This window comes from Qipengyuania citrea, assembly GCF_024171405.1.
Taxonomy (GTDB): domain Bacteria; phylum Pseudomonadota; class Alphaproteobacteria; order Sphingomonadales; family Sphingomonadaceae; genus Qipengyuania; species Qipengyuania profunda.
In genome coordinates, this window is the sequence record NZ_JALJZT010000002.1 from 2,735,001 (window position 1) to 2,792,671 (window position 57,671).

The window sequence follows — 57,671 nt, forward strand, 5'->3', positions numbered from 1 at the left end:
AGAAGCAGCCATCCTTTAAAGAAAGCGTAACAGCTCACTGGTCTAAATAAGGGTTCCTGCGGCGAAGATGTAACGGGGCTAAAGATATGCACCGAAGCTTAGGGTTCAGAATTTATTCTGAGCGGTAGCGGAGCGTTCCGTAAGTGGTTGAAGCCGAAGGGTAACCGACGGTGGACATATCGGAAGTGCGAATGCTGACATGAGTAGCGACAAACAGGGTGAGATGCCCTGTCGCCGAAAGACCAAGGGTTCCTGCTCAACGCTAATCGGAGCAGGGTTAGCCGGCCCCTAAGACGAGCCCGAAGGGGGTAGTCGATGGGAACCACGTAAATATTCGTGGGCCTGAAGATGTGTGACGGATCGTGGAAGTTGTTCGACCTTATTGGATTGGTCGGGCAGCCAAGCGGTTCCAGGAAATAGCCTCTTCAATATAGACCGTACCCGAAACCGACACAGGTGGTCAGGTAGAGTATACCAAGGCGCTTGAGAGAAGTATCCTGAAGGAACTCGGCAAATTGCCTCCGTACCTTCGGAAGAAGGAGGCCCTCTCATTACGCAAGTAGTGTGGAGGGGGCACAGGCCAGGGGGTAGCGACTGTTTAGCAAAAACACAGCACTCTGCTAAGTCGGCTTCAAGACGACGTATAGGGTGTGACGCCTGCCCGGTGCTCGAAGGTTAAGAGGAGGAGTGCAAGCTCCGAATTGAAGCCCGAGTAAACGGCGGCCGTAACTATAACGGTCCTAAGGTAGCGAAATTCCTTGTCGGGTAAGTTCCGACCTGCACGAATGGCGTAACGACTTCCCCACTGTCTCCAGGATATGCTCAGCGAAATTGAATTCTCCGTGAAGATGCGGAGTACCCGCGGTTAGACGGAAAGACCCCGTGCACCTTTACTGCAGCTTCAGAGTGGCATTAGGAAATTACTGTGTAGAATAGGTGGGAGGCTTTGAAACATCGGCGCCAGCTGGTGTGGAGCCAACCTGTGAAATACCACCCTGTGATTTTCTGATGTCTAACCACGCACCGTTATCCGGTGTTGGGACCCTCTGTGGCGGGTAGTTTGACTGGGGCGGTCGCCTCCTAAAGAGTAACGGAGGCGCGCGATGGTATGCTCAGGACGGTTGGAAACCGTCTGCAAGAGTGCAATGGCATAAGCATGCCTGACTGCGAGACCGACAGGTCGAGCAGAGACGAAAGTCGGTCATAGTGATCCGGTGGTCCCTCGTGGAAGGGCCATCGCTCAACGGATAAAAGGTACGCCGGGGATAACAGGCTGATGATTCCCAAGAGCTCATATCGACGGAATCGTTTGGCACCTCGATGTCGGCTCATCACATCCTGGGGCTGGAGCAGGTCCCAAGGGTTTGGCTGTTCGCCAATTAAAGTGGTACGTGAGCTGGGTTCAGAACGTCGCGAGACAGTTTGGTCCCTATCTGCCGTGGGCGTCGATTGTTGAAAGGAGTTGCCCCTAGTACGAGAGGACCGGGGTGAACATACCTCTGGTGTACCTGTCATCCTGCCAAGGGTGCCGCAGGGTAGCTATGTATGGACGGGATAACCGCTGAAAGCATCTAAGCGGGAAGCCTCCCTTGAGATAAGCAATCTTCGAACCGTCGTAGACCACGACGTTGATAGGCCGGGTGTGGAAGCGCAGTAATGCGTGTAGCTAACCGGTCCTAATAGTTCTTTTCGCGCTTGTAGGATCCATACCATCAACGACAGCCCTGTGCTGTCCGCGAGGGTGGAGGAAACTTCAGCCGGATAAGCCCAGAATGCTCAACAGCATCGATTTAAACCCGTCCGCCTGCTTTATTGCTTGGTGGCTATAGCGTCTGTGACCCACCCGATCCCATCTCGAACTCGGCCGTGAAACCGGACTGCGCCGATGGTACTAGTGCTCAAGCACTGGAAGAGTAGGTCGTCGCCAGGCATTATAGCAGACGGACGCGGTATAAACCCATTCACGATTTCAAAAAGCCGCTGCCGGGTCTCCCGCGCGGCGGCTTTTTCGTCTCTGGCGCATGCCGGCGGACGTACACACGGTGCCGCGGGGTGGAGCAGTCCGGTAGCTCGTCAGGCTCATAACCTGAAGGTCGTTGGTTCAAATCCAACCCCCGCAACCACCGAACCCATGAGATCATAACAACAAATTGCCTCGCTGCTTCCAGCGGGGCTTTTTGTGTGTGGCTATGTAAGCATATAGGAAGCAGGCTCTTAAGCCTTCCGGCGTAGCATAGCGTGATGGGCTGCCTCACGCGGGCCGAGTGGGAGCAAGGTATCGACTTTTCGGTGGTTTGAGGAAAAGCTTCCTGCGGGTTGCAAGATACACTTCATAATTTCAGCCATGGCAGATTCGTGCCGATTAATCCGATAGGACTCGTTGAAAGACGGGGGCCTACTTTTCTTTTCGGATCTGGTTCACTGTCTTCCTGGTCCACCGCTTCACCGCCCGCCGCAAGTTCGCTGCGTCGCTGAAGCCAACCTTCCATGCAACATCGTCAACGCTCATCCGAGTGGTTTGCAGATATTCTATTGCGAGCTTGCGCCTCACGTCATCGACGATTGCACCGTAGGTCGCGTCCTCCGCTGCCAACCTGCGGCGGAGAGTGCGCTCCTGTAGGCCAAGCTGTGCCGCAATCGCCGCCATCGAGGGAAACCGTCCGGGTGTGCTCAGCAAAATCTGATAGACCTCGCCCGAAAGACCTGAAGAAATGCGCGATTGCCCGATCAGGCGTTCGCAGGTTTCCTCGAGCATCATCCGGGTCAGCCGGTTGCCCAACTCGGGCGTCGATCCGAGTATGCCGAGCGGATAGTGCAGCTCGTTTGCAGCCTGGCCGTAAAGGCACTCGCATGAAAGCTCGCGCGCGTCCGGGCCAGTATGGTCGTCCTCCGGTAGCGCGAAGAGAGCGCGCACCGGCAGGTTGTCGTTACCCGCCGCGTCGCGGATATGGGTGAAGGTCATCTTCATCTGCTGCCGGACGAGGAAGGTGCGCACCTGGTCGCTCATCATGTCGCGGTAGATCTCGCGAAACTGCCAAATTGCAGCCTTGCCTTCGACGCGCCAGTGGAGCCGCACCGTCGGCGTGGCGAGCGGCTGATAACGGACTGCGAAATCGAAAAAATCGCGCATGGTTGGCGAACACATCAGGGCATATCCGTACATTCCGTAGGCCGACAGGTGCAGCCGCGCTCCGATCGCGAAGGCGTCGGCGTACCCGGCCCCCGCCGCCACAATGTTCTCGCACGCGGTCAGGTACTGGCCGATCGAGGTTAGCGTGCGCGGATCGCGCACCTCGGCCGGCGTCAGGCCAGTCCTGTCGAGTACAATTTCAGCCGACATTCCGCGATCCGTCACCGTATCGATGACCGTGGCGATCTTGAAGGGCGCGAAAATGCGCTGGTTGAGTGTCGGGAATCCCTCTCGGTCGTTGCGCATCGCCGCCTCGGCGGTGGCCTCGTTTACCACGGTCATCCTGTCCGCTCCTCCCCTCACGATGTCCGCAAATGACACAGAGTTGTCCGCTCGTGCGCTTACGCAGGCGTCTGCCAGACCATAAGCATGCCATCAAGCCGGCAAAGTCCGGCCGCGGCGATGTCCGCGACCACGATGGGAGAGAAAATATGTCGATGAGGTCGATTTCTACGCGGCGCCGTGCGCGTCTGCTTCGCCATTCTGCGCTGGCTGCAACGATGTTGATCCTGCCCGTTACGGCCCATGCGCAGACGGACCCAGGCGAAGACCAGCCCGAAAGCACCGAGATCGAGGCCCCGGCCGCCGGTTCTGAAGACGTGATCGTCGTCACCGGAACGAGCATCCGCGGCGTGCCGCCGACCGGGTCGGACCTGATCACCGTCACGCGCGAAGATGTGAAGCAGATCGGCGCGGCGAGCACGCCCGAACTGCTGGCGACCGTGCCGCAGCTCAACAGCTTCAATACCGCGCCGCGCGTCAGCAATGGCGGAGTCGGTTCCTTCGCGCCTGGTCTGCGGGGCCTGCCCACAGCCGCTACCTTGCCACTGATGAACGGGCACCGCCTTATTTCCGGCAGCGTGCAGCAGACCAACCCCGATTATCCGCTGATCCCCGAACTGGCGGTCGAGCGGGTCGAAATCGTCGCCGACGGTGCCTCTGCCATCTACGGGTCCGAAGCGGTCGCGGGCGTGATCAACTTCATCACCCGCAAGCGCGTATCGGGGCTCGAGACCAATTTCCGTTACGGTTTCGCGGATGACTACGATGCCTTGAACGCAGGCGCGATCTTCGGTCAGGACTGGGGAACGGGCTCGGTCGTGCTCGCCTATCAGTACCAGCAGAACAGCAACATTACCGGCGCGGATCGCGACTATCGCTCGCTCGATTTCCGCAGTGAGGGTGGCATCGATACACGCTCGGCGGTGTGTCCCGATGCCAACGTCAACCTGTTCGCAGGCACGATCTACGCTGCGCCGAGCCTCGAGCCGGGTGTCAACACCTGCGATGCGCGCGGCCCCGTCGACCTTCTGCCAGAGAGCCGAGCGCATAGCGGCCTGATCTCGGTGCGGCAGGACCTGTCGGATCGCATCACGGTATGGGGGGATGTGCTCTACTCGGACCGCAAGGATACGGTCCAGGCGGCGCTGCCCGGGCAGACCTTCGTCCTCATCACCGCCGCCAACCCTTACTTCCGCGCGCCTCCGGGCACGGGTTCGGTGTTCGGCTACTTCGATTTCCGGCCCGACAGGCTGGTCGGCGACGATCACTTCGACCAGACCTATCGGGTGCGAACGGGCAATGCCACGGCGGGCATCGACATCGACCTGCCGGGCGACTTCCAGGCGAGTGTGTACGGGAGCTACAACTGGTCGCGGAACGATACGCTTCAGCCTGGCATCGATACGACTGCACTGACCACTGCCGCTGCAGGAACGACGCCGTCGACCGCGCTCGACCCGTTCGGCTACGAGACCGATCCGGCGGTGGTCGCCGCAATCCTCGACAACCCGACAACCTTCACCAATCGCCAGCGCACACGGATCGGCGCGGTGAAGGTGGATGGTCCGCTCGCGCAGCTTCCTGGTGGCGACCTCAAGATCGCGGTAGGTGCCGAATATCGGCGTGAAACCTATATGCAACGCGGTCAGAGCGGCGGCGTCGGCTTCCCGGAAGATCTCGCCCGCAATGTCCAGTCGGTTTACGGCGAGCTTTTCATTCCGATCATCGGGTACGGCAACGCGGGAGCGTTCGGGCAGAGCCTCACGCTCTCGCTGTCGGGCCGATATGATCATTACAGTGATTTCGGGTCGACCACCAATCCGAAGATAGGCCTCACCTGGGAGCCGCTCGACGGGGTGGCCTTCCGCGGCAGTTACGGTCATTCGTTCCGCGCGCCAGGGCTGCGCGATCTGGGGTCGACCGTTGGCTCCTATTATTCGGCAGCCGCGCTGGTCGATGCCTTTGGCGCCCGCGATCCGGCGCGCGGGGCTGCGCAGGTGAACACGATCCTGCTTTATGGCGGCAATGCGGATCTTGAGCCGGAAACCGCGCGTACCTGGTCCGCCGGCGTCGATCTGCGTCCGCTGTTCGCCCCGGGCCTCACCGCGAGCGTGACCTATTACGACATCAAGTACGACGACGTGATCGGCGCGCCTTCCGGCCTTGGATCGCTGCTGTTCAGCGATCCCACTTTCGCCACGCGGGTCATACGCGATCCCGGTGCCGCGCAGGTCAGCGACGCGATCACAAACACCGTGCCGTTCTACTTCACTTTCGACGCCGTCCCTCAGATCGGCAATATCCTCGACCTGCGGCAGGGCAATTTCGGGGTCCGCAAGACCAGCGGCATCGACTTCGATCTGCGCTACCGGCGCGAGGTCGGTTTCGGCACGCTGTTCGGCGGGGTCGCGGGCAATTACATCCTCGACTATTCGAACCGCCTGTCGCCTACTTCGCCGGAGAGTAATTCGCTCGAGGCCGGGATCCCGCGCGCGACCCTGCGTACTACGCTGGGCATCACCGCCGGCCCGGTGACCTTCGTCAACTTCGTCAATCATCGTTCGGGCGTCACGGCATCCTACGCTACGCCGACCGGCTCGGCGCTTTACGAAGCGAAGGGATACACGACGGTCGATTTGCGCCTCTCTCTGACGCTGCCGCAAGAAAGTTGCCTCGAAGGCACCGAGCTCGGCTTGCAGATCAACGATCTGTTCGATGTGACACCGCCCTATTTCCCCGGCACCGACGGGATCGGGGGCGCATACAACCCCATCGGTCGCTACGCGGCAGTCAGCCTGCGCACGGCATTCTAGGCTCAAGCGGGCGGCGACCCAACCGGGTGCCGCCCATACTTCCGCCCCTACCGTTTCCGCTCCCGATGCAAGGCCTCTCTCGATGAATTCTGTCTCGACCAGCCTCGACCTGGCGACGCCCGTTCCGCAAATCCGCTTGTTTTGCGACTGGCTGCAAGAGACGCGGGGGATCGATTTCGCGACCTATGACGAACTGTACCGTTGGTCGGTCGAGGACCTCGAAGGATTTTGGCGCAGCATTTGGGAGTGGGACCGCATCCAGTCGCCGACAGCGGTGAGTGCGGCGCTGAGCGGCGAAGCCATGCCCGACATGCGGTGGTTCGATGGCGCCACGCTCAATTATGCGCAGCATGTCTTCAGCCATGTCGATGCTGCGGAGGCGGCCGGCCAACCTGCAATCGTCGCATTGGACGAGCGCGGCGCGAGCGAGACGATCGAGTGGGCCGAATTACGTCGCCGGGCTGCCTCGCTTGCCCTCGATCTGCGCGCACGCGGGATTGCGCCAGGCGATCGGGTGGCGGCCTATCTGCCCAATATTCCAGCCGCGGTCGTCGGTCTGCTGGCCTGCGCCAGCTTGGGTGCGGTGTGGACGCTGTGTTCGCCCGACATGGGGACGAATGCGGTGCTCGATCGCTGGCGGCAGACGCAGCCCAAGGCCCTGATCGCGGTCGACGGGGTGTTCTACGCGGGCAAGGCCCTGGACCGCAGTGCCGCGCTGGCGGAGATCCTCGCACAGCTCCCGTGCATCGAAACCGTGTACCTGGTTCCGAGCGACTGTGCAGTGCGTACCATGCCCGACGCGGTCGACTTCGCCGCCGCCACCGCGCGCGACGACGCGGCCGTGGCCGGTTTCGAGCCCGCCATGCTGCCCTTCGACCATCCCTTGTGGATCCTCTATTCGAGCGGGACCACCGGTCTGCCCAAGGCGATCGTTCACGGCCATGGCGGTGTGATTCTGGCGACGGCTGCCGGGCGGCTCCATTTCGATCTCGGGCCAAGCTATGCTCCGAATACAATTGGCGAGCGATTCCACTGGTACAGCGCCAGTGGCTGGGTCATGTGGAACATCCAGATCGGCGGGCTGCTGAGCGGCACAACCATTTGCCTGTTCGACGGATCGCCCAGCGGGACGAAGACCGATCCCGACTGGACCCGACTGTGGGATTTCGCGAGCCGGACGGGCGTCACCTGGTTCGGCGCGGGCGCGGCCTTCTTCGCCAATTGCCGCAAGGCTGGGGTCGAGATCGCGGGGACCGCCGGGGTCGAACGCATCCGCGCTCTCGGCAGCACCGGATCGCCCTTGCCTCCGGACGTACAACGCTGGGGCACCGCGCAGTTCGCCGCACTCGGGCGTCCGGACATCTGGTGGTGCAATGTCAGCGGGGGAACCGAGATCGCCGCCGCTTTCATGGCTGGCAATCCCCAACTGTCCGACACGCCGGGCCGGTTGCAATGCCGCCACCTCGGCGCCGCTGTCGAGGCGTGGGACGAACATGGCAATCCAGTGATCGAGGAAGTCGGCGAACTGGTCTGCACGAAGCCCTTCCCGAGCATGCCGCTGTATTTCTGGGGTGATAACGACGGGAGCCGGTATCGCGATTCCTACTTCGGCGAATGGCCCGGCATTTGGCGTCACGGCGACTGGCTGACGGTTCACGAGGATGGCAGTTGCACCATCTCGGGGCGCAGCGATGCCACCATCAACCGCCATGGCGTGCGGATGGGGACCGCGGAAGTATACGCTGCAGTCGAGCAGCTGCCGGCCGTTGCAGATTCCATGATTATCGATCTTGAAGACACGCAGGGGGGTAGCAAACTGGTCATGTTCGTCGTCCCGAGCGAAGGCAAGGTAGTCGATGGAGACACGCGAGGCGCGATCGCAGCTGCAATCCGGACGAGTCTCTCGCCGCGCTTCGTGCCCGACCAGCTGATCGCCGCACCAGGCATCCCGCGCACACTTTCGGGCAAGAAGCAGGAACTGCCGATCAAGCGGCTGTTCGCCGGGTGGCCAGCAGCCAGGGTGATCAATGCCGATGCCAGCGCCACGCCTGATGTGCTGCCATGGTACATCGATCAGGCGCAGGCATGGCAGCGCGATGCGCGCTCCGAGGCCGATGTTCGTGCGGAGCATACTTCGTGAAGTTGGGCGTCGTCGGCGCGGGCCTGATGGGGGCCGAGATAGCGTTGGTTTTCGCGCTGGCCGGCCACGGTGTGCTGCTGCAAGATCTCAGCGAAGAGGCGCTTTCGCGAGCCGTCGAACGGCTTCGCACGCTCCTCGACAAGGGCGTCGTGCGGGAGTTCTATGAAAGCGATGCGGCCAAGGCGGCGCTCGGTCGGATCGCACCGGTCGCCTCGATAAGCGCGATGGCCGATTGCGCGATGGTGACCGAAGCCGTCCGCGAATCGCTCGAGATCAAGGAAGAGGTGCTGCGCGTGCTGGACGAGGCATGCCGGCCCGATTGCATTATCGCGTCGAATACCTCGACACTGCCGATCTCCACGCTTGCGGCCTTCTTGCGGCCCGAGCGGCGTGCGCGCTTTCTCGGCATGCATTACTTCTCACCCGTCTCGCGGATGAAGCTGGTTGAGATTATTCCGGCTTTCGCGACCGAACCGGCAGTTGCCGATGAAGTGATCACGATCCTCCAAGGCATCGGCAAACAGCCAGTGCGGATCAAGGATGTCGCGGGCTTTGCGGTCAACCGCATGCTCCACGCGATGTTGATCGAGGCGGTAAAACTGGTCAAAGAGGGCGTCGCCAGCCCTGCCGATTTAGACACCGCATGTCGCCTCGGCCTCGGCCATCCGATCGGTCCATTCGCGATGATGGACGTCGTGACGTCCGATCTGTGTTTGGAGGTGCAGGACATACTGCACGATGCCTATGGCGAAAGATTCCGCCCGCCTGCTCTGCTCAGGCAGCGGGTCGCTGCGGGGTATGGTGGCGGTCGGGGCAATCCCGGCTGGCTGGAAAAGACCCAATAATACCGAGCTGGAGAGGACGAGACGATGACCCAAGCCAACACGCCCTGCGAGTGCCTTGCATGAGCGCCGCATCCGCCCCGGACACAGCATCCAGGTCGTCTGCGAGCGCGCGGATCACGCTGGGCATGCTGGCCTTCGTCTATGTGCTCAACTTCCTTGATCGACAGCTGATCTCGATCCTCGCCAAGCCGATCCAGGACGGGCTCGGCATTACCGATGGGCAGCTCGGCCTGCTTACGGGCTTCTACTTCGCGCTGTTCTACTGCTTTATCGCGATCCCGATCGGCTGGCTTGCGGATCGTACCAGCCGGGTGAAGGTCCTTTCTGCTGCATGCGCGATCTGGAGCGCGGCGACTGCCGCATGCGGTATGGCGGGCACTTACGGCCAGCTGGTCGTCGCCCGTATGATGGTCGGCGTGGGCGAGGCGGGCGGGGTTCCACCCTCCTATGCGATCATTTCCGACACTTTTCCGCGTGAACGCCGGACCACGGCGATGGCGATTTTCAACCTCGGTCCGCCGATCGGCTCCGCGCTTGGCGTCGCCTTTGGCGCATCGCTCGCCGCTGCGTTCGACTGGCGCATGCCTTTCTACGTGATTGGCGGGATCGGGGTAGTTACGGCTGTCGTGGTCTACTGGGTCGTGCGCGAGCCTAAGCGCGGTGAGACGGATGGCCTGCCGGTGACGACCGCGCCCGAGGTCGGCCCCGAAGGTTTTGTCGCGACCATACTCCGCTTCTTCCGAAACCCGTTGCTGCTGATGGCTTCGCTGGCGAGTGGAGCCGGCAATTTCATCACCTATGGCCTGCTCAACTTCACCGTGCTGTTCCTGATGCGCGAGAAGGGCATGACTCTGGAAGATGTCGCGGTGTGGTACGCGCTGGTGGTGGGTATCGGGATGAGCACAGGCATTTATGCCTCGGGCCGGATCGTCGATCGCTTCGCGCGGCGCAGCAAGGCGGCCTATGCCACCGTGCCCGCTGCCTCGCTGGTGCTGGCCTTGCCGTTCTTCATCGGCTTCGCCTGGGCGCCGAGCTGGAAAATCGCGCTCGCCTTCCTCCTAGTGCCGATGTTCCTCAATTCCTTCTTCCTTTCGGCGACGGTCACCTTCGTTCAGAACGAAGTCGCGCCCGAACGGCGCGTCATTTCGGGCGCATTGCTACTATTGGTCATGAACTTCATCGGGCTCGGGCTGGGACCGACCTATGTCGGAATGATGAGCGATTTCTTCCGCCCAGCCTATGGCGAACATGCGCTGCAGACAGCCTATTACGCGCTTGCTCCGATGTATCTCATCGGGGCACTCCTGTTCCTCTGCCTCGCCCGACTGATCAAGCGTGCGGAAGCGACAAACCCAGCATGAGCACCGCAAGAGGATATCGGAGAGAACCATGAAACGCACCCACCGCATCGCCATTCTTGCAGCGTCCGCACTGGGCTGGTCGCTCCCCGGAGCCGCGCTGGCGAAGCCGGTGGAAGATGATGTTGCCGCGCGATGTGCCGCGCTCTCCAACGTCAGACTGGCGGATACCACCATCGAGAGCGCGATGCTGGTCCCCGCCAAGGCGGACGAAACGAGCATTGCGGGTGACGTGCCCGGCTCCCCCGGGTTCTGCCGCGTTGTCGCGCGGGTGCGATCCGAACCCGGGTCCGATATCGGGGTCGAGCTGTGGTTGCCAGCGCAAGGCTGGGCCGGGGTTTTCCACGGCAACGGCAGCGGCGGCTTCGCGGGCAACTTCACGCTGGGCTATTCGGGCATGGCCGAAGGGCTGCGGCGCGGCTTCGCGACCGCGACGACCGACGCGGGCACGGCGCCCGCCACCCCGCTGGAAGGCGATGCGCTGATCGGCCATCCGCGCAAGTGGCGCGACTGGGGCCGGCGTTCCACCCACGTCATGACGACCACCGGCAAGGCGCTGACCAAGGCGTTTTACGGCAGGGAAGCGCGCAAGTCCTACTACACAGGCTGTTCGACCGGCGGGCAGATGGGGCTGATCGAAGCGCTATACTATCCGCAGGACTATGACGGCATCCTCGTCGGTGCACCGGTCATGAACCGCACCTGGGGGCACGCGTCGGTGCTGTGGAACTATGCTGCCGCGAACCGAGAACCCGGCCGGGTTCTATCGGACGCCAAGCTGACACTACTCGACGACGCTGCCATCGCCGCCTGCTGGAAGCAGGGCCATGGCCTGGCGGGCGACCGCTTCATCATGGACCCGATGAGCTGCTCATTCGATCCGCAGGTCCTCCAATGCAAGGCCGCGGTGTCCGATACATGCCTGACAGCGGGCGAGGTGGAAACGGCGCGGGCGTTCTATTCCGGGCCGACAACGCGCGACGGCGAGCCGAGCTTCTACGGCTGGCTACCGGGCAGCGAAATGCCCGATGCATTCGGCTGGTCCTTCCTGCAGAAGCCGGTCAACGATCAGCCGGCCTTCGGCAGCCTGTTTAAATGGGTGTTCGGCGCGGAGTGGAACTGGAGAGGCTTCGATTTCGACCGCGACATGCCCTTGGTGGATCAAGGCCTCGACGCGATCGTCAATGATGCGACACGCGGAAGCCTGGCGGACTATGCCGCGCGCGGCGGCAAGCTGATCGTCTTTCACGGCCTTGCCGACACGCTGGTACCGCCCGGCCAGTCGGTCGATTTTTTCGAACGGCATGCCGCGGAGATGGGTGGCGCGAGTGCCCTGGCCGAGAACGCGCGGCTATTCATGGCCCCAGGCATGATGCACTGCGGAGGTGGTACCGGACCCGATGCCTTCAACTCCACGCTGGGCATCCCGCCGCGTCCGCCATCCGACGATCCACAGAACGATCTTTTTTCTGCACTGATCGCTTGGGCGGAGGATGACGAGGCGCCCGACCGAATCACTGCGACGCGGTTTGCGGACGAGCGTTCGGGAAAAATCACCATGCAGCGACCCCTATGCCCGTGGCCGCAGAGGGCAGTGTATCGCGGGGTCGGGTCGACCGATGCAGCGAGCAGTTTTCGCTGCGAGGCACCTGCGAAACCCTAGATCTGCCGGATCACCGGCAGAGGAGATGCCATTTTCAGTCGCCGGGATATCCCCGACTTCGCGTAGCCGGTGCGGCGGCCTCGTTTAACGTTCCCGCTTCGGGCGAAGCGAAAGGGGCGGTCGCTATTCATGCGCTCCACTCGCAGAACATGCTGAGAGAGCTCGGCATCGCGGTATTCCATCAATGAGGATGACTATTCGCCGCGAGCGATCGGAAGAGCCCAGTGCGGTTTTCCAAGCTCCTCAAGAGTGTTGCCGATGCCGTGAAGGCGAACGGCCTTCTCGCTCGGTGTGGCGCCCAGTTTCCATTGAAACACCACACCCATTGGAGACGCGCTGGCCTGATGAGTTCGGTCATGTGGCCGCCTCACGATTCGGCGAGGATCTCGTCTCAGCGCAAGCGCGATGGATCAGACATGCAGCACACCGCGAAAGACATTCACACGGAAGTGAGTGAATGTTGACATGAGCGCGTCATTATTGAATGAAGCGCGGACTGCGGCGGACGAACCGCCGGGAACACGGAGAGGTATTATGAGGGGAACGTTGCTTGTTTCCGCGTCAGCGGTTGCACTTGCGCTTGTGCCAGCCACTATCAGCGCACAGACCACGAGCAGGACTGGTGCCGAGGTCGATGGCGAAACGGACGCTGTCGAAGAAATTTCGCCCACCGCCGAGACTGGCGAGGGCAACACCATCATTGTCACTGCAACGCGGCGCGAGGCCCGGCTGCAGGACGTTCCATTGGGCATCACGGCTTTCAGCCAGGAAGAGCTGACCGAAAAGGGCATCGTAGGTTACGAACGTTTGGCTCTTGAAACCCCGGGTGTTGTGCTCAACCGGCCGACCCAGAACTTCAACAATTTCACGGCCCGCGGGATTTCCACCAACGGCTACAGCGCGGGTTTGCAGGCCCCGGTCGCGATCTATGTCGACGAACTCCCGATCTCTGCGAACGGGAACTCGACGATCCTCGATCCTAACCTTTACGATGTCGAACGCGTCGAATTTCTGCGCGGTCCGCAAGGTACCCTGTTCGGTTCGGGCTCGCTTGCCGGCGCGATGCGGATCATCACCAAGTCTCCGAACCCCAACCGGTGGGAGGCGTCCGCTCTGGTCGATCTTGGATACACCGAGGGTGGCGGGCTTCGCCAGCGCTACAACGGGATGGTCAATGTGCCGATCGCCGAGGACGTCTTCGCCTTCCGCGCGGTCGGCTATTATCGCAATGAGGATGGCTGGGTCGACAATATCGGCACGGGCATCGAGGACGCCAATTCGCTAGAAGCCTACGGTATTCGCGCTGCGTTCCTGATCGAGCCATCGAGCGACTTTTCGGTTAAGCTGTCGGTCAACAAGGAGGTCAGCAATCCTGCCGATTCCGCGCTGACGAACCCGGATCTCGGCACCTATGTCCGCAGGACCGCACAGCCCGATCTCTTCCAGAGCGACTTGTTGGCGCTTAACGCCACGGTGAACGTGAATCTCGGCTTCGCCGACCTGGTCAGTTCCACGACCTATTCGGACCTGACCGGCGACTTCATCGTCGATCTTGCGGGCACCTATAACCAATTGGTGCCCTTTTCGCTCGACGCCGTCGGATATGACGACATCTTCGTGCAGGAAGTGCGCTTGGCATCTTCGCATGGCGGGCCGTTCGAATGGATACTTGGCGGGTTCTATTTCGACAAGCGGCGAGATGTCGACTTCGACTATCGCACGACGCAGCAGTTTCTGGATCAGACAGGCGTCACGGCATTTTCCGACCTCTATTACCAGCGCTTCAAGAACTACACCGACATCAGCGAGAAGGCGGTGTTCGGCGAGCTGACCTATCGCTTTAGCGACAGTTTCTGGGCGACCGGCGGCTTGCGCTATGGACAGGTCGATGTGCAGACGACCACCCGCGGCGGCGGCTATAACAGCAACTTCCTGACGGTCGGCTACTGCACCGTGTTCACGCCACAGTGCGGTGGCTTCATCCCGCCCCTGACCCTCGCGCCAATCCAGCCCGCGGTCGGTCTGTTGGCGTCCGATGACAAGCTCTCGTGGAAAGGGAGTATCTCCTTCAAGCCGACGCCGAACCTGACCACCTATGCGACGGTATCGACCGGATTTCGTCCGCCGGTGGTCAATGCGCGGGCCGGGCTCGCGCCTCCCGCCAGCGCACCTGATGACATCGTCATTCCCGACGGCGCGAGTTCGGACAAGTTGACCAATTACGAAATTGGTTTGAAAGGCAGTTTCTTCGATAACCGCCTTACTGCCAATCTGGCTGCCTTCTATATCGACTGGAACAATATCCAGGTTCAGGCCAACCGAGTATCCGACACCATCCAGTTCGCCACCAATATTGGCGGCGCTGTCAGCAAGGGCATCGAATTCGAACTGGTCGCGAGGCCGGTCGACGGCGTCCGGCTACAGGCGAGCGGCGCCTACATTGATGCGCGGATCGATGATCTGTCACCCGGCGAAGCGGCGATTTCGGGTGCCGAAGACGGCATTCGGCTGGCGACGCCCAAATTCTCGGGTTCGGCCACGGCGGCATATACGTTTGCTGTCGGCGACACCGAGACCGCGTTCGTTAGCGGCAACGTCGCCTATGTCGGTTCATACCCCGGCCTGTTCCCGAATGTACCGGGCCAGCCGGGCGTACCGTCCCCGCAATACGGCGTGACCGACGAGTATGTGTTCGCCAATGCCTATGCCGGGCTGAACATCACACCGGACTTCGTGATTACGGCCTATGTCGAAAACGTCTTCGACAATGATGCGATCACCTACGTACATCCCGAAGCCTTCCTCGACGGGCGCCATGGGCGACTGCGGCCGAGAACATTCGGCGTGCGGTCCAGCTACATCTTCTGATGCAGCAATGGCTTCGCGGTCCGTCCGTGGACCGCGAAGCCAACTTCCAGTCCCCTTGTCCGCTCGGCAGATTGCCCGATGCGCGCCCGCCCAGTCCAGAAGGTGATTTCGTGCCCTACTCCAAGTCTTCTTGCAGTTTCATCGCCGCGCTTTCGCTGACGGTCGCCGGCCTACTTCTGCCTTCTACGCCCGCCCTGGCGCGCAGCGAGCAAGGTCCGGTAGTTGATGCTCCTGCCGGAACAGTAGCGGGCCGCAGCGAAGGCGGCGTGACGAGCTTCAAAGGCATTCCCTATGCTGCTCCGCCCATTGGCGATCTTCGTTGGAAGCCGCCGCAGGAGGTCGCCCGTTGGGACGGCGTGCGCCATGCTTCCGATTTCGGTCCTCCCTGCTACCAACCGACGGTGCCCGGCGCTGCAAATTCGATCTACTTCGAAGAAATAGGTCGGATGAGCGAGGACTGCCTCTCTCTCAACGTCTGGGTTCCCGAGAACGCTTTGGGCGCGCCGGTCCTGGTCTGGATACACGGAGGCGCCCTGGTTTCGGGCGCTAGCAGTTTCGACATGTATGATGGCACGCGTTTGGCCCAACAGGGCGCTGTCGTTGTATCCATCAATTATCGCCTCGGGGCGCTTGGTTTCCTTGCGCATCCCGAACTCAGTGAAGAGTCGTCTGACAGTATTTCCGGCAATTACGGATTGATGGATCAGATCGCGGCGCTGCGCTGGATCGAGGAAAACATCACGGCCTTCGGCGGCGATCCGGACAATGTCACCATCGCGGGCGAATCCGCCGGGGCGCTCAGCGTCATGTGGCTGATGACCGCGCCGCGCGCGCAGGGTCTGTTCGACAAGGCGATCATGCAAAGCGCCTATATGATTTCGTCTCCCGCGCTGAATGAGTCGCGGAACGGCCACCCGGCGGCGGAAGAAATCGGCACCTGGCTACAAGGTGAGCTCGGCGCACCCGATCTCGCGGCCATGCGCGACATGGAGCCGGGCGAACTCGTCAATCGCGCGACCCGGGCCGGGTTTCTGACCTGGAGCACCGTAGATGGCGTATTGATCCCGCATCAGATCGCCGAGACTTTTGATCGCGGCGAGCAGGCCAAGGTGCCGTTGATTGCCGGCTTCAACAGCGGCGAGATACGGTCGCTGCGCCGCTTGCTGCCTCCGCGGCCGTCTGGAGCGAAGGCCTATGAGGCCAAAATTCGCGAGCTGTATGGTGATCTCGCGGACGTCTTCCTCGCTCTCTACCCGGCAGACAATATTGACGAAAGCATGCTCGCAGCGACCCGCGACGCGCTCTATGGATGGACTGCCGAACGACTGGCGATAAAGCAGACCGAACTGGGCCAGGCTGCATATCTTTACCTGTTCGATCATGGCTATCCCGAAGCGGACGAAGCCGGTCTCCACGCCTTTCATGCTTCCGAAATCCCCTATGTTTTCGGCACGATCCACGACACACCGCGGAACTGGCCGCGAATCCCGCGCGCGACCGCGGAGCGCACGCTTTCGGATGCAATGGTGCAATACTGGGTGACTTTCGCCCGAGACGGAACACCCGTGGCAAGCGGACAGGTGGGCTGGCCAGCATATGGAGACAACTCCGCCTTCCTCGTGTTCGACGAGACCCCGCGTGAAGGTGCCGAGCTTCTTGGAACACGGTATGATCTGAACGAGGCCGTGGTGTGCCGCAGAAGGGCCGCAGGTGACCAGCCGTGGCACTGGAACATCGGGGTCGCGAGCCCCCCCTTGCCGCCGCGCGTGGAGGGGTGCCAGTGATACCGGGTTCGATGCAGCCTTATGCGCTAACCCTCGACAAGTTTCTCGACCACGCCGCGAAATGGCACCCCAGATCGGAGGTTGTCACTGCAGGCGAGGACGGAAAGTCCGCGCGGGTCGACTATGCCGAACTGAAGGTGCGGGCAAAGCGCGTGTCTGCGGCGCTGGCCGGGCGCGGTGTCGGACAGGGCACCTGTGTGGCGACGATGGCATGGAATACGCAGGCCCATCTCGAGAGCTGGTATGGGATCATCGGCATGGGCGCGATCTGCCATACGCTCAATCCACGCCTCCTGCCCTTGCAACTTTCCGCGATGCTTACCCAAAGCGGCGCGCGGATCCTGATCCTGAGTGCCGATCTGCACGAACTGGCGCATGAGGTCCTTGCCCAAACATCCACCATTGAGGAAATCTTGGTCATCGACGGTAATATCGAGCCGGGGACGGTCACAAATGGCGCGTGCAAGGTCGGTACTCTGAACAACGCTGCTGCGGCGGTGAAAGGGGGCGGATCGGTAGCGTGGGGCAGGTTCGATGAAAACACCCCCTGCGGCTTGTGCTTCACTTCGGGGACTACCGGGCCTCCCAAGGGTGTAACCTACACCCACCGGGGCAACTATCTGCATACCATGCGTCAGCTACAGGCCGATGTCGCCGGACTGACCAGCCAAGACTCGGTACTGACCGTGGTGCCGATGTTCCATGCCAACGCCTGGGGGCTCCCGTTCTCGGTTCCTGCGGTAGGCGGCAAACTGGTCTTGCCGGGGAGGCAGTCCGACGGTCCGGCGTTGGCTCGCCTGATCGTTGATGAGCAGGTTACTATCGGCGTAGGGGTTCCCACCGTCTGGTTGGGCCTGATGGATTATCTCGACCAAGCAGAGACGGACGTGCCTACGCTCAAGCGTATCATGGTCGGCGGCGCGCCCATGCCGCCGGCGTTGATGGAGCGGATCGAACGCCGCGGAATCGGCGTCCAGACGACCTGGGGGATGACCGAGATTTCGCCGCTGGGCACGGCGACCCCGCTCGCCGAGGCGAATGCGGCCTCCACTTCAGGCCGGCCTGCGATCGGTATCGACCTCATGCTGACCGACGCGGCAGGGGAGCCATTGGCGCAACAACGCGACGCCAAGGGCCACTTGTGGGTGCGTGGCCCAAGCGTGGTGGAGCGCTATCTCGACCAAACTGAACCGGCGACCCGTGATGGTTGGTTCGATACCGGCGACCTGGCAAGGATCGACGCATCCGGTACCCTATCGATCGTGGGGCGGTCGAAGGATTTGATCAAGTCAGGTGGCGAATGGATCAATCCGGCCGAGATCGAGGCGATCGTGAGCGCGCATCCCGATGTCAGCATGGCCGCGGTGATCGGCCGCGAACATCCCAAGTGGGGAGAGCGTCCCGTGCTCGTCGTGGAAATCCGTCAAGGGGTCGAGCTTTCAGACGAGGCGCTGCTGGATAGGCTCAACGGCCTGGTTGCGAACTGGTGGCTCCCGGACTCTGTTTTGCGCGTGCCGACAATGCCATTGGCAGCGACGGGAAAAATCGACAAACTGCTCCTCAGATCGGAGTATGGCCGATTATGACCGTACTGGAACAGCAAGCGGCGCGCCCTGCGCACGCTGCGCAAAGGGAAATCGATTTGTCGACAGTCAAGGCGCGTAAGAAGAATCCCACCAAGGCGGAACAACGCGCTGAAACCACCGAAAAGATTCTCGACGAAGCGGAATATCTTTTCTCTTGCCACGGGTTGCATGGGGTAACGCTTAAAGACGTAGCCAAGCGTGTCGGCGTCCATCACACGCTTCTCAACTATTATTTCGAGGACAAGCAGAAGCTCTTCGAGGCGGTGTTTGGCCGGCGAGCGGTCGTCGCGAATGAAGTGCGCATGAAAGCGCTGAACGAATATGATCGCAAGTCCCAGGGCAACCCGACCGTCGAAGGGGCGCTGCATGCCTTCCTCGATACCAATCTCGACCTTTACGGCGAGGGGGGAGACCAGTGGCGCCATTCAGGCCGGCTTGCTGCGCTGGTTTCCAATACACCCGAATGGGGGGCGGAGATGTTCGACGAGTGGTTCGATCCGCTTGTTTTGCGCTTGATCGAACTGCTCAAGAAGGCGCTTCCTCATGCAGCGGATGAGGACCTCTTTTGGGGTTACCATTTCACCACCGGGGCGCTGATGCTGACCTTGGCTCGCACCGGACGTATAGACAAGCTGTCCGGCGGGCTGGCTCAGTCGGAGGACTTCGCAGCCGTCAAGCAGCGCATGGCCCGATTCATGGCGGCGGGCATCCGGGAGATCTGTGGTGCCGGGGACGACCCGATGCTGGAGGCTTAACTGCCTCTAGCCGGCAACCCTTAGCAACCAGTTGCGAGGACATCTGGACACGGTTCTCATCATGATATTAACTCGCTAGAGAGTGAACAACTTGAACGGGATGGTAAGAAGTGACGAACAGCAGATCGCTTGAAGGAAAAATCGCAATCGTAACCGGTGCGGGCGGAGGTCTCGGTCAGTGCCACGCGCTCGAACTCGCGCGGCAGGGCGCCAAGGTCGTGGTCAATGATCTCGGCCACGAAGCTGCGGGTGCTGTCGCGAAGGAAATCCGCGATGCGGGCGGCGAAGCGATCGTAGCCGAAGGGTCAGTAACCGATGAGCAGGCGGTCGACGCGATGGTTGCCAACACGATCGAAACCTGGGGCCGGATCGATATCCTGATCAACAACGCCGGCATCCTGCGCGACAAGAGCTTTGCCAAGATGGAGATCGCTGATTTCCGTGAAGTTGTCGATGTGCACCTGATGGGCGCGGCGATCTGCACCAAGGCGGTTTGGGGCCTGATGCGCGAACAGAATTACGGCCGGGTCGTCATGACGACCTCCTCATCCGGCCTCTATGGCAATTTCGGACAGGCCAATTATGGCGCAGCGAAGATGGCATTGGTCGGCCTGATGCAGACTCTCGCCATCGAAGGTGCGAAATACGATATTCGCGTGAATGCGTTGGCACCGACAGCGGCCACTCAGATGACCAATGGCGTCCTTTCCGAAGAGGCGCTGGCCCAGCTTGACCCCGCATTCGTTAGCCCGGGTATCGTCCATCTCGTGAGCGCCGACGCACCAACGCGGGCGATCCTGTGCGCAGGCGGGGGCCACTTCGCCTGTGCGAACGTCACCCTGACCGAGGGCGCGCAGATCGGTAGCGGTGAGAATGCTGCCGCGGAGGTCGCACACAATTGGCATTCGATTGCGGAGCGCACGGGCGAGATCGTTCCCGAATACGGGTTCACCCAAGCCGAGCGCGAGGTCGCTGCGGCCGTGGGTGAACCGAAGCAGGCGCTCACCAAGGCGGATTGATCGAAGCGCGGGGAGGAGCGAGCGGGCAAACCCGCCGCCGCGCATGGAGAGGAGTGTTGAGGATATGAACCGTTTCAGGTTGATTGTCGGGGTCGTGTGTGCAGCCTTATCAATGGGTTGCACCACCACCACGAGCAAATTCCCCAACGTACAGGCGGCTCCGCTCGTCTCGACGACGGGCGGCATGCTTCGCGGAGTAACCCAGGCACAGCTTGGCGTCTTCCGCGGCATACCCTATGCCGCGCCGCCGGTCGGCGAGCTTCGCTGGGCCGCCCCACAACCTCTGCCCGGATGGGAAGGCGTGCGCGATGCGAGTGCCTTCGGTGCGGCCTGTATCCAGCCGCCCGTGCCGGCCAGCAGTATCTACAACGATCCGCCGCCAAGCTCATCCGAAGACTGCCTGAACCTCAATGTCTGGGCACCCGACGACGCTGAGGGTGCGCCAGTCATCGTGTGGATTCACGGAGGGTCGCTCAGGATCGGGGGGAACAGCCTGCCGATGTACGACGGGACGAATTACGCGCAGCGCGGCGTGGTATTCGTTTCACTCAATTACCGCCTCGGACTGCTTGGCTGGTTGGCCCACGAGGGGTTGAGCGCAGAGTCCGACGACGGAACTTCGGGTAACTATGGCCTGCTCGACCAGATCGCAGCGCTGCAATGGGTGCGCGATAACATCGCCGCTTTTGGCGGGGATGCCAACAACGTCACCATCATGGGCGAATCCGCCGGCGCGCTTAGCGTGACCTATCTGATGGCTTCGCCCAAAGCGCGGGGCCTGTTCGACAAGGCCATAATCCAAAGCACCAACCTTCGCAGCTTCCCGGAGCTTGCAGAAGCAGCAAACGCCATGCCCTCGGCGGAGCAGATCGGAGCAGATCTTTTCTCGAAGCTCGGTGTCGCGGATATCGATGCGGCACGCAGCATGGCTCCCCAGGAGCTGACGAATCTCGCAACGCTTGCCGGTTTCGCGCCGCAGGGAACGATCGATGGGGCGCTACTTCCTGATCAGTTACTCGATATTTTCGACCGGGGCGAACAGGCACGCGTACCCGTAATGGTCGGCTACAACGCTCACGAATATCGCCCTGAAGGCGGGCTCGTCCTGCGCATGCCCGAGACGCCCGCGCAATACGAAGCGCTGGTCGCCTCCGTCTACGGCGATCTCGCGTCTGAATTCTTGCGGATTTATCCGCACGCCCAAGGAGCCGATGCTCTGCTCGACGCGACCGGCGATATCATCTTCGGCTGGTCGGGGGAACGCATTGCGCAAAGCCAGAGGGAGCTTGACGTCCCTTCCTATTTCTACGTCTTCGACCACTGCTACCCTTCGGCTCGCGCACGGGACCTGTGCGCCTTCCATGCCAGCGAACTGCCCTTCAGCTTCGGCAATCTCGCCGCCCAAGCGATGCCTGCGCGCTGGCCGGTGCCGGACGGCGAGCACGACCGCGCAATCTCGGATGCGATGTTGGACTATTGGATTAGCTTTGCGGCGAGCGGTCGACCGACCGCGCAAGGGCATCCGCCATGGAAGCCCTACGGGCCAGCCGAGCATTACGTCCGCTTCGCCGATAGGCCCATTGCTGGGCGTGATTTCAAGCCGGGGATGTTCGAACTGTTCGAAACCTTCGCCCAGCGAGAGCGTGCAGCAGGGCGTTCATGGGGCATGCCCGTCGCCTTGAGCGTACCGGCCGAAATCCAAGACAAGCAAAAGCGTTGAAACACCAGGGGGAGAGCCCGATCATGAGCACTACGGAGACCAACGACCACGCGGCCCCACCTGTGGAGACACCGTATTCGAAGGCGTCCTACCGCTATTTCGTGCTCGGCGTGCTGACGCTCGTCTACGCCCTCAACTTCGTCGACAGGCAATTGCTCGTGATCCTGCAGGAGCAGATCAAGGAAGAGCTTCTCCTGTCCGACACGCAGCTCGGATTGCTGTCAGGCTTCGCCTTCGCGCTGTTTTACGTGTCGTGCGGAATTCCTATCGCGCGCTGGGCCGACCGCGGTGTCCGCCGCAACATCATCGCGTTGGCGCTGACCGTATGGAGTGGGATGACCGCCGTAAGCGGGCTCGCGCAGAACTATCTCCACCTGCTGCTGGCGCGGGTCGGCGTGGGTGTGGGCGAGGCAGGTGGCAGCCCCCCGGCGCATTCGATGATTTCCGACATCTTTCCCGAGAAAGAGCGCGCGACGGCACTCTCGATCTACTCGATCGGGATTTACATCGGTATCCTCACCGGCTTCGCGCTGGGCGGTTTCATAGCGGAAACCTTCGGTTGGCGGATGGCGTTTTTGGTGGTCGGCTTGCCCGGCATCCTCGTCGCTCTGCTCCTCCGCCTCACCGTGGCTGAGCCTATCCGGGGCTGGTCCGAGAAACGAGAGAACGAAGTTGGACAAAGCCCCAGCATTTTCGACGTCCTGCGGTTCCTCTGGTCGCGCAAGACCTTCCGCAACCTCGCACTCGCGGGAAGTCTGCAGGCAACGGTGATCTATGCGGTCGGTAACTGGCTGCCCTCGTTCTTTTTGCGCAACCACGAAATCGGACTGGCGCAACTAGGTGTCTGGATGGCGCTGACATCGGGCTTCGGCGGCGGGGCGGGCTCGTTCTTTGGTGGTTGGTTCGCCGACAAGATGGGGCAGCGCGACCGTCGCTGGTACGTGTGGGGGTCTGCGATCATGATCCTTGCGATCACGCCAGTGCTGCTGATCATGCTCAACACCGGCAATCTCCTGCTGGCATTGTTGCTGACCGGCGTGTTTCATTTCCTTTCCGCCTCCTATCTCGGGCCTGCGCTTGCGGTATCGCATGGGTTGGTTGGCCTGAGGATGCGGGCGCTGACCTCGGCGGTCTTCTTCTTCTTTATCAATTTGATCGGCCTGGGCCTTGGCCCGCTCATCGTCGGCTACCTGAGCGATACGTTCGCCGCTGGCGGTGACGAAAACCCGCTGTCTGCAGCGATGCTCATCGTCGGCTGCATCGCTTCTGTCTGGGGTTGCGTGCATTATGTACTTGCTTCGCGGCATATCCGAGAAGACATCGCCAACAGCCCGGCGAGCGCGCCAAAGATCGAGGCTCTTTGATGCCGGGGGGTGCCGGGCGTATTTCGAGTGCGGTCTTGCTTGCCTTGTCGGCGGCAGGGTGTGTGCCGGTAGCTGGCAAGCAGACCCCGCAACTGACGGTGGCGGACACCCCAAGCAGTGCCCGCACGCGCTCGGGCGACTATATCTCTTGGCGGGAGCACCGGATCGACGACGAGGATCTGGCCGGGGTTCCGCTTCGCGGCGGCGACGGTCTCCAGATCGCCGATATCGACCGCGACGGATTCCTGGATATCGCTTCGGTGCACGAGGATTCGAACCACCTCCGCATTGCCTTCGGCACCGCCGATCCGGACCGCTGGACGCTGGCGACCATTGCTTCGGGACAGATAGTCGGCGCGATAGAGGATGTCGCAATTGGCGACGTCGATGGGGATGGGTGGCCCGATCTCGTTACTGCAAACGAAGAAGCGCATCTGACGTTCTTCAGCAATCCCGGAAGTAGCTCATCGGCGCGAGCAGGCGCTTGGCCGAGCCTCGTTCCGCCGATGACGCAAGGGCGCGGGTCATGGCTGCGTGTCTTCATCGCGGACATCGACGGCGACGGGCGCAATGATGTCATCGCAGCGAACAAGGGCGCAAGCGACATCGTAGATCCTGCAGCGCCCCGGGAAGACCGTACCACGTCGCTCTTTACCTTCGATGGCAATCCGCTCGATCCTGATGCCTGGCACGAGCAGGTGGTATTCGCGAGAGACGTGCCAAACACGGCGATGCCGGTCGATCTCGATGGTGACGGCGACCTCGATGTGCTGGCGGCCGCCCGGCTCGAGCAGGTCGCCTACGTCCTGGAAAGCCGGGGCACAGATGCCCGCGGTAAGGTCCAGATCGAAGCTCATGCGATTACTATCGACGACAGTACGCTGCCAGGTTGTACGGTCGCGACTTCCGCCTTCCAATCGGCATTTCGGGACCTGAACGGCGATGAGCGGCTCGATCTGATTACCAGCGTATTCGAGAATTGCGGCGACCCGCACGCGCCGGGCGGCCTGCCCGCTCTCGGCTGGCTCGAACAGCCCGAGGCGCTCGACATGCCATGGCGCTACCACCGTATCGGCGACATTCTGCCCGATATGGTGATCGCGGTCGAACTGGCCGATATCGACGGCGACGGCCACCTCGACGCCGTGACCGGCGGCTATTCGGGGCTCAACATTCTTAGAGGGGGCTATACCGGCGCGACGCGCGAGGGGGATCACCCATCTGTGACCCCCTCTTCCACCGTCGGGCGGATCGCCTGGTTCAAGAATCCGGGCACGGTGGGCGGCACCTGGAAGCGGCACGATATCTCGCGCCGGGTGCGCGGTATGTACGACCAGTTCATCGCGCGCGACATGGACGGTGACGGGGATGCCGATCTGGTTGGCACGCGCGGAAATAGCGGGCGGTTCGATGGATTGTTCTGGTTAGAGCAGGTCCGCAGCGACGGTCCGCGCGCAGCCTTCATTCCGGCTCGCAGCGAGGATAGCCGCGCGCTGCCGCTACCGCCCGAAGACTGGATCGACCGCTACGAGGAGGCCAATACGTTGGTCGCCCCGAACAAGCGTCAGGAGGCCGAATGACCGCCACTCATAGCCTTGCAGGGCGGACCTGCCTCGTCACCGGAGCTTCCTCCGGGATCGGGGCGCATCTGGCGCGAGCGATAGCCGCAGCAGACGCGCGAGTGGTGCTCGGCGCGCGCCGCACCGCGCTGACCGAGAAAATCGCGAGCGAAATCCGCAGAGATGGCGGCGAGGCGCTGGCTGTGCCGATGGATGTGACGAGTGAGAAATCGGTGGCCCAGGCATTTTCCAGCGCAGAGGGCGCTTTCGGGCCGGTCGATACAGTCATAGCCAACGCGGGGGTCTCTCGCCACCTGACGCTCGACAGAACTGGCCGAAGCGGAGCTGCGGCAGGTGTTCGATACCAATTTGCTTGGCGTCCACTTGACCGCGAACGCCGCGGCGCGTGCGATGACGGCGGGTAGCCGGGGGAGCGGCGCAGGACGCATCGTCATTATCGGGTCGATCACCGCACAGGTGACGGGGCAGGGTGACGCGGCTTACGCGGCGAGCAAGGCCGGTGTCGCGCATCTCGGCCGCCAACTCGCACGCGAATGGGTGCGACAAGGGATCAATCTCAACGTAGTCCAGCCCGGCTACATCCGGACAGAGCTGGTTGGCAATTGGTTCGACAGCGAGGGTGGTAAGGCGCAGATCGCAAGCTGGCACCGGCGGCGGATCATGGACATAGACGCACTCGACGATCTTGTCCTCTATCTCGCCTCAGATGCATCTGCTCAAATTACTGGATCCGTATTTACTGTTGACGACGGACAGTCGCTGTAGCTTGGGCTAAGCAATTCGACGGTCTAATTCGTCCAGCGTCGAACTGCGCATCGGAGGTACGCGGCATCGCTGAGGCCGACCTTCCATGCCACGTCGTCCACACCCATTCGCGTCGCCTGAAGATACTTGATTGGCAAGCTTTCGACGTACATCGTTGATTGCTGAATGGCATCTTTTCGGTTTCGGGCGCCCCATAACGGATGGTCCGGTATCGGCCCCAGAGTCGCCCTTCAGCCTGAGACAAAGCGGCCAGCCTATCTCGCGCGCCAATTCGGATCACCAGCTACTTTAGCTGCAATGCTCTCTCGGCGCGTAGTGCACCGCGAGGCTCGCGGAGGTTTGGCCGCAGAGTCTAGGAAAGCGGGCGTAGAGTGGCTCGCCTTGGAGAAGGGGGCAAAGCCTCGCCCCATTCGATATCTCCTTTGATCTGCTGGGCCACAGGCAGGCCGCGACCCGAACCTGCTGGGGCGATCCTACCTGGTAAACCAGCCGCGCAGCTCGTCCAGCCCGCGCTGGACGGTGGCCTCGTTGGCCTTACCCTTCAGATCGCGTTCGACCCGGCGGGCGAGATTGCCAAGATCCTCGTCGCCGAAATAGGCGGCGATGCCGGCCATCACATGCAGCTGCTCGCGCAGCTTCTCGCGCTGCTCGGCAGTGGGGGGCGTGGGGCCGCTCAGTTCGGCCAGCTGGGTGCGCAGCGCGCTGCGGCGCTGTTCGTACATCTGCCGCGCTTCGGCGTCTTCGTCGCTGGCGGGGGCTTCCTCCACTGCTGCAGCCGGGTTGGTCACCAGCCACTTTTCGAGGCAGGGGCCAAGCCGTTCGATCGAGATCGGTTTCGCAACATGGTCCTGCATGCCCGCCGCCAGGCACAATTCGATATCGTCGGGATAGGCATTGGCAGTAATCGCCAGGATTGGCAGGTCGCGCTCCGAAATCCCTTCGGCGCGCAATGTGCGCGTGGCTTCGAGCCCGTCCATGACCGGCATCTGCATGTCCATCAGCACGGCATCGAACGGCCGGCCCTGTTCGCGCGCAGCGCGCACCTTTTCGACCGCCTGCTTGCCGTCCTCGGCAATCTCCACCGCTACGCCGAGACGGCCGAGCATCGCCACCGCCAGTTTGCGATTGATGTCGACGTCTTCCGCCAGCAGGACCCGGCGCCCCGTCAGCGTCTTGCGGAACGAAGCGGCGTCCTGCTTTTGCGCGGGCGCGTCGGGTGCATTGCCTTCGCATTCGACCAGCGGGAGCGAGAGCACGAAGGTCGAGCCTTGCCCCAATTCGCTCGTCGCGGTCAGGCTGCCGCCCATCAGCTCGGTCAGCTGGCGGGCGATGGCAAGACCGAGGCCGGTACCCGCCACATTCGACGCCGAAGCGCCTTCGATCTGGGCGAATTCGTCGAAGACGTGCGACAGCTTGTCCGCCGGAATGCCGACCCCGGTATCGATCACGCGGATGACGATCGAGCGGTCCTCCTCCTGCGCCACGATCCGCACCGATCCCTCATCGGTGAATTTGATGGCATTGCCGATCAGGTTGAGGATGATCTGGCGCACGCGCAGCTTGTCGCCGGTGCCGGTGGGCATGCCGGAAGCGATGTCGGCCTCCAGCACGATGCCCTTGGCCTTGGCGTTGGGTTCGAACAACCGCACGCTGCTGCGCACGAGATGCCCGAAATCGACCGGTTCGCGCGACAGCTGCATCCGGCCCGCCTCGATCTTCGACAGGTCGAGCAATTCGTTGAGCAGGCGCAGCATGGCCTTGCCCGAATCCGAGATCATCCGCGCATATTCGAGATGCTCTTCGGACAGATCGCTTTCCAGCAGCAGGTCGGCAAACCCGATAACCCCGTTCATCGGGGTGCGGATTTCGTGGCTCATATTGGCAAGGAAATGGGTCTTCGCCTTCGCCGCGTCTTCTGCCGCGTCGCGCGATTGCCGCAGGCGCTCTTCGATCAGGACGGTTTCGGTGATGTCTTTGAAAACGCCGAATACCGTAACCACTTCGCCGGTCGGCGAGCTTTCGGCATGGCCGATGGTCGCCACATGGCGCAGTTCCCCATTGGGGCGCACGATACGTGCGGTGAACTCGAAATCCTCCCCCTCGTTGAGAGCTTTCTCGACCGCTTCGGTGACCATGGGTCGGTCTTCTTCGTAATAGAAATCGATGCCCTTCTCGAGATCGGGGACGAAGTCATCGGAGACGCCATGGATCCGGAACAGCTGTTCCGACCAGAACAGCGAATCCTCCTGCACATCGATCCGCCAGTGACCGATATTGGCGATCCCTTCCGCCATCTGCAGCAGGCGATTGTTCTCGCGCATGCGTGCATTGCGTTCGCTGTCGAGCAGCTTTTCGCGCCGCCGGGCGCCGATGTCGCGGACGATCCCGACGAAATCCTGCAGCTCGTCGGTTTCGGGAACCCGGCGAGACGCAAAATGGGCCTCGAGCCAGACGTAATGACCGTCGCGATGCTTGTGGCGATAGGTCGTCAGCGTGCGGGGAACCGCGCCCTGGAACAGTTTCTCGCTCGCCACCATGGTCGCGGCGCGGTCATCGGGATGGATGCCGTTGATCGGCGACTGGCCGATCATCTCTTCGGGCGGATAGCCGAGCAGTTTTTCGCAGGCAGCGCTGATGTAGCGGCGGACCCGGTCGGGCCCGATCACGACCACCATGTCGGGAAGGTCGGCCGCGATCGATTCAAGGTCGGGATGTTCGACCAGGTCGCGCAGGTCCGCGTCTTCGGTAGCGGTCGGCGCGGCGGAGGCGCGGGCATCGCGAATGGCGCTGCGGAACCAGATTGCCAGGGGCACGGCGGCCACGATGGTTCCCAGCACGAAACCCAGCAGAACCATCTCGATGTCCAAATTCATACCTACTCTGTTAACTCTATTTTACCCGAATTACCCGGCGGTTATGCAAGCTTGTTTCCCATGGCACAATCCCGTCAAAAATTGGGTCTATCGGGGATTAAGGGAAAGAACGTATAATATCCCCTCCCAAAATATTTGAGAACTTCTTCTGGTAAGGTCTTCTAAACCATCTGGGTGAAGTGGTAGGGCCAGCACATGCAATGGCTGAAGGTACCCCCAGGACTGTCATGGTGAATCGAAAACCCCTTTGTATTGCCGCGGCGGTGGCGTTGGTAACTACGGCAGCGGCGGGGCAAGTCCCCGCCATTTCCGAAAGTGCTGTAGTCGGCCCGTCGACGGAGGCGGTCACAAGGGTGATCACGCTGAAGGAGCGCGGGTTTCCCGATGGCTTCGAGATCGCCGGCCTGTCGGGTTCGCGCGAGATTTATTTCCCCATTCCCGCGGATGCCGGTGCGCAGAACCTGCGTCTCGTGCTGCCCTACCGGACGGATTCCTCCTTCAACAGTCGCCGCGCGCTATCGATCGAAGTGGGCGGGAAGACACTTTACACGACTGCGCTGCCGGACGGGTTTTCCGAAGGGGTGATCGATGTCCCCATCAACGCCTCGCTGATCGAGCAGGGCTTCCTGGCCGCGCGCATCGTCTATTCGGGCGCAATTACCGAAGACCGCTGTGTCGATCAGCGATTGTCGGCTGCCTATCTGTCTTTCGCAGGCAGTGGCGGTTTGCGGGCGCAGCTCGACGGCGCCAGCCTGACGCGGGTGGCCTCCCTCGCAGCGGCGATGCCAACGGCGATCGACGTCGATCTGCCTGCGGGCGCGAGTGCCGCGCAAACCGCGGCCGCGCTAACACTGATGCTGGGCGGGGTGGATGCCCGGCTTGCCGGCAACCGCAGAACCAATCCCGCCTTTGGCGAGGGGTGGCAGGTTTCGCGGGTCATTTTCGCCGATCCCGCCTCACCCGCACTCTCGGTGCAGCGTGAGGCCGGGGAGCCGGTGTTGCAGATCGGCGGTGAGGATCCCGTCGCCAGCGCGCGGCTGTTGCGCAGCCGGTGGAATGCGCTCGTCGCTTCGCCTGCTGCTGGGTCGGCACAGCGCAATGCGGGCGCTGCGGCAACCACGCTCACGGTAGGCGATCTGGGCGGCGACACGTCGATCCAGAACGTCGTCGACCGCGGGCAGTGGAACGTGGCGATCCCCACCGCCGCGGTGCCCGCCGGGCAGCGCATGACGGGCATGGTGGTCGACGTCGCGGCGGCGGAAGATGGCGGGACCACGCGCCCGGTCATCGCCGTGCTGCTCAACGGCGTGCTGCTGGCAAGCGCCGAGGCCGAAGACGATGGCCGTACACGGCTCGATGTGGATTTCCCGCAAGGGCTTACCACGTCGCGCAACAATCTCGAGGTCAGCGTCGCGCGGCAGCCCGCCGGCGGCGACTGCAAGTTTGCGCCGCAAGGCTATCCGGCGCAGCTGCTTCCTTCCAGCCACGTCAAGCTCGATCCCGTAGGGACGGTGGCCGATTTTTCCGATCTTCCCGCGGTCCTCAACGGCGGTTTCACGCTGGTGATGCCGGGCGCGGACGCGCTCGGTCCGGTGGCGTCGCTGCTGGGCGCGCTTGCAAACGGCGAGGGGGCGGTCACCGTCTCCTATTCGGACATGCCCGAGGCGGGCGCCGTGGTGTATGTCGGCGACCAGGCCCCGGCCGGGACCGATCCGATCGTGCGCTTCGACCAGGGTGCGGTCACGATCGACGGAGAGAACGGGCAGACGCTCCTCGATGCCGAAGCCATTGGCGAACTGACCACGGTCCAGCTGCTCGAGCAGGGCGGCCGCACCGTGGTCTGGATCAAGCCGGGCGCGGATTTTGCCGCGCTGGCGACCAGCGCTTCGCCGCCGGTACTCAGCTATGGCAATGTCGCTTTCCTTGCCGGGGACCAGCTCGACTTCGCATTCCATAATGCGCGCGAGCGGCTGATCGATATCCGCTATCCGGAAGAAAACACCTTCAGCCAGTTCCTGAGCCGTTACCGCCTGTGGCTGATCGGTCTTGGCTGGCTGCTGGTGACACTGGGCTTCGTCTATCTCCTCCGCCGCGTGATCGTCGCCAACAAAACCAAAGACTGATCGTGGGCAACCTCCTCTCGATCGACAGTTGGACCGGTGATTTCCTCGCCGAACGCAATCTCGTCTCGGCGCGGCAGCTGAACGAGGCGAGCGAGCTGGCTGCGCGGTGGGGGTCCAACCTCGCCGATGTCATGCTGACCAAGAACTGGATCGAGCCGGAGGACTATTACCGCGCCCTCGCCGACCGGTTCAGCGTTGAACAGGTCGATCTGGAGAAGGACCCGCTCGATCCGGACCTGCTCGAGGTTGCGGAAGTCGCCAATTACATGCGCGAACTGGCAGTGCCCTGGCGGTGTGAGGACGGGGTGACGACGATCGTCACGTCGCGTCCGGGGCCCGAGCTGATCCTCTATGCCCGCCGCAAATGGGGCGCGAGCGTCAAGATCGGCATCGCCTCGAAGAAGCAGATCCAGCAGGCGGTGCAGAGCGTGTTTTCCGAACGTTTCCTGCATGCCGCGGTATTCGATTTGGCCGAACACGATCCGGTGATGTCGGCGCAGACCGTGTTCACACCGGTCCAGCTGGTTGTCGGCTGGGCAATGCTGAGCGCGTTTGCATTGGGGTTGGCGCTGGCCCCGATCCCGACGCTGATCGCGCTCAACCTCGTGATGACGCTGTTCTACCTCGGCAATTTCCTGTTCAAGGCGGTGCTGATCTGGGCGGGCGGCAAGCACCAGCACGCCAGCGAGCGGCAGATGGACGCGGCGGTCGGCCTGCTGCGCGACGAGGACCTGCCCGTCTACACCGTGCTGGTGCCGATGTTTCGCGAGCCCGACGTGCTGCCGATCCTCGCCAATGCCTTGCGCGAACTCGACTATCCGACCAGCCGGCTCGATATCAAGATCGTCCTCGAGGAGGGCGATCAGCTGACCATCGATGCCGCAACCGCGCTGGGGCTGGAGGATATTTTCGAGATCATCCTGGTCCCGCCCGCGCAGCCGCAGACCAAGCCCAAGGCGTGCAATTACGCGCTGCAATTCGCGCGCGGCGATTTCCTCGTGATCTACGATGCCGAGGACAAGCCCGAACCCGACCAGCTCAAGAAGGTGGTGGTGACCTTCGACCGCTCGCCCGCGAATGTCGCCTGCGTCCAGTGCCGGTTGAATTACTTCAACCGCGAGGAGAACTGGCTGACGCGCCTGTTCACGCTCGACTATTCGCTATGGTTCGACCTGATGCTTCCCGGGCTGGAGAAGCTCAAGGTGCCGATCCCGCTGGGGGGCACGTCGAACCATTTTCGCATGGATGTGCTGCGCGAACTGCGCGCATGGGACCCGTTCAACGTTACCGAGGATGCCGATCTGGGCATTCGCCTGACGCAGAAGGGCTATGAAGTCCGGCTGGTTGCCTCGACGACCTTCGAGGAAGCCAATGTCTCGCAGTTGAACTGGATCCGGCAGCGGTCGCGCTGGATCAAGGGCTATATGCAGACGATGCTGGTCCATACCCGGCGGCCGATCCATCTGGTGAGAAGCATCGGCGTTCTCGGACTGCTCGGCTTCATTTTCTTTATCGGCGGGACCATGCTTTCGGGTCTGCTGAACCCGGTGTTCTGGGCGATTTTCGTGCTCTGGCTGCTGACCGAGACCGGCATCTTCGATCCGCTGTTCCCGCCCGTCCTGCTGTATCTCTCGGTGTTCAACCTGCTCGCGGGGAACGGCTTGTTCATCTTCGTGATGATGCTGGCGCCTTTCCGGCGCAACTGGCTGTCGCTGGTACCCTACAGCGTGACCGTGTTCTGGTATTGGGTGCTGATGTCGATCGCCGCGTGGAAAGGCGCGTGGCAGCTGATCACCAAGCCGTTCTACTGGGAAAAGACCGAACACGGGCTATCGAAACACACCGCCGCCGAAGTCAGCAAGGCGCAGGCGAGCCAGACCACGGGATGACGGCGCGCAAGATCACCAACTATGCCATGCCGATCGCACTGGGCATCGCGTTGGTCGCGCTGGCCTTCATCCTGCATACGCGCGGCTATGTGTCGGCCAGCAATCTCGACCTGCACGGACGGACACTGCTGAGCCTCGAGGGGCTGATCCGGTTCGAGGATATCGTCACTGCCTTTCCGCCGCTGCCCTATATCACCGGGATCGGGCTCAACCACTTCGTACCCGTCGCCGGAACGACCGGGCTGGCGGTGTTGAGCGCGGTGCTGGCCGCGGCGCTCGTCCTGGCATGGTTCTGGGCATTCCGGGCCAACGGATTGTCGCTGTGGGAAGCCTCCGCCGCCAGTGCGGTGCTGGCGCTCAATCCGGTGTTCCTGCGCGGCGCGACCGAAGGGATCGGGTTTATCCTCGTCCACTGGGGGCTGTGGCTGACCGCCCTGGGGATGTTTAGCCTGCGCCGGGGCGAACGCGTCAACGATCTGATGCTGGTCTCGCTCGGCCTGTGCCTGATGGCTTTCGCGCATCCGTTCGGGATGGTGCTGGTGTTCGCCAGCCTGCCGTTCCTTGCGCTGGTCATCCCGATCGACCGGCTGCGCATTGCGCCGGTAGCGATGTATCTGACGCTGCTGTTTCCCGTGCTCTTCTCGATCGCTTCGTTCATCTATGTGAACTGGGTTTTCGCCGACCAGACATTCGACTTCATCGGTGCGGTCAGCCGGGAATCTGCCGGGCTGGGCGCCGACCCCACCGGGCGCGTGCCGGTGGCCGACTGGCGCAATATCAGCCTCGCGTTGGTTAGCCTGTTCGCCGTATGCCCGATCGCGATCGGCTTTTTCTTCGCCGCGCGCGGGATGGCGCCGCTGCGCTATGCAGTGCTGGCGCTGTTCCTGACCGTGCTGGCGGCGATGCTGCTGGCGCTGTCCTTCGGTCTGTTCCCTTCGGCCGCGCTGGCAGCCAGTTTCGGCGTCACCGCAGCCGCCGCCTGTGTCGCGCGCTGGCCCATCGCTCGGCTCAAGCGGGTGGAGCTGCTGCTTCTCGCCGCCGGAGCAATTGGCGGGGCCTTGCTCGTCAGCGTCGACACCGCGCCCGAGACCCAGCGCTGGAAAGCGGCGCTGGCCAACCGCCTGGTGGCAGTCAGCGATCCCGAACTTGCAGGTGTTGCACGTGCGCTGTCGGGCCGCGAGGACGTGCTGTTCGATGCCGAGGCGGCACCTGCGGTGATCGCGCTGCGCGAGGATGCCGCCGGGGTCTGGTCCAGCGGGACGCAACAGTTCCGCACCGCCTCGATCCGGGGGCGAACCGATGCCAGCACGCTGGTCGTCCGCAATCGCGAATCCGACTATGGGAGTGACCGGGTTGGTCGCATCTTCCCGACCCTGTACGAGAAAGGCCTGCCCGGTTACCGGTTGCACTATGACGGGGCGCGTTGGCGGGTGTATGAATTGAGCAGCGAGGCCCCACGATGACCGAAGGCAGCCAATCCCGCATCCTCGTGGTCGACGATGTCCGCGAAAGCGCGCTGATCACCCGCGCGCTGCTGGCGCGCGGCAATTTCGACCGGATCGATATTGCCAGCGGGGGTCTCGAAGCGCTCAGGATGTGCGGGATTACCCCCGATGGCGAGGCCGATAGCACCGCCGAACACCCGTACCAGCTCGTTGTCCTCGACATCATGATGCCCGATATCGACGGGCTGGAAGTCTGCGCGCGGATGCGGTTGGCCAAGGGCACGCGCGATCTGCCGATCCTGATGCTCACTGCGACCAACGACACCGAAACGCTCAACCAGGCGTTCATGGCGGGCGCGGACGACTTCCTCACCAAGCCAATCGACGAGATGCGGCTGCTCGCGCGTATCCGGAACCTGTTGCGGATGCGCCGCGAACAGGAACGGCGTGCGCTGCGCGAGGAAGATCTGCGGGTCCAGAACGCCGCGCTGCGGCAGGGCCAGCTGACGCTCAGCCTGATCGATCCGACCACCAATCTGCTCAAGGACCGGGTGCTGGAACTGGTCATTTCGGATTGCCGCGCGCGCGGCCGGCCCGCTGCGCTGAGCCTGGTCCGGATTATCGACTATGGAGCCTATGTCGCGGCGCATGGTCAGGACAAGGGCGAGGCATTGCTGGCGCAGGTGGCCGACATGTTGCAGGCGATCCCCGCGCCGCTGGCGGTCTATCTGACAGCCTATGGGCCGGGCTCGTTCATGCTGATCCATCCCGGCGCACCCTCGGCAAGCGAGCTCGAAGCCTGGAACGCGCGGGCTGCCGAAGCGGTCGAGCTGGCTGCGATCAACCACGGGAATTCGATCCAGGCCGAGCATGTAACGCTCTGGACCCGGACCGTATGGGCCGAACCTTCCGGTCTGGCGGCGGCTGCGGATACGATCATCGACCGGACCAAACAGGAATTGCTGGAGCGACAATGATGGGTAGACTGTACGCCACGGGAATAGCCCTCGCCGGTCTGCTGGCCGCCCCCCAGGCACATGCGCAGACGCTGACCGCAACCGAGGCGGGTGACGGGTCGAACAAGGGCCAGGCCATTGCGACGTTCTATTATTCCAAAAGCACGCGCGGCTTCGACGCCGATGGCGACAGCATCGACATTGCCGATTACGAGAAGGTCGAGCTGTACCTGCTGGCCGAATATGAGGTCGCTCCCGATCTCACGCTGATCTTCAAGCCAAGCTTCCGCAATGTCTCGGTCGAAGGCGGCGATGACGACAGCGGGCTGGGCTATACCGATATCGGCGGCCGCTATCGTTTTGCCGAGAATTCCGACGGCTGGCTGGCTGTCGAAGCGACCGCGCGGATCCCCGGCGTATCGCGCGACGACAATCTGGCGCAGGTCGGCAGCACCGATGCCGAATACGATTTCCGCCTGCGCGGCTTTCACAATCTGTCCTTTGGCGAGGACAGCGGCTTTATCGACGGCCAGGCGAGCTATCGCCTGCGCGATGGCGATCCGCCCAATGAGTTCCATGCCGATGTGACGCTGGGTTATCGCCCCGATCCCGATTTTCTGCTGATGGTGCAATCTCTCAATACGATCAGCGATGGTGCGGGGCAGGGGATCTTCGACGAATACCGCTATCACAACATGCAGGTCAGCGGGGTGCTCACCGTCTCGCAGTCGGTCTCGCTGCAGGCTGGTCTCGTCGGCACGATCGCGGGCGAGAACGCCTTGCGCGAGCGCGGCTTTTTCGGGGGCGTCTGGGTCTCGTTCTGAGGTTAGCGCAGGCCGAGCAGGCTTTGCGCGGGTTTGTTCTGGATTGTGAAATCGGTGTCCTTGGGCCCGCCGCCCTGCGGGTCGCTGAGCCATCGCCACACGAGCGCGGTATCGATCCCGCCCTGCCGCGCCGCATCGAGCCAGAGGCGGAGGACCTGCTCCTGCAGCGCCGGATCGGGCGGCGCATCGCGCTCCTCGGCGCTTTCCCACGGCTTGTAGGTCGCATCGGCGGCGGAGCGGATACCGATCTCGCCCAGCCAGGCGGGCTTTGCATGACGATCCGCCAGAGTCCTCAATGCGCGGACCTCATCGCCGATCGCGCGGCGCCATGACGCCCTGTCGGTCGGCGCGCCCAGCGGCGGGTAGGAGGACATGGTCACGATATCGAGCAGGTTCCAGAAACCCACCTGCTGCGCCTCGGCGGAATTGTGCGCGACATAGGTCAGCCGGCCCGGGAACACCTCGCGCGCCCGCGCGATCAGCCGCGCCCATTCGGGCCGCGCGCTCGTCTGCAGCAATTCGGTCCCGACGCTCAGTACATCGGCCCCCGCTTCGGCGGCGGTTTCCGCGCAATCGACCAGTGCGGTTTCATAGGCATCGAACCAGCTTTGCCAGTCGCTCTCGCTGGAGAACACCACGCTGCCCGCCCAGCGTTCGGGCACCCAGACATGCGGTTTGACCAGCACAGTGAGCCCGACCCGCGCGGCCTCCTCGATGCCGCGGAACAGCCGCTCGCGCGGGAGCGCGCTGCCCCGGACCAGCGCTGGGTCGGTCGCGCCCGGTTGCCAGAAGAACGGCACCAGCGCGACCGTGGTGGCGCCCGCCGCAACCAGATTGGCAAAGCTTTCGCGGGCCTGCGCGCTGCCGAACGGCGCGGCTGGGTCCTCGATCAGGTTTACGCCGATCTGCATGACCCGCGCATTCGCGGCGAGCGGCGTCGCAAGCAAGCCCGGTAGTGCGGCCGCCATGGCCAGCACCTGTCTTCGATCCGGTCGCATACCTCGCATGGCGGCACCCTGTAGCCCCTCGCCTGAACCCAGCCCATACGCGCCGGGCCCGGCGAGCGAAACCGCCTCGCTGCCGCCGCACCTTCAGCCGCGCGCGAGGCCTGCCTTCTCGACATGCGTCGCCACCGGCTGGTCCTGGTCCTTCCGTTCGGAATAGCGGTCGACCAATTGTTCGGCATGGGGCCGCAGCAGTACGGTGAAGCGGACCAGTTCCTCCATCACGTCGACGATACGGTCGTAATAGCTCGAAGGCTTCATCCGCCCGTTCTGGTCGAATTCCATATAGGCCTTGGCGATCGACGACTGGTTGGGGATCGTCACCATCCGCATCCACCGGCCCAGCACGCGCAAGGTGTTGATCGTGTTGAAGCTCTGCGATCCGGCGGAGACCTGCATCACCGCCAGCGTGCGTCCCTGGGTCGGGCGGCGGCCCCCGATGGCCAGCGGTAAATGGTCGATCTGCGCTTTCAGGATACCGGTGACCTGCCCGTGGCGTTCGGGGCTGCACCACACCTGACCTTCGGACCACAGCGACAGTTCGCGCAGTTCATGCACCGCCGGGTGATCGTCGCCTTCGACCTGGTCGGGCAGCGGCAGGTCGGACGGGTCGAAAATCCGCGTTTCGCAGCCGAACCATTGGAGCAGCCGTGCCGCCTCCTCCACCGCGAGCCGCGAAAAGGAGCGTTCGCGCAGCGATCCGTAAAGCAGCAGGATCCGCGGCGGGGGCTCCATCGCGCCCAGTCCCAGTGCGGGATTGCGATGCGCGAATTCGGTACGCAGCGCAGGCAGGTGATCGGGATCGGGGAGGGTGCGGATGCGGGACATGCAGGCTCGCTCGGGGTTCAGGCTGAAGGGAAGCGGCCGCGCGTACGGTTGGCGAAGGCCACCAGCGACAGCATGACGGGGACCTCGACCAGCACGCCGACCACGGTGGCCAGCGCGGCTCCGCTGGTCAGGCCGAACAGGCCGATCGCGACCGCCACGGCCAGCTCGAAGAAATTGGATGTGCCGATCAGCGCGCAGGGCGCGGCGATGTCATGCGGGACCTTCCATGCCTTGGCTGCCGCATAGGCAAGCGCGAAGATGCCATAGGACTGGATGATGATCGGAATGGCGATCAGCGCGATCAGCAGCGGGTTGGAGACGATGGTTTCGGCCTGGAAGGCGAACAGCAGCACCACCGTCGCCAGCAGGCCCACGATCGACCATGGCTTGAGCCGCGCGGTGAAGGCATCGACCGAGGCGGTGTCGCCGCCGTGGCCGGCCATCACCCGCCGCCGGGTCAGCGCGCCCGCGGCGAGCGGGATCACGACATAGAGCCCGACCGAGAGCAGCAGCGTTTCCCACGGCACGACGATGTCGGTCACACCCAGCAACAGCGCCACAATGGGTGCGAAGGCGACGATCATCACCAGGTCGTTCACCGATACCTGCACCAGCGTATAGGCGGGATCGCCCTTGGTCAGCTGCGACCACACGAACACCATCGCCGTGCAGGGCGCGGCACCGAGGATGATCAGCCCGGCGATATACTGGTCGGCATCGCCTTCGCTCATCAGCCCGGCATAGAGATAATCGAAAAACAATAGCGCCAGCGCGGCCATGGTGAAGGGTTTGACCAGCCAGTTCACCACCAGCGTGATCACCAGCCCCTTGGGCTTGCGCCCGATATCCTTCACGCTGGCGAAATCGACGCCGACCATCATCGGATAGATCATCGCCCAGATCAGCACTGCGACGACCAGATTGACCGAGGCATATTCGAAGCCGGCAAGCGCGCCGACCACGCCAGGTGCGAACAGCCCGAGCGCAAGGCCCGCAAGGATGGCAAGCGCCACCCAGAGCGACAGATACCGCTCGAACGGGCCGAGCGGCGAGGCCCCCGGGGCGGGCGTGGCGATGGTTTGGGTCATTCGGCGGCACGCGCCTTGGCGCTGGCGCCTGCTTCGCGGCCGATGGTGGCGAGCTTGCCCTTCATCGCCAGCTCGTCGAGCCCGGCATGGGGCAGCATCAGGAACAGTTCGATCCGCCGCTTGAGATAGCTCAGCGCCTCGACGAAGGCCGCGCGCTGGCCGTCGCCCTCGACCGCCGCGGGGTCTTCGACACCCCAATGCGCGGTGAGCGGCTTGCCCGGCCAGACCGGGCAGCTTTCGCCCGCGGCGTTGTCACACACGGTGAAGATGAAATCGAACTCGGGCGCATCGGACCCGGTAAAGACGTCCCAGTTCTTCGAATGCAGGTCCGCGGTCGGATAGCCGAAGCTGTCCAGCACCTCGATCGTCATCGGATGCACCGCGCCCTTGGGATCGCTCCCGGCGCTGAAGGCGCGAAAGCGTCCTTCGCCAAGCTTGTTCAGCAGTGCTTCGCCAAGCACCGAGCGGGCCGAATTGCCGGTGCAGAGAAACAGCACATTGTAGGGATCGCGCATGGGGATGCCTTCTTTGGGGGCGGGGCTGGTGCAATCTTCTCCGCCGCAGCAATTCTCCAGGAGAAAGCCGACGAGCGCGTTCATGGCCGAATAGTCGGCGCTGTAGATAAGCGAGCGCCCCTCGCGGCGCTGCCCGATCAATCCGGCGCGCGACAGATGCGCGAGGTGAAACGACAGCGATGAATTGGGAATCTCGAGCGCTTCGGCGATCGCGCCAGCGGGCATGCCATCCTCGCCGGCCTGCACGAGCAGGCGGAACAGCGCGAGGCGGTGTTCCTGCGCCAGCGCCCCAAGCGCCTCGACCGCTGCCGGAGAACTCATTTCCATGAGTGTCGAAATATAAGCCGCCCATGCGCGACGTCAAGGCATGTTTCGATTACTCTCGAAATAACCGCCGGGAGCGGCCGGGTTCACGGAAGCTGTTCGGCTAGCTTTCGGAGAGTCTGTGCGGCTATGTCCAGCGTCTGCAGCTTGGTCATGAACCGCGCCACAACTGCCGGGTCCTCGGCGAGGTCGTCGGCGAGCGCTTCCATGGCGGCGGCCGTATGCGCCACATCCTCGCGGCTGAGCTCGGCAGAGAACAGCGGGGCGGCGACCTTGGCCACCGGCGCGGCGACCAGTTCGGCCTTGGCAGTCTGCACCGCTACGTCGACTTCTGATTGCGTCCGGCGCCCCGAGGGGAGCCACAGCCCGACATCGGCACGGTGGCGGAACTTGATCCCCGCCTTCCCGGGCTTGATCCACACCACCACGGCCTCGAGCGAGATATCGCCGCGGTGCAACAGGCATTGCGTATCGGGCTGGGGTAGGATCTGGCCCTCGACCAGCGCGCCCCCGGGTGACATGTTGCGGACCTTCACAGTCTCGCGCGAATTGCCGGTAACCAGCGCCGCCATGACGAACATATTGGTCCGCGGCTCCGTACGCGCACAGCCGATGAAGTCTTTTTGGGGTTCGTATGCTGCTGATAACATGTCGATTTCCTGCGGGAACCTTGGCTGATTCCCCCGCAAGATTGCCTGTCGAGCGCTATACGTAAAAATACTAGGTTCGCTCGCTTTGACGCGGCGCCTGCGCCCGTGTGCGAACGCAAAACGAGAAAGGCCCGCCGCTCTTGCGAGCGACGGGCCCTCTTCCCGTTAAGTGGGTTCGGGAAGATTAACGGAGCAGCGAAAGCACGTTCTGCTGGCTCTGGTTGGCCTGTGCGAGCATGGCGCTCGAAGCCTGGCTCAGGATCTGCGACTTGGCGAGCGCGGTTGTTTCAGCCGAATAGTCGGTGTCTTCGATCCGCGAACGTGCGTCGGACAGGTTCGTGATGTTGTTGTTGAGGTTGGTGACAGCCGATTCCAGCTGGTTCTGCGAAGCACCAAGGCCGGCGCGAACGGTCGAGACCGTCTTGATGGCGGTGTCGAACAGGGCGATATCGCCAGCCGCGAGGGCTTCGACGTCGACGGCTGCAGCAGCGGCCAGATCGGTGTCGGTGGTGAGGTTGGCCGAAAGATCGATGTCGATCGCATCGGCTTCGTTCGCACCGGCCTGGACCGTCACGACACCGGCAGTACCTGCCGAAGCGTCGAACAGCTTCTGGCCGTTGAACTCGGAGTTCGTCAGAACGCTCGTGATCTGCGTGTTCAGCGCGGTCATTTCCGATGCGAGGTTGGCGAGGTCGTCGGCCGAATAGGTGTTGTTCGACGCCTGAACCGTCAGTTCGCGCTGGCGCTGCAGCATGTTGGTGACTTCGCTCAGCGCGCCTTCTGCGGTCTGCGCCATCGAGATGCCGTCATTGGCGTTGCGGATGCCCTGGTTCATGCCGCGCACCTGCGAGGTCATGCTGGTGGTGATGGCGAGGCCGGCCGCGTCGTCCTTGGCGGAGTTGATGCGCTTGCCGGTCGACAGGCGTTCCATGGCGGTTCCGAGGGCCTTGCCCGCGGCATTCGAAGCATTGGCGGCCTTGAGTGCGCCGATATTGGTGTTGATGACGTTCATGACAATGTTCCCTTTGGTCTACGGTCACTGCCCCCGGTCAGGATATGGCAGTCGCAAACCAGACCGGCAGGAACTTTCCGGAATTAAGGGTGTTGTCCAAATTACCGGGGTTTCGAGTTAACTATCCTCGTAAATCTACCAGCCCTAAAATTAGCCAATCTTTTGACGTCCGTGCCGCATTTCGGGGTCTGTCGCTAAGACATGCCAAGTGGGGGCACAAATGGACGGGATTACGAAAACCACGGGCTTTATGCGCGTGCATGGGACGATCGAGGCACGGATGGCGGGCATTGCGTCCTCGCTATTCATGGACCGACCGGTCACGCTGGCGGATGCGAGCGATCTCGCGGCCAGCCGCGATGCCCGCACGATCACCGTGGCGCGCGGCGAAACGCCCGCGATCGAACTGGCCGGTACCGGCGGCTCGCTCACCTATACCGACCCGATTGCCGAAAGCAGCATCGCTGCGCTGGTCGCGATGACCTATGCCGGGCAGGGGCCGGTTGCGGCCGATCCGGCGTCGCTGTCGATCATCGCGCTGGCCGACCGGCTCGCGCGGACCGACATTCCGGTGCTGATCAACGGACCCACGGGTACGGGCAAGGAAGTGCTCTCCACTTTTATTCACCGGCGCAGCACACGCGCCGACCAGCCGTTTATCGCGGTCAATTGCGCGGCGATCCCGGAAACCATGCTCGAGGCCATGCTGTTCGGGCATGAGAAGGGCTCGTTCACCGGCGCCAATGCGGCGGGCGAAGGCTTCTTCCGCGCGGCCGATGGCGGCACGTTGCTGCTCGACGAAATCGCCGAAATGCCGCTTTCGCTCCAGGCGAAGCTGCTGCGGGCGTTGCAGGAAGGCGAAGTGGTGCCGATCGGCGCGACCCGCCCGATCAAGGTCGATGTGCGCATCATCGCCTGTGCCAACCGCGATCTTCCGCATGAAGTGGCCGAGGGCCGCTTCCGCGCCGACCTTTACTACCGCCTCAACGTCTTCCCCATCGAGATGCCGCCGCTGCGCGAACGCCGCGCCGATATTGCACCGCTGGCTTTCGCCATGCTGCTACGCCACGTCGCCAAGGGTGACCGCGTGCCGTGGATCGGCGATGCCGCGATTGCCACGCTGGCCGAGTATCCGTGGCCGGGCAATGTGCGCGAACTCGAAAACGTCATGCGCCGGGCCTTGCTGCTCTCGCAGGGCGAAAGCGAGATCGGCCCCGAACATATCGTCTTCGACATGACCGCCCGCGCGGTCGACAAACCGGCCGACGCGCAGCCCGTGGCCGCAGCCGAGGGTCCGGCGAAGCTGTCGAAGATCGTCCAGATCTCCGAAGCCCGCGCGATCATGGAAGCGCTCGATTCGGTCGGCGGCCACCGCGCCAACGCCGCGCGTGCGCTGGGCATCAGCGAACGCACGCTGCGCTATCGTCTGGCCTCGTTCCGTGAAGCCGGTATCGCCGTGGGAGCAGGCCGATGAACCCCGTAGGCGGTGTAGGCGGCGGCGGATCGATCGAACAGATCATCGCGCTGCGCCAGCAGATCATCGACCGGTCCAAGGTCCTCCAGGACCTGCACCAGCCGCAACCCGCGGCCCCGACCGAGGGGCCGACCTCGGCGCCCAGCTTCGGCGATACGCTTCGCACCGCGCTCGACAATGTGAACGCGGTCCAGAGCGAATCCGGCCGCGTGACCGCGGCCTACGAACGCGGCGAGGAAACCGATATCGCTAAGGTGATGCTCGCCCGGCAGGAAGCCGGGGTCGCCTTCGAAGCCACGCTCCAGGTCCGCAACAAGCTGCTTGCTGCGTATCAGGAAACCATGCGGATGGGGGTCTAACCGATGACCGGACTGGTTCCTGCCGACAACCCCGGCGCGGGCATGCTGACGCCGCTGACGGGCGGTTCGGGCTCGTTCGGCGAACGCCTGCGCGCCTTTACCGCGCAACCCTCCGTCAGGAAGGTGCTGCCCTGGTTCGCCGGGACCGCCGGCCTTGGCCTGCTTGCACTGACCTGGGCGACGCTGTCGCCCGCGCCGCAGCGGGTTCTCTATTCCTCGCTCGGCGATGCCGAACGCGCCGGGGTGGTCGCCTCGCTCGACCAGGCCGGGATCGACTATACGATCGACAATGGCACGGGCGCGCTGACCGTGGGCGAAGACGATGTCTATCGCGCGCGGATGATGGTTGCCTCCGACGGCTCGCTCGCCTCGCCGGAAAGCGGGACCGATCTGATCGAAAGCCTCCCGATGGGGGCCAGCCGGACGCTCGAGGGCGACCGGTTGCGCGCCGCACAGGAGCGCGAACTCACGCTGACGATCATGGAAATCAACGGGGTCGAGGCGGTCCGCGTGCATATTGCGAAGGCCGAACGCTCGGTCTTCGTGCGCGAGGATGTCGCCCCTTCCGCATCGATCATGGTGCGCATGGCGCGTGGGCGCCAGCTGACCGATGGCCAGGTGATGGCGGTTACCAATCTGGTCGCGGGTTCGGTCCCGGGGCTGAACATCGATGCGGTGAAGGTCGTCGACCAGCACGGCAAGCTGCTGACGCAGGCACGCGATCCCAATAGCGGTCGGCTCGATTTGCAGGCGCAGATGGAAGCCAAGCTCAATGCGCAGGTCGACCAGCTCCTCTCGCCGATGTTCGGCAGCGGCGCGTTTACCTCGCAGGTCCAGGTCGATCTCGACATGAACGAGGTCACTTCGGCGCGCGAAAGCTATGACAAGGACGGCACCGTCCGCCGCGAGACGACGCAATTGTCGCAGAGCGGCGGCGTCCAGGCGGGCGGAATTCCCGGCGTGCTGGCGAATACGCCGCCCGCCGATGCCGAAGCCCGGCAGGGGGCGCCCGAGGATACTGCCGAAGCCGCCCCGGGCGGCGGTGTGGGCGAAAGCAGCGCTACCCGCGTCTATGAACTGGGCCGCGAAGTGTCGGTTTCCAACCTGACCCCGGGGTCGATCAAATATCTCTCGGTCGCCGTGGCGATCGACCAGGCGGCGTTGGCCAAGGCGAGCGCGGCGGATATCAACAAGGTCAAGGAACTCGTTTCGGCTGCGGTCGGCGCGCGGGCTGATCGCGGCGACCAGGTCACCGTGGTGATGCGCGCCTTCGAAAAGGTCGAGACCGAAGCGGTGCCGTTCTACGAAACCAGCTGGTTCGGGATGGCGGTACGCAATGGCGTGGCGATCCTCGCCGTGCTGCTGGTGCTGCTCCTCGCAGTGCGGCCGGCGATCAATGCCCTGCGTAGCGGAGCAAAGAACGGCGGCGTACTCGATCCGCAGGCGGGAGGCACTCCCGCGCTTGGCGGACCGACAATGGGCGCTGCAACGCCTTACGATCGCCAGGCGCTCGACGGGCAGATCGAACTGGCTCAGCGGATCGCGCGCGAGAACCCTGACGATGCCGTGCTCGCACTGCGCCGCCTGCTCGCGGAAGATGCGCGGCAAGGAGCATCCACATGACCGCGCCCACACCCCAGCTGCTCGGCGGCACCGACAAGGCGGCCATCATGGTCATGCTGCTCGCCGAAGAGGATGCCTCGAAGATCCTCGGCCAGCTTACGCCCGACGAATTGCGCCAGCTGGCGGGCACGATGTGCGGGATCGGCGAAGTCGAACCGCAGTCCATCGTCGATGCCATCGCCGGTTTCTCGCGTTCGACCGAGAACAGCGGCATTTCCGGTCACGGCCGGGTCGACAGCGTCCGCAAGCTCCTCAACGGGGCGGTGGGCGAGGTGAAGACCGACAACCTCATGCGCCAGGTCGCGCCCGAAGCCGAGGAAGCGAGCCTTCCCGCGCTGGGCCTGCTGCGCTGGCTCGATCCCAAGATCATCGGCGAAATCCTCGCCGACGAACATCCGCAGGCAATCGCCGTGCTGCTGTTGCAGCTCGATGCCGATGTCGCCGCGGCGGCGCTGTCCGCCTTGCCCGAGGACCTGCATACGCCGGTGCTCCACCGCGTGGCCAAGCTCGGCCCCGTGTCACGGCAGGCGATCGATATCCTCGAAGGCACGCTCAACGCCAAGATCGAGAAGCTGCACGGGACGATCCCGCTGACGATGGGCGGGATCAAGCATGCGGCGGAGATCATCAACCAGTCGCATCGCAGCGTCGAGAAACGCGTGCTCCCGACTATCGGCAAGATCGACAAGAAGCTTGCCAAGGAACTCGAGAACGAGATGTTCAAGTTCGAGCATCTGTTCGCGCTCGATATAAAGATGACCGGCGTGCTGCTGCGCGAGGTCGAAAGCGATACGCTGATCATGTCGCTCAAGGGGCTCGAAGAAGACCGCCGCGAGCAGTTCTATGGGGCGATGTCGTCGCGCGCGGCCGATGGCCTGCGCGACGAGATCGAGATGCGTGGACGGGTCAAGAAGAGCGATGTCGAAGCGGCGCAGAAGGAAGTCGTCGCGATTGCCAAGCGCCTGATCGCGCAGGGCGATATCGTCATGGGCGAAGGGGACGAGGACTATGTCTAGGGTCGCCTATGCCGCGCTCGGCAAGCGGGGGAGCTTTTCCCGCGACAATCGCTACACCAAGATCCAGGAAGACGCCCCGCCGCCGGTTGCCGAGGATGCGGGCGAGAAAGCCTATCGCGCGGGCTATGAAGATGGCCAGATTTCCGCGCATGCCGATTTCGAGGCCCGCCTCAAGGCCGAACGCGCCGCCCGCACCGCGATAGAGCTGGCTTTCGCCCGCTTCGACGCTGCCAGCGAACGCCAGCTGCGCGAACGGATGCTGGCGACGGTCCATGCACTGTGCGAGGAAGCGGTCCTCCCGCTCGCGCTCGATACCGAAGGGCTTGCCCGGCGGGTCGAGGCGGCCGCCGCCATGTTCCAGCGCAAGCATGACGAGCGGATCATCCATATCCATCCCGAAGATCTCGAACTGGTCCGCGGCGACGTGTCCGCAGACCTCGAGCTGGTGCCCGACGCCAGCGTCGAGCGCGGGGGCTTGCGCGTGGAAACCGACGACGGCGGGGTCGAGGACGGCCCGCAACAGTGGCAGCGCGCGCTCGCCGAAATCTTCGCCGCATGCAAACCCTGATCGACGAGACCTTCGCGTCGGTCGCATCGGCCTCGCTCGATCTCGCGCCGCGCCGGTTCGGCCGGGTGGTGGCCTGCGATGGCGGGTTGATCGAAGTTTCGGGACTGGGGGTGCCGATCGGCACGATCTGCACGATCGCGCAGGGCGCATCGACCGAACACCGCGCGGAAACCATCGGCTTTCGCAATGGCCATACGATGATGATGATGCTCGGCGATACGGTTTTGCTGCGCCCCGGCGCCATTGTGCGTCCCGAGGGGCAACCGGGCATGCTCAGCGTGGGGCGAGAATTCCTGGGGCGCGCGGTCGACGGATCGGGCGAGCCCATCGACGGACGCGGACCGATTGGTGCGACCACCGCCTGGCCCGCCGGTGGTTACCGGGTCGGCGCGCTCGACCGGTCGCGGGTGACCGAAGTATTCGACAGCGGCATTCGTTCGCTCAACGCGCTGACCACCTTCGGGGTCGGGCAGCGGATCGGCATCATGGCCGGATCCGGAGTGGGCAAGTCGGTGCTGATGGACATGATCGTCGAAAGCGCCCGCGCCGATGCGATCGTGGTCGGGCTGATCGGCGAACGCGCGCGCGAAGTTTCCGATTTCGTCACCCGGCACATGGCGGGAGACCGCGCGGCCAACACCGCGATTGTCGCCGTGCCTGCCGATCATGCGGCCAATCTCAGATTGCGCGGGGCGATGCTGGCGACTTCGCTCGCCGAGCATTTGCGCTCGCAGGGCAAGCGTGTCCTGCTGATCCTCGACAGCCTTACCCGCGTCGCGCACGCCGCGCGTGAAATCGGTATCTTGCTGGGCGAACCCGGCGCTGCGCGCGGTTATCCGCCTTCGGCGTTGGCGACGATCACCAAGCTGATCGAACGCGCGGGCAATTCGGAAGAATCGGGCGGCGCGATGACCGGCATCTATACGGTGCTGGCCGATGGCGATGACCAGAACGATCCGGTGGTCGACACTGCGCGCGCCATCCTCGATGGCCATATCGTGCTGTCGCGCGAGATCGCGCAGCGCGGACAATATCCCGCAGTCGATGTCGGCGCCTCGCTCAGCCGGGTGATGAACGACATCGTGTCCGCCGAACATGCCGCGACCGCGCGCCGTTTCCGCGCGCTGAGCGCGACCTATGAGGCCAATCGCGATCTCGTGATGATGGGGGCCTACCGGCAGGGGACCGATCCGCTGCTCGACGAGGCGATCGCGCTGCATCCGCGCATGTGCCAGTTCCTGTCGCAGGGCGGCGAGGACAGCATCGATATCGCCACGTCCTTCGCCCAGCTGACCGAGCTTGTCGGCAGTGACGCCTGAGCGAAAGAAACTCAAACGCGCGCAATTGATCCAGCGCGTCCGGACGGTCGAACGGATGCAGTCGGCGGCCGCTGCGAGCGAAGCCGAAGCGACACGCACGCGGCTGTCTGGCGTGGCGGAACGAACGCGCACGCTCGCCGCGCATTACGCGCAGCGCGCCGACGATATGGTCGGCGCCGATCTGCGCAGCGGCAAGGCGATGCGCGATCAGCTGCAGAAGCTGTCCGAAGTGAGCTCGCGCCAGGCCGAAGAAGCCGAACTGCAATCGCAGACCCGGCGCGAGGCCTTCGCCCAATCCGATATGCGTTTGCGCAAGGCCGAGGAAGGGACGCGCGAACTGGTGCGTTCGATCGTCGCCGGTCTGGAAAAGGGCTGACCGACCCGGAGTTTGGCACGCTTCTTGATAGATAGTCCGCACACGACAAACGGACTTTCTATGACCTTTTCAATCGCCCTACCGAAGTCGCTCGACACCGCGTCCTCTGCCGCCGGCCTCACCAGCGAGAACGGGCAGAAAAGCGCGGGTTTCGAGGGGGCTGACGGGTTCGCCGAACTGCTGAGCCAGCTGGCGTCGTTCACGCCGCCGGCCGGTCAGGACGATACGGCGGAAGCGGACCGGCAAGCGGGCGATTTGCCGACCGGCAAGGAATTGCCGCTTGCCGCCCCGGGCCTGCCGGTCCTCGACAATACACTCGCGGCACCGACCGCCCTCGACGCCCAAGGTGGAGAGGGTAAACCGGCGGCTGGCGGCCTGGTCCCGAACACTCCGAAAACCGACCTGGCAATGACCGCGCCGACACCTCGCGCAACTGCGCCGGGGGCAGGGCTTGCCGATGCGGCGGGTGAAGAGCCGGTCGCGGGTTTGGAGGTCCGTATCTCCGCGGCCCAGGAACCGCGTGATCCGCGCGCTGCCGGCATGGTGTCGTCGCTCCAGACCGGCAAGGCCGCAATGGATTTGCCGGCTGTGGCTGCGCATGGCCGCGCGGAAGCAGCGCCGGTTGCGACTGCACTGCAGGGCGAAACGAAAGCCTCGGTCAAAGCCGCGGCGACCGAAACTGCGGTTGCTGCTGCGGCACCTGCAAAGGCCGAACCTGCTGCACTGCAAGGCGCCGGAACGGTCCAACGCTCGGCAATCGGCGAACGCAAGATCGGCGACAAGGGGCTGGCGGAGAAACTCGCGTCCAAGCCGCGCACCGGCGCGACCAGCGATGCAGCGAAATCCATGCCGCAAGCACTCGCGGTGGCTGCGGACAGCAGCGCGTCCACCATACAGCCCGTTTCGAGCGCAGCGCGGCCCATCGCTACCGACCAGTTCGCCAATGTCGAACGCGTCGTCGAGCATCTCATGGCGGCGCGGCAGTTCGATCTCTCCAAACCGGCTGCGATTGCCGTCGCGCACAAGGAATTCGGCGCGCTGACGCTTACCTTCGACCACTCGGCCGGGGGCATGAATGTCGAGATCGCCGCCGAGGATGGCGAAGCGCAGCGTGCGCTGGCGGCGGCGATGGCCAATGACCGCGGCGCTACCCGCGCGCAGGACATGGCGACGCAATCGCCGTCTTCCGCGACCCAGCCCGGCCAGACCGGCGGCGAACGTGGCGGATCGGCGAACAATGCGGGCACGGGCTCCGGCAACGCGGCCGGCGATGACCAGCGCCAGCAGACTTCCGACCAGCGCAGCCGCCATGGCGAGCGCGCTCCCAACCAGCCCCAGACGGCCGCGCAATCGTCCTCCGACGACGCGCTCTACGCCTGACTCGCGGCACCCGACTTTAGCAGGACAACACCATGCCGAACGAAAATGACCCTCAGGAACCCGTAGCGAAAAAGAAGGGCGGCAAGCTCAAGCTGGCGCTATTCGCTTTCGTGCTTCTCGGCGCGGGCGGCGGCGGGACCTATGCCGCTTTCGCCAGCGGCATGCTCAACGCCCATCCGGCGGAAGAAGAGGACCCCAACCCGAAGCTGGTCCTCAAGGGCGACGAGGACCCCTATCCCGCCGGCAAAGACGACGAGGCGAAGGGCGCAGCGATCGTTTACGGTGTGGGCGGGGGCGAATACCGCACCGCCTATTACGATTTCACCGAGGAATTTACCTCGAACCTCGCCGATAGCGGCGCTCTGGTGCAGATCAGCCTCGCGGCTTCGACGCATTACGACGGGCGCGTGCTGATGTGGCTGGAAGAGCACGAAACGGCGCTTCGCTCGCGCATTCTCGCCGAACTGGCTGCTACCGGCGAAGCCGAACTGGCCAGCATTCACGGCAAGGAAGAACTGCAGAAGCGCCTGACCAAGGCGATCAATGAAACGCTCGAGGAACGCGAAGGCTTCGGCGGCGTCGACAGCGTCTACTTCCGGTCGTTCATCGTCCAATGATCTCCTCCGCGATCCCCGCCGCCACGGCCCGTGCCGCGAGCCATTGCGAAGAGCTGTTGAGCCGTGCGGCGACCCCGCCCGATCTCGACCTCGAATTCGCGCGTTTTGCCCGCGGTTTCGCCGAGCAGGCGACGACGCAGTTGGGCGCGCTGTGCGACGACCGCACGCTGGTTGCAGAGATCGCCGAAACCGAACTGCTGACGGTGGCCGAATGGTATGCCAAGGTCGGTACCGCGCACCGCCACAGCTTCTTCGCGCTCGGCCAGGAAAGCCGCGGGATCCTGATCTCCACGCGGATCGGCGAAATCGTCGCGCAGTTCGAACGCATTCTCGGCGGGACCGGCGACGTCGACGAGCGTTGCAGCGTCCTGCCCGCTTCGGCACTGCGTTTCGCACAGCAGTTCGAAGACCGTATGGCCGATGTGCTGCGGCGCACCAGCGACCGCCGCGAAATCGCCGCCGCCGCCAATGGCGACGAGGTCGAACAGGTCGCACCTTTCGCTGCGAGCGAACGCGTGTGGACCGTGACGCTGTCAGTGAGCAGCCCGAAAATCTCGCGCTCGTGGACCGTCCGGCTTGCCATGTGCCAGTCGATGATTGCCGAGATCGTCGGGACGCGCGCCGTCTCGCCGGCCACCGGACGCACGATCGGTGCGCGCGGGATCGAAGGCTCGGCGATTGCGCATGTCGACCTGCCGCTGCGCGCAGTGCTGGTCGATGTGCCGATGTCGATCGCCCAGCTGGCCAGTCTCACGCCCGGATCGGTCATCCCCGTCGCGGTCAATCGCAACGTTCCGCTGCTGATCGGCAATCTTACCATTGCGCATGGCTGTGTCGGTGAACTCGACGACCGTGTTGCGCTCGAACTCAATCAAACTTCCCTTTCGGAGTAACTCCTTATGGCTTCGCATGCAGATGGCTTCGGCCTTATCCAGGACATCGATGTCCGCCTCACCGTAGAACTCGGCCGTAAGTCGATGCGCCTGCGCGACGTGCTCGCGCTGGGGGAATCGAGCGTAATCGAGCTCGACCGACTGACCGACGAACCGCTCGACATGTTCGTCAACGGCAAGCTGATCGCGCGCGGCGAAGTGGTGGCGCAGGGCAATCGTTTCGCGATCCGCGTGATCGAGATCGTCGGCGCGGGTTCGAACGAAGCCGCGGTCGAACGGCGCGCCCAGCCGATTACCGTCACCTCGACCGGTGCAGGCGAGGCGGCCTGATGCTCTGGTACGTCCTCAAGCTGCTGGTCCTGCTGCCGCTGATCGGTGTCATGATCTGGGGCAGCCTGAAACTGGCAAAGAAAATGCAGGGCCAGTTCGGCGCGCCGACAGGTGGCAGCAAAGCCGTGCGGATCGTCGAAAGCACGATGCTGTCGCCCACGCTGCGCCTCGCAGTGATCGAATTCCACGGACGCGAAATCCTCGTCTCGACCTCGCGCAACGGCCTCGTCCGGCTGGCCGAGGCACCGGCGCGGCCGGAAGCGCAGGACGGCGCCGCATGATCGCTCGTCTCGCCAAACTTGCCGCGGCACTCGCTGCGCTGGCCTATCCCGCGCTCGTCCGCGCGCAGACCGGCGACGCTGCGGTGTCGGGCGCGCTCGACCGCGCTTTCGGGGAGATGGCAGGGGCCGGCGGTGAGCCGCTGAGCCTGTCGCTCCAGCTGCTGCTGGTGATGGGCCTGCTGACCATCCTGCCCGCGCTGCTGCTGATGATGACCAGCTTCACCCGGATCATCGTGGTGCTGGCGATCCTGCGCCAGGCGCTGGGCCTGCAGCAATCGCCGCCTAACCAGGTGCTGATCGGGATCAGCCTGTTCCTGTCGCTGTTCATCATGGCGCCGACGCTGGAAGCGGTGAACGAAAACGCCATCGCCCCCTATTCTGCAGGCGAGATCGGTGCCGAAGTCGCGATCGAGCGCGCCGGTGACCAGTTCCACGGCTTCATGATCCGCCAGACCCGCGAATACGACCTCGAAATGTTCGCCGATATCGCCGGGGCGGGGCAGTTCGCCAGCCCGCAGGACGTGCCCTTCTCGATCCTGTTGCCGGCCTTCGTCACCAGCGAACTCAAGACCGCCTTCCAGATCGGCTTCATGCTGTTCCTGCCCTTCCTCGTCATCGACCTCGTCGTCTCCAGCGTGCTGATGAGTCTCGGCATGATGATGATGAGCCCGATGATCGTTTCGCTGCCCTTCAAGCTGCTGCTGTTCGTCCTCGTCGACGGCTGGGCGCTGCTGATGGGCTCGCTCGCCTCAAGTTTCGGATAGATCTCATGGACGAAAGCGCCGTACTCCTTTCCATGGCCGACCGCATGTTGTGGATCGCCGCACTGGTTGCCGCCCCGATCCTGCTCGCGAGCCTCGCCATCGGTCTCGTGATCGGGCTGGTGCAGGCCGCGACGTCGGTCAACGAACAGACGCTGACCTTCGTCCCCAAGCTGGGTGCCGTCGCCTTCGTGCTGGTTATCCTGGGCGCATCGATGATGGCGCTGGTGGGCGATTTCACGCAGGATATCTTCGCCGAAATCGCAGCGATCGGCGACTGAGGACCTTGCCGTGAACGGCCTCGATCTCGGCCTTGGTGCGCTGGAGCAGGACATGTGGCGCGTCGTCTTCCTGATGACGCGGCTGGGTGCCGCGCTGCTTGCCGCACCCTTCTTCGGCGCAACCTCGGTGCCGATGTCTGTCCGTGTCGCGATCACCGGCGCGCTGGCGATCTTCGTGTCCACCTGGATGCCGGCAGTCGAGACTCCCGAAGCCCTGCTCTCGCTCGAAGGATTGCTCGCAGTGGCGGGTGAGGTCATCATCGGGCTGGCGCTCGGCTTCGTGCTCCAGCTCGCCTTTGCCGCGCCGACCGTGGCCGCCGAACTGATCGGCGGCGGCATGGGTATGAGCATGGCGGTATCGCAGGATGCCATGGGCGGTGGGACCACCACCTCCTTCGGCCAGTATTTCGTCATCGTGCTGACGCTGATCTTCCTGGCGACCGGCGCGCATCTGCACTGGATTGCGCTGGTTACCGAAAGCTACAACGCCTTCCCGCCGGGCCAGACCTGGCTGGGGGCAGAACGGTTCGCGGCGATCGCCGGTTTTGCCAGCTTCATGTTCGAAACCGCGCTGAGGATCGCCTTGCCCGTCACGGTGATCCTGTTGCTGGTGCAGGTGCTGACCGGCATCCTGAGCCGTTCGGCGCCGTCGCTCAACCTGTTTGCGCTCGGCCTGCCGGCAGGCGTGCTTGCCGGGCTGGCCGCGCTGATCATTTCCGCACCGCTGATCTACGACCAGTTCACCGGCCTCGTCGGCGATGCGCTCGACCAGACTGAAAGCGTGATCGCGCGATGAGCGAGACTGCCGGCGAAAAGACCTTTGCCCCAACCGAGAAGCGGCTGGCGGACGCGACCAAGAAGGGTGACGTCCTGCGCTCCAAGGACGCGGGCACGGCTGCCGTCATGCTGTTCGGCGGCGCCTGGCTGGCGATTGCGGGGCCGTTGCTGCTCGAAGGGCTCGCGCAGCTGACGCGCGAAGCCTTCCTGTTCGATGCGCGCGATATCCGCGATTTCAGCGTCGGGGGCCTGCTGATGCAGGGCCTGCTGCTGGGCGTGCCTGCAATCCTCACGCTGGCGGTGCCTGTCATCCTCGTCACGCTGCTTTCGCAGCTGGGCTTCGGCCGCGGGCGCTGGGTGGCGGCCAACCTCAAGGCCAAGGGGCAGCGGATCAATCCCATGTCCGGGCTCAAGCGCATGTTCGGCCCGCAAGGGCTGGTCGAAATGGGCAAGGGCCTGCTCAAGGTCGCGCTGCTGGGCAGCATTGCGGCGTGGTGGTGGTGGACCAGCATGGAAACGGTCATCGGGCTGGGGCGGGGCAATCTGTCGGCCCAGCTGACCGCTGCCTGGCATGCCATCGTTTCGCTGATCTTCGCGCTGGGTGCCGGGCTGGTGGTGATCGCCTTCGTCGACCTGCCGATCCAGTGGCTGCGCCAGCAGAAACGGCTGAAGATGAGCTATCAGGAGCTGCGCGACGAAAACAAGGAAACCGAAGGCTCACCCGAAATGCGCGCCGCGCGGCGGCAGCGCCAGCGCGATATCGCCACCGGATCGGTTGCCGGGGCAATGCGCGAAGCACAATTCGTGATCACCAATCCGACCCATTTCGCGGTCGCCATGACCTATGATCCGGACAAGGCCTCGGCTCCCATCGTCCTTGCCAAGGGGCGCGGCGACAAGGCGATGGCGATGAAGGAACTGGCGCGCGAACTGGACCTGCCGACGCTCGAAATCCCGCAGCTGGCCCGCTCGGTCTATTACACCACGCGCGAACGGCAGATCATTTGCGAAGACCTGTATGGCGCGGTCGCTTCGGTGCTGGCCTATGTCTTCTCGCTCAAACGCGGCGAAGCGCCGCCGCTCCCGGCAATCGAGGTGCCCGCCGCGCTGCGGTTCGATGCCGATGGCCGCGTGCCGGTTAATCCGCCGCGCAATGCGTCGTTATCAGGGCAATGAGTATTTCCAGTTCCTCGATCGCCACCTCGCTCGGTATCGGCAGCGGCGTAGACATGACCGGTCTGGCCGAGCAATTGGCCGAGGCGCAGTTCGCCGGGCGCAATCAGCGGCTGGCCGACAAGTCGGAAACGCTCGAGCGGCGGATTTCGCTTGCGGGATCGATCCGCAGCAGCCTCTCCACCTTTGCCACGGCGCTCGGCGACCGGCTGCGGACCGGCGATCTCGCGCCCTTGCCGACGATCAGCAACGCCGCGGTCGCCGCAGTCTCCACCCCGCTGGGGGCGGTGGGCAAGGGCAGCTATTCGCTCGAAGTCACCAAGCTGGCGAACAACCAGATCCTCACCGGGCCGACCTATGCCAGCGCAAGCGACACGGTCGGGGCCGGCACGCTTACCATCCGTTTCGGCACGACGAGCAATGCGAGCTTTACCGAGAATACGGGCAAGACACCGCTGACGATCGACATCGCCGCCGGAGCGACGCTGTCGCAGGTGGCCGCCGCGATCAACGGGAAGAACGCCGGCCTGAACGCCTATGTCACACAGACCGACGCGGGCGCGCAGCTGGTGGTCAAGGGGGCCGACGGCGTGCAGAACGGCTTCACCATCGAAGCCACCGAAGACGGCGCTAACCCGGGGCTGTCGGCACTGGCCTGGCAGCCGGGCGACGACCCCGCGCGGCTGGTCAAGACCTCCGCCGATGCCGAATTCCTCCTCGACGGCCTTACCCGCCGCAGCGCGTCGAACACGATCGACAGCATTGCGCCGGGCCTGTCGCTGACGTTGACGGGCACCAATGTCGGCGCCCCGGCGACGATCGGCTTCAACAGCGCAACCAGCGCGATCTCCGGTATGATGCAGGACATTACCGGCGCGCTCAATGAAATCGCCGCCGAACTGAGCAGCGCGGTCGACCCGCTGACGGGAGAGCTTTCGCGCGACACCGGCGCGCGCGCGCTGCGCCGCGATCTGTCTGCACTCGGCTCCACCGTGATCATGCCCAATGCGGCGGAAGGGGCTCCGAAAACGCTGGCCGAACTGGGCCTGGCGATCGAGCGTGACGGCAGCTTCCGCTTCGACGAGGCCAAGCTGGTCGATGCGCTGGCGCGCGATGCCTCAGGCGTGGCCGCCATGTTTACCACCGGCATCAACGGCATCTATGCCACGATCGACCGGATGGCGCGTGCGAACAGCATGGCGAGCGATCCGGGAACGCTGGCCGGATCGGTGGCGCGCTACCAGTCGCAATCGGACCAGCTTACGCGCGATCTCGAAAAGCTCGCCGAACAGCAGGAAACCTTCCGTTCGAACATGGTCGCGCGTTTCGCCAAGTCCGAAAGCCGGATCACCGCGTCGCAATCCACCCTGTCCTTCCTCCAGTCCCAGATCGACATCTGGAACAACCAGGGGAACTGACATGCTGGCCCGTGCCCGACCCGGCGATGCCTACCGGCAAAGCAATTTCGAAGCCCGGCTGATCGCCAGCGGGCGCGACGACCTCGTCTTGTTCTGCCTCGACGATCTGATCGACAATCTGGGCCTGCTCGAAATCGCCGAATCGCGCCACGACCGCGCCGCGCGCAGCCGCGTGCTGACGCGCTGCGTCACCGCGTTGACCGCTTTGGAGATCGGGATCGACCGCGAAGCCGAAATGGCCGAGAGCCTGGCGCAATTCTACGGTGCGGCGAAAAGCATGCTGCTCGATTCGATCCGCGCCATCGATCTGGAGCAAATCGCGCAGCTACGCGGCGATCTGCGCGAAATTTCCGCTGCCTTCCGGGCTGCGAAACAGGGCACGATGCAGGCCTGACCGGCGTCACGCGCGATCTCCGAAACGGAGAACGTCGCAATCGCAAACCGCGCAGAGCAATTGTATCGTGGCCGCGGTCTCGATGGATTCGCGCACCTTGTGCATCCCAAGCGAACCCCGAGACCCGCGCCAGTTGGGGCTGGCCGAATCGTGCGTTTGTTTCCTGGGACTTCCTGAATGTTGAAGGTTTTCGTGATCGACAGTGCCGCGGCGCGCAGGGCGCAAGTGTGCCGCCTGCTGATGGACTGCCGGATTCACTCAGAACCGTTCGAGACCGTGGCGGAGTTTGCCGAGCACATGCCCTCGCAGGGGCTGGTTCTGTACTGCGACGAGCGCGGCGATATGGCGCAATTGGTCGAGGCGCTGGAGCAGCGTTCGTGGCTGCCGGTGATCGCCTATGCCCACCAGCCGGACATCCAGCGCGTCGTCCGGGCGATGCAGGCGGGAGCCGCCTCCTATGTCGGCTTTCCCATCGACCCGGCGGAGATCATGGCCGAATACGGCAAGCTGCAGGGCAGTTTCGCGGCCCGGCTCGCGCAGCGCGAACGCGCCAGCACGGCGCGGCGGCGGCTCGACACACTCAGCAATCGCGAACGCCAGGTACTCGGTTGCATGCTGGACTATGGCACGAGCAAGGAAATCGCCCGCTATCTGGGTATCAGTCCGCGCACCGTCGAGGCGCATCGCGCCAATCTGATGGTCCGGCTCGACGTGCGTACTGCGACGCAGGCCATCCGTGTGGCGGTCGAAGGCGGCGCTTGCGGAGCGGCGCAGGCCTTTGCAAGCCCATCGGGCCGCGGGGGCGAAGGGGGCAATAGTCCCGCCCCTGCTCCGGTCCTGCAATAGCCCGTCTTCCGATAGGCTAGGGCGGCGGGATTAGCTGTCGACGTCGCTGGGTATGGTGCCCGAGGTCATGACCGAAACGAGCGCCCGGCCATAGGCCCCAAGCAGTGCCACCGCCGGATCGGCCGCAAAGAAATTGCCTTCCTCGACCTCGTCGACGATCTTCACCAGTCCCGAGGACGAGCCGATCGGCGAGCGGGATACGAGGATTCCGCAGAGCGGGCCGACAAGTTCCATGGCGGCGCAGATCTGCGCATCGACCTCGATCAGCTGGATCAAGCGCTCGCGGCTGGCGCGGGGCGAGATGATCGGCGCGACTTCCTCGGGGGCTTCATCGAGAATATCGGCCAGGGCCAGGATCGCTTCGTTAGCGGCTCCGAACCCACCGACCGAACAGGCCTCGACAAAAGTCAGGATCCTGGTTTCCCAGAGTGACATTTCTTGCTTCCCCAACGGACGAGCCCTGAAGAGGGCGCGACGCGGTGTCATTACACCTTCACTAAGACCCATGTCACCGGCTGGACC

At 63.6% G+C, this 57,671-nt stretch carries 48 protein-coding genes, 1 tRNA gene, 2 rRNA genes and 1 pseudogene (1 of these 52 only partly in view); 42 read left to right on the forward strand and 10 right to left on the reverse strand.

Features of this window, described 5'->3' with window-relative positions; translation table 11 throughout:
* From J2S32_RS14240 to J2S32_RS14250, 3 genes are all read left to right on the forward strand, one after another.
* Positions 1-1,700: ribosomal RNA gene (locus J2S32_RS14240) — 23S ribosomal RNA — on the forward strand; it begins 1,094 nt to the left of the window's first position.
* A gap of 115 nt (positions 1,701-1,815) precedes the next feature.
* Positions 1,816-1,930 (forward strand): 5S ribosomal RNA (gene rrf, locus J2S32_RS14245).
* A gap of 116 nt (positions 1,931-2,046) precedes the next feature.
* Positions 2,047-2,123: transfer RNA gene (locus tag J2S32_RS14250), tRNA-Met, on the forward strand.
* A 272-nt stretch (positions 2,124-2,395) separates the two neighbouring features.
* Here the strand turns inward: J2S32_RS14250 and J2S32_RS14255 are convergent.
* Positions 2,396-3,472 carry an AraC family transcriptional regulator gene (locus tag J2S32_RS14255; protein ID WP_253522427.1) on the reverse strand — a complete coding sequence of 359 codons (1,077 nt, stop codon included), beginning with the start codon at positions 3,470-3,472 and terminating at the stop codon, positions 2,396-2,398.
* A gap of 155 nt (positions 3,473-3,627) precedes the next feature.
* Here J2S32_RS14255 and J2S32_RS14260 point away from each other — a divergent pair, with 155 nt between their 5' ends.
* From J2S32_RS14260 to J2S32_RS15870, 15 genes are all read left to right on the forward strand, one after another.
* Entirely contained in the window at positions 3,628-6,285 is a 2,658-nt protein-coding gene (locus J2S32_RS14260) for a TonB-dependent receptor plug domain-containing protein (RefSeq protein WP_253522429.1), read from the forward strand.
* Positions 6,286-6,367: 82 nt separating this feature from the next.
* Positions 6,368-8,425, forward strand: coding sequence for an acetoacetate--CoA ligase (locus J2S32_RS14265; RefSeq protein WP_253522431.1), 2,058 nt, complete (start codon positions 6,368-6,370; stop codon positions 8,423-8,425).
* A complete protein-coding gene (locus J2S32_RS14270; protein WP_253522433.1) occupies positions 8,422-9,270 on the forward strand; it encodes a 3-hydroxyacyl-CoA dehydrogenase family protein in 849 nt (282 codons plus the stop codon). Before J2S32_RS14265 ends, J2S32_RS14270 begins: the two co-directional genes overlap by 4 nt.
* Before the next feature lie 59 nt (positions 9,271-9,329).
* A complete protein-coding gene (locus J2S32_RS14275; protein ID WP_253522436.1) occupies positions 9,330-10,631 on the forward strand; it encodes a spinster family MFS transporter in 1,302 nt (433 codons plus the stop codon).
* Positions 10,632-10,659: 28 nt separating this feature from the next.
* Positions 10,660-12,291, forward strand: a complete 1,632-nt coding sequence (locus J2S32_RS14280; protein ID WP_253522438.1) for a tannase/feruloyl esterase family alpha/beta hydrolase — start codon at positions 10,660-10,662, stop codon at positions 12,289-12,291.
* 582 nt (positions 12,292-12,873) lie between these two features.
* Positions 12,874-15,159, forward strand: a complete 2,286-nt coding sequence (locus J2S32_RS14285) for a TonB-dependent receptor (RefSeq protein ID WP_253522441.1) — start codon at positions 12,874-12,876, stop codon at positions 15,157-15,159.
* A 26-nt stretch (positions 15,160-15,185) separates the two neighbouring features.
* Positions 15,186-16,943 carry a carboxylesterase/lipase family protein gene (locus tag J2S32_RS14290; protein ID WP_253522444.1) on the forward strand — a complete coding sequence of 586 codons (1,758 nt, stop codon included), beginning with the start codon at positions 15,186-15,188 and terminating at the stop codon, positions 16,941-16,943.
* Positions 16,934-18,529 carry an AMP-binding protein gene (locus J2S32_RS14295; RefSeq protein ID WP_367398986.1) on the forward strand — a complete coding sequence of 532 codons (1,596 nt, stop codon included), beginning with the start codon at positions 16,934-16,936 and terminating at the stop codon, positions 18,527-18,529. The genes J2S32_RS14290 and J2S32_RS14295 overlap by 10 nt, the downstream gene beginning before the upstream one ends.
* Positions 18,526-19,284, forward strand: a complete 759-nt coding sequence (locus J2S32_RS14300) for a TetR/AcrR family transcriptional regulator (RefSeq protein ID WP_253522446.1) — start codon at positions 18,526-18,528, stop codon at positions 19,282-19,284. The genes J2S32_RS14295 and J2S32_RS14300 overlap by 4 nt, the downstream gene beginning before the upstream one ends.
* Positions 19,285-19,394: 110 nt before the next feature.
* Entirely contained in the window at positions 19,395-20,303 is a 909-nt protein-coding gene (locus tag J2S32_RS14305; RefSeq protein ID WP_253522448.1) for an SDR family NAD(P)-dependent oxidoreductase, read from the forward strand.
* A 64-nt stretch (positions 20,304-20,367) separates the two neighbouring features.
* Positions 20,368-22,023, forward strand: a complete 1,656-nt coding sequence (locus tag J2S32_RS14310; protein ID WP_253522450.1) for a carboxylesterase/lipase family protein — start codon at positions 20,368-20,370, stop codon at positions 22,021-22,023.
* A 23-nt stretch (positions 22,024-22,046) separates the two neighbouring features.
* Positions 22,047-23,387 carry a spinster family MFS transporter gene (locus J2S32_RS14315; protein ID WP_253522453.1) on the forward strand — a complete coding sequence of 447 codons (1,341 nt, stop codon included), beginning with the start codon at positions 22,047-22,049 and terminating at the stop codon, positions 23,385-23,387.
* Between the two features lie 98 nt (positions 23,388-23,485).
* Positions 23,486-24,967: an FG-GAP repeat domain-containing protein gene (locus J2S32_RS14320; RefSeq protein ID WP_253522456.1), complete on the forward strand. Its 1,482-nt coding sequence runs from the start codon at positions 23,486-23,488 to the stop codon at positions 24,965-24,967.
* Positions 24,964-25,371 (forward strand): SDR family NAD(P)-dependent oxidoreductase, encoded by a 408-nt coding sequence (locus J2S32_RS15865; protein WP_367398987.1) that lies wholly within the window; start codon positions 24,964-24,966, stop codon positions 25,369-25,371. The genes J2S32_RS14320 and J2S32_RS15865 overlap by 4 nt, the downstream gene beginning before the upstream one ends.
* Entirely contained in the window at positions 25,301-25,732 is a 432-nt protein-coding gene (locus tag J2S32_RS15870) for an SDR family NAD(P)-dependent oxidoreductase (protein WP_367398988.1), read from the forward strand. Before J2S32_RS15865 ends, J2S32_RS15870 begins: the two co-directional genes overlap by 71 nt.
* 473 nt (positions 25,733-26,205) lie before the next feature.
* On the opposite strand, the gene J2S32_RS14330 is transcribed toward J2S32_RS15870, so the two are convergent.
* A complete protein-coding gene (locus J2S32_RS14330) occupies positions 26,206-28,605 on the reverse strand; it encodes an ATP-binding protein (RefSeq protein WP_253522459.1) in 2,400 nt (799 codons plus the stop codon).
* Between the two features lie 263 nt (positions 28,606-28,868).
* Here J2S32_RS14330 and J2S32_RS14335 point away from each other — a divergent pair, with 263 nt between their 5' ends.
* From J2S32_RS14335 to J2S32_RS14355, 5 genes are read left to right on the forward strand one after another with little or no spacing between them, the layout of a single operon-like run.
* Positions 28,869-30,728: a cellulose biosynthesis cyclic di-GMP-binding regulatory protein BcsB gene (locus J2S32_RS14335; protein ID WP_253522462.1), complete on the forward strand. Its 1,860-nt coding sequence runs from the start codon at positions 28,869-28,871 to the stop codon at positions 30,726-30,728.
* A 2-nt stretch (positions 30,729-30,730) separates the two neighbouring features.
* The gene (locus tag J2S32_RS14340) at positions 30,731-32,617 is read left to right on the forward strand and encodes a glycosyltransferase family 2 protein (protein ID WP_253522465.1); all 1,887 of its coding nucleotides are present in this window, start codon (positions 30,731-30,733) and stop codon (positions 32,615-32,617) included.
* Entirely contained in the window at positions 32,614-34,080 is a 1,467-nt protein-coding gene (locus J2S32_RS14345; RefSeq protein WP_253522467.1) for a hypothetical protein, read from the forward strand. Before J2S32_RS14340 ends, J2S32_RS14345 begins: the two co-directional genes overlap by 4 nt.
* A complete protein-coding gene (locus J2S32_RS14350; RefSeq protein WP_253522470.1) occupies positions 34,077-35,039 on the forward strand; it encodes a response regulator in 963 nt (320 codons plus the stop codon). The genes J2S32_RS14345 and J2S32_RS14350 overlap by 4 nt, the downstream gene beginning before the upstream one ends.
* Positions 35,036-35,842: a transporter gene (locus tag J2S32_RS14355; RefSeq protein ID WP_253522472.1), complete on the forward strand. Its 807-nt coding sequence runs from the start codon at positions 35,036-35,038 to the stop codon at positions 35,840-35,842. The genes J2S32_RS14350 and J2S32_RS14355 overlap by 4 nt, the downstream gene beginning before the upstream one ends.
* A gap of 2 nt (positions 35,843-35,844) precedes the next feature.
* Here the strand turns inward: J2S32_RS14355 and J2S32_RS14360 are convergent, their stop codons facing one another.
* The 7 genes and pseudogenes from J2S32_RS14360 to J2S32_RS14390 all read right to left on the reverse strand — a co-directional run bounded on the left by J2S32_RS14360 (position 35,845) and on the right by J2S32_RS14390 (position 41,263).
* On the reverse strand, positions 35,845-36,810 hold the full coding sequence (locus tag J2S32_RS14360) for a glycoside hydrolase family 113 (RefSeq protein ID WP_253522474.1): 966 nt from the start codon (positions 36,808-36,810) through the stop codon (positions 35,845-35,847).
* Between the two features lie 123 nt (positions 36,811-36,933).
* Positions 36,934-37,674 carry an arsenical resistance protein ArsH gene (gene arsH, locus J2S32_RS14365; protein WP_253522476.1) on the reverse strand — a complete coding sequence of 247 codons (741 nt, stop codon included), beginning with the start codon at positions 37,672-37,674 and terminating at the stop codon, positions 36,934-36,936.
* A 17-nt stretch (positions 37,675-37,691) separates the two neighbouring features.
* On the reverse strand, positions 37,692-38,762 hold the full coding sequence (gene arsB / locus J2S32_RS14370) for an ACR3 family arsenite efflux transporter (RefSeq protein WP_253522479.1): 1,071 nt from the start codon (positions 38,760-38,762) through the stop codon (positions 37,692-37,694).
* Positions 38,759-39,277 carry an arsenate reductase ArsC gene (locus tag J2S32_RS14375; protein ID WP_253523129.1) on the reverse strand — a complete coding sequence of 173 codons (519 nt, stop codon included), beginning with the start codon at positions 39,275-39,277 and terminating at the stop codon, positions 38,759-38,761. Before J2S32_RS14375 ends, arsB begins: the two co-directional genes overlap by 4 nt.
* A gap of 30 nt (positions 39,278-39,307) precedes the next feature.
* Positions 39,308-39,598: pseudogene (locus J2S32_RS14380) on the reverse strand (ArsR/SmtB family transcription factor); the annotation flags it as partial.
* An 89-nt stretch (positions 39,599-39,687) separates the two neighbouring features.
* Complete coding sequence (locus tag J2S32_RS14385; protein ID WP_253522482.1) at positions 39,688-40,251, reverse strand: PilZ domain-containing protein; 564 nt, start codon at positions 40,249-40,251, stop codon at positions 39,688-39,690.
* Positions 40,252-40,435: 184 nt separating this feature from the next.
* Positions 40,436-41,263: a flagellin gene (locus J2S32_RS14390; protein WP_253522485.1), complete on the reverse strand. Its 828-nt coding sequence runs from the start codon at positions 41,261-41,263 to the stop codon at positions 40,436-40,438.
* 220 nt (positions 41,264-41,483) lie between these two features.
* On the opposite strand from J2S32_RS14390, the gene J2S32_RS14395 reads away from it, so the two are divergent.
* The 19 genes from J2S32_RS14395 (at position 41,484) to J2S32_RS14485 (ending at position 57,149) form a co-directional block, all read left to right on the forward strand.
* Positions 41,484-42,737 carry a sigma-54 interaction domain-containing protein gene (locus tag J2S32_RS14395; RefSeq protein WP_253522488.1) on the forward strand — a complete coding sequence of 418 codons (1,254 nt, stop codon included), beginning with the start codon at positions 41,484-41,486 and terminating at the stop codon, positions 42,735-42,737.
* On the forward strand, positions 42,734-43,096 hold the full coding sequence (gene fliE, locus J2S32_RS14400) for a flagellar hook-basal body complex protein FliE (RefSeq protein WP_253522491.1): 363 nt from the start codon (positions 42,734-42,736) through the stop codon (positions 43,094-43,096). Before J2S32_RS14395 ends, fliE begins: the two co-directional genes overlap by 4 nt.
* Positions 43,097-43,099: 3 nt before the next feature.
* Complete coding sequence (fliF, locus tag J2S32_RS14405; RefSeq protein WP_253522494.1) at positions 43,100-44,719, forward strand: flagellar basal-body MS-ring/collar protein FliF; 1,620 nt, start codon at positions 43,100-43,102, stop codon at positions 44,717-44,719.
* Positions 44,716-45,735 (forward strand): flagellar motor switch protein FliG, encoded by a 1,020-nt coding sequence (gene fliG, locus J2S32_RS14410; protein WP_253522498.1) that lies wholly within the window; start codon positions 44,716-44,718, stop codon positions 45,733-45,735. Before fliF ends, fliG begins: the two co-directional genes overlap by 4 nt.
* Positions 45,728-46,303 carry a FliH/SctL family protein gene (locus tag J2S32_RS14415; protein WP_253522501.1) on the forward strand — a complete coding sequence of 192 codons (576 nt, stop codon included), beginning with the start codon at positions 45,728-45,730 and terminating at the stop codon, positions 46,301-46,303. Before fliG ends, J2S32_RS14415 begins: the two co-directional genes overlap by 8 nt.
* A complete protein-coding gene (locus J2S32_RS14420; RefSeq protein WP_253522503.1) occupies positions 46,291-47,622 on the forward strand; it encodes a FliI/YscN family ATPase in 1,332 nt (443 codons plus the stop codon). The genes J2S32_RS14415 and J2S32_RS14420 overlap by 13 nt, the downstream gene beginning before the upstream one ends.
* Positions 47,612-47,998: a hypothetical protein gene (locus tag J2S32_RS14425; protein ID WP_253522506.1), complete on the forward strand. Its 387-nt coding sequence runs from the start codon at positions 47,612-47,614 to the stop codon at positions 47,996-47,998. The genes J2S32_RS14420 and J2S32_RS14425 overlap by 11 nt, the downstream gene beginning before the upstream one ends.
* A gap of 60 nt (positions 47,999-48,058) precedes the next feature.
* On the forward strand, positions 48,059-49,378 hold the full coding sequence (locus J2S32_RS14430; protein ID WP_253522508.1) for a hypothetical protein: 1,320 nt from the start codon (positions 48,059-48,061) through the stop codon (positions 49,376-49,378).
* Positions 49,379-49,410: 32 nt separating this feature from the next.
* Complete coding sequence (locus J2S32_RS14435; protein ID WP_253522510.1) at positions 49,411-49,995, forward strand: flagellar basal body-associated FliL family protein; 585 nt, start codon at positions 49,411-49,413, stop codon at positions 49,993-49,995.
* A complete protein-coding gene (locus J2S32_RS14440) occupies positions 49,992-50,888 on the forward strand; it encodes a flagellar motor switch protein FliM (RefSeq protein WP_253522512.1) in 897 nt (298 codons plus the stop codon). Before J2S32_RS14435 ends, J2S32_RS14440 begins: the two co-directional genes overlap by 4 nt.
* A 6-nt stretch (positions 50,889-50,894) precedes the next feature.
* Positions 50,895-51,218 carry a flagellar motor switch protein FliN gene (gene fliN / locus J2S32_RS14445; protein WP_253522514.1) on the forward strand — a complete coding sequence of 108 codons (324 nt, stop codon included), beginning with the start codon at positions 50,895-50,897 and terminating at the stop codon, positions 51,216-51,218.
* The gene (locus J2S32_RS14450) at positions 51,218-51,499 is read left to right on the forward strand and encodes a flagellar biosynthetic protein FliO (RefSeq protein WP_253522516.1); all 282 of its coding nucleotides are present in this window, start codon (positions 51,218-51,220) and stop codon (positions 51,497-51,499) included. The genes fliN and J2S32_RS14450 overlap by 1 nt, the downstream gene beginning before the upstream one ends.
* Positions 51,496-52,263 carry a flagellar type III secretion system pore protein FliP gene (gene fliP / locus J2S32_RS14455; RefSeq protein ID WP_253522518.1) on the forward strand — a complete coding sequence of 256 codons (768 nt, stop codon included), beginning with the start codon at positions 51,496-51,498 and terminating at the stop codon, positions 52,261-52,263. Before J2S32_RS14450 ends, fliP begins: the two co-directional genes overlap by 4 nt.
* Before the next feature lie 5 nt (positions 52,264-52,268).
* On the forward strand, positions 52,269-52,541 hold the full coding sequence (locus tag J2S32_RS14460; RefSeq protein ID WP_253522522.1) for a flagellar biosynthetic protein FliQ: 273 nt from the start codon (positions 52,269-52,271) through the stop codon (positions 52,539-52,541).
* A gap of 10 nt (positions 52,542-52,551) precedes the next feature.
* Positions 52,552-53,337, forward strand: a complete 786-nt coding sequence (gene fliR, locus J2S32_RS14465) for a flagellar biosynthetic protein FliR (protein WP_253522525.1) — start codon at positions 52,552-52,554, stop codon at positions 53,335-53,337.
* Entirely contained in the window at positions 53,334-54,494 is a 1,161-nt protein-coding gene (locus J2S32_RS14470) for an EscU/YscU/HrcU family type III secretion system export apparatus switch protein (RefSeq protein ID WP_253522528.1), read from the forward strand. The genes fliR and J2S32_RS14470 overlap by 4 nt, the downstream gene beginning before the upstream one ends.
* Positions 54,491-55,909: a flagellar filament capping protein FliD gene (gene fliD / locus J2S32_RS14475; protein WP_253522531.1), complete on the forward strand. Its 1,419-nt coding sequence runs from the start codon at positions 54,491-54,493 to the stop codon at positions 55,907-55,909. Before J2S32_RS14470 ends, fliD begins: the two co-directional genes overlap by 4 nt.
* Before the next feature lies 1 nt (position 55,910).
* Complete coding sequence (locus J2S32_RS14480; protein WP_253522533.1) at positions 55,911-56,303, forward strand: flagellar protein FliS; 393 nt, start codon at positions 55,911-55,913, stop codon at positions 56,301-56,303.
* Positions 56,304-56,480: 177 nt separating this feature from the next.
* Positions 56,481-57,149 (forward strand): response regulator transcription factor, encoded by a 669-nt coding sequence (locus J2S32_RS14485; protein ID WP_253522535.1) that lies wholly within the window; start codon positions 56,481-56,483, stop codon positions 57,147-57,149.
* A 30-nt stretch (positions 57,150-57,179) separates the two neighbouring features.
* On the opposite strand, the gene J2S32_RS14490 is transcribed toward J2S32_RS14485, so the two are convergent.
* Entirely contained in the window at positions 57,180-57,584 is a 405-nt protein-coding gene (locus J2S32_RS14490) for a hypothetical protein (RefSeq protein WP_253522537.1), read from the reverse strand.
* Positions 57,585-57,671: the final 87 nt, after the last annotated feature.

What these genes read in the sequence shown, in the direction of transcription:
- J2S32_RS14255 (WP_253522427.1), bottom strand. Translation starts at nt 3,472, where the DNA reads ATGACCGTGGTAAACGAGGCCACCGCCGAGGCGGCGATGCGCAACGAC.
- J2S32_RS14260 (WP_253522429.1), top strand. Translation starts at nt 3,628, where the DNA reads ATGAGGTCGATTTCTACGCGGCGCCGTGCGCGTCTGCTTCGCCATTCT.
- J2S32_RS14265 (WP_253522431.1), top strand. Translation starts at nt 6,368, where the DNA reads ATGAATTCTGTCTCGACCAGCCTCGACCTGGCGACGCCCGTTCCGCAA.
- J2S32_RS14275 (WP_253522436.1), top strand. Translation starts at nt 9,330, where the DNA reads ATGAGCGCCGCATCCGCCCCGGACACAGCATCCAGGTCGTCTGCGAGC.
- J2S32_RS14280 (WP_253522438.1), top strand. Translation starts at nt 10,660, where the DNA reads ATGAAACGCACCCACCGCATCGCCATTCTTGCAGCGTCCGCACTGGGC.
- J2S32_RS14300 (WP_253522446.1), top strand. Translation starts at nt 18,526, where the DNA reads ATGACCGTACTGGAACAGCAAGCGGCGCGCCCTGCGCACGCTGCGCAA.
- J2S32_RS14310 (WP_253522450.1), top strand. Translation starts at nt 20,368, where the DNA reads ATGAACCGTTTCAGGTTGATTGTCGGGGTCGTGTGTGCAGCCTTATCA.
- J2S32_RS14315 (WP_253522453.1), top strand. Translation starts at nt 22,047, where the DNA reads ATGAGCACTACGGAGACCAACGACCACGCGGCCCCACCTGTGGAGACA.
- J2S32_RS15865 (WP_367398987.1), top strand. Translation starts at nt 24,964, where the DNA reads ATGACCGCCACTCATAGCCTTGCAGGGCGGACCTGCCTCGTCACCGGA.
- J2S32_RS14330 (WP_253522459.1), bottom strand. Translation starts at nt 28,605, where the DNA reads ATGAATTTGGACATCGAGATGGTTCTGCTGGGTTTCGTGCTGGGAACC.
- J2S32_RS14345 (WP_253522467.1), top strand. Translation starts at nt 32,614, where the DNA reads ATGACGGCGCGCAAGATCACCAACTATGCCATGCCGATCGCACTGGGC.
- J2S32_RS14350 (WP_253522470.1), top strand. Translation starts at nt 34,077, where the DNA reads ATGACCGAAGGCAGCCAATCCCGCATCCTCGTGGTCGACGATGTCCGC.
- J2S32_RS14355 (WP_253522472.1), top strand. Translation starts at nt 35,036, where the DNA reads ATGATGGGTAGACTGTACGCCACGGGAATAGCCCTCGCCGGTCTGCTG.
- J2S32_RS14360 (WP_253522474.1), bottom strand. Translation starts at nt 36,810, where the DNA reads ATGGCGGCCGCACTACCGGGCTTGCTTGCGACGCCGCTCGCCGCGAAT.
- arsH (WP_253522476.1), bottom strand. Translation starts at nt 37,674, where the DNA reads ATGTCCCGCATCCGCACCCTCCCCGATCCCGATCACCTGCCTGCGCTG.
- arsB (WP_253522479.1), bottom strand. Translation starts at nt 38,762, where the DNA reads ATGACCCAAACCATCGCCACGCCCGCCCCGGGGGCCTCGCCGCTCGGC.
- J2S32_RS14375 (WP_253523129.1), bottom strand. Translation starts at nt 39,277, where the DNA reads ATGCGCGATCCCTACAATGTGCTGTTTCTCTGCACCGGCAATTCGGCC.
- J2S32_RS14385 (WP_253522482.1), bottom strand. Translation starts at nt 40,251, where the DNA reads ATGTTATCAGCAGCATACGAACCCCAAAAAGACTTCATCGGCTGTGCG.
- J2S32_RS14390 (WP_253522485.1), bottom strand. Translation starts at nt 41,263, where the DNA reads ATGAACGTCATCAACACCAATATCGGCGCACTCAAGGCCGCCAATGCT.
- J2S32_RS14395 (WP_253522488.1), top strand. Translation starts at nt 41,484, where the DNA reads ATGGACGGGATTACGAAAACCACGGGCTTTATGCGCGTGCATGGGACG.
- fliE (WP_253522491.1), top strand. Translation starts at nt 42,734, where the DNA reads ATGAACCCCGTAGGCGGTGTAGGCGGCGGCGGATCGATCGAACAGATC.
- fliF (WP_253522494.1), top strand. Translation starts at nt 43,100, where the DNA reads ATGACCGGACTGGTTCCTGCCGACAACCCCGGCGCGGGCATGCTGACG.
- fliG (WP_253522498.1), top strand. Translation starts at nt 44,716, where the DNA reads ATGACCGCGCCCACACCCCAGCTGCTCGGCGGCACCGACAAGGCGGCC.
- J2S32_RS14415 (WP_253522501.1), top strand. Translation starts at nt 45,728, where the DNA reads ATGTCTAGGGTCGCCTATGCCGCGCTCGGCAAGCGGGGGAGCTTTTCC.
- J2S32_RS14420 (WP_253522503.1), top strand. Translation starts at nt 46,291, where the DNA reads ATGCAAACCCTGATCGACGAGACCTTCGCGTCGGTCGCATCGGCCTCG.
- J2S32_RS14430 (WP_253522508.1), top strand. Translation starts at nt 48,059, where the DNA reads ATGACCTTTTCAATCGCCCTACCGAAGTCGCTCGACACCGCGTCCTCT.
- J2S32_RS14435 (WP_253522510.1), top strand. Translation starts at nt 49,411, where the DNA reads ATGCCGAACGAAAATGACCCTCAGGAACCCGTAGCGAAAAAGAAGGGC.
- J2S32_RS14440 (WP_253522512.1), top strand. Translation starts at nt 49,992, where the DNA reads ATGATCTCCTCCGCGATCCCCGCCGCCACGGCCCGTGCCGCGAGCCAT.
- fliN (WP_253522514.1), top strand. Translation starts at nt 50,895, where the DNA reads ATGGCTTCGCATGCAGATGGCTTCGGCCTTATCCAGGACATCGATGTC.
- J2S32_RS14450 (WP_253522516.1), top strand. Translation starts at nt 51,218, where the DNA reads ATGCTCTGGTACGTCCTCAAGCTGCTGGTCCTGCTGCCGCTGATCGGT.
- fliP (WP_253522518.1), top strand. Translation starts at nt 51,496, where the DNA reads ATGATCGCTCGTCTCGCCAAACTTGCCGCGGCACTCGCTGCGCTGGCC.
- J2S32_RS14460 (WP_253522522.1), top strand. Translation starts at nt 52,269, where the DNA reads ATGGACGAAAGCGCCGTACTCCTTTCCATGGCCGACCGCATGTTGTGG.
- J2S32_RS14470 (WP_253522528.1), top strand. Translation starts at nt 53,334, where the DNA reads ATGAGCGAGACTGCCGGCGAAAAGACCTTTGCCCCAACCGAGAAGCGG.
- fliD (WP_253522531.1), top strand. Translation starts at nt 54,491, where the DNA reads ATGAGTATTTCCAGTTCCTCGATCGCCACCTCGCTCGGTATCGGCAGC.
- J2S32_RS14480 (WP_253522533.1), top strand. Translation starts at nt 55,911, where the DNA reads ATGCTGGCCCGTGCCCGACCCGGCGATGCCTACCGGCAAAGCAATTTC.
- J2S32_RS14485 (WP_253522535.1), top strand. Translation starts at nt 56,481, where the DNA reads ATGTTGAAGGTTTTCGTGATCGACAGTGCCGCGGCGCGCAGGGCGCAA.
- J2S32_RS14490 (WP_253522537.1), bottom strand. Translation starts at nt 57,584, where the DNA reads ATGTCACTCTGGGAAACCAGGATCCTGACTTTTGTCGAGGCCTGTTCG.